General features: G+C 50.8%; 52 protein-coding genes and 1 tRNA gene (2 of these 53 running past the window's edge). 32 read left to right on the top strand and 21 right to left on the bottom strand.

Going from position 1 to position 57,671, the window contains the following annotated elements; all coding sequences use genetic code 11:
• The 14 genes from BOC67_RS14750 to BOC67_RS14685 all read left to right on the top strand — a co-directional run.
• Positions 1-328, top strand: the final stretch of a protein-coding gene (locus BOC67_RS14750) for a prolipoprotein diacylglyceryl transferase (RefSeq protein ID WP_291911188.1). It extends 977 nt beyond the left edge of the window; the window shows 328 of its 1,305 coding nt (coding positions 978-1,305); the start codon falls outside the window, past its left edge; it ends in the stop codon at positions 326-328.
• 20 nt (positions 329-348) lie between these two features.
• Entirely contained in the window at positions 349-774 is a 426-nt protein-coding gene (locus BOC67_RS14745; protein WP_291911184.1) for a hemerythrin domain-containing protein, read from the top strand.
• Between the two features lie 226 nt (positions 775-1,000).
• Entirely contained in the window at positions 1,001-1,843 is an 843-nt protein-coding gene (locus tag BOC67_RS14740) for a DUF2167 domain-containing protein (RefSeq protein ID WP_291911182.1), read from the top strand.
• Positions 1,844-2,308: 465 nt separating this feature from the next.
• Positions 2,309-4,786 carry a TonB-dependent receptor gene (locus tag BOC67_RS14735; RefSeq protein WP_291911180.1) on the top strand — a complete coding sequence of 826 codons (2,478 nt, stop codon included), beginning with the start codon at positions 2,309-2,311 and terminating at the stop codon, positions 4,784-4,786.
• 315 nt (positions 4,787-5,101) lie between these two features.
• Positions 5,102-5,668, top strand: coding sequence for an RNA polymerase sigma factor (locus BOC67_RS14730; RefSeq protein WP_291911178.1), 567 nt, complete (start codon positions 5,102-5,104; stop codon positions 5,666-5,668).
• On the top strand, positions 5,668-6,225 hold the full coding sequence (locus BOC67_RS14725; RefSeq protein ID WP_291911176.1) for a hypothetical protein: 558 nt from the start codon (positions 5,668-5,670) through the stop codon (positions 6,223-6,225). Before BOC67_RS14730 ends, BOC67_RS14725 begins: the two co-directional genes overlap by 1 nt.
• The gene (locus tag BOC67_RS14720) at positions 6,209-7,291 is read left to right on the top strand and encodes a DUF4097 family beta strand repeat-containing protein (RefSeq protein WP_291911175.1); all 1,083 of its coding nucleotides are present in this window, start codon (positions 6,209-6,211) and stop codon (positions 7,289-7,291) included. The genes BOC67_RS14725 and BOC67_RS14720 overlap by 17 nt, the downstream gene beginning before the upstream one ends.
• Before the next feature lie 35 nt (positions 7,292-7,326).
• Entirely contained in the window at positions 7,327-8,073 is a 747-nt protein-coding gene (locus BOC67_RS14715; protein ID WP_291911174.1) for a head GIN domain-containing protein, read from the top strand.
• 69 nt (positions 8,074-8,142) lie between these two features.
• On the top strand, positions 8,143-8,634 hold the full coding sequence (locus BOC67_RS14710) for a YajQ family cyclic di-GMP-binding protein (RefSeq protein ID WP_291911172.1): 492 nt from the start codon (positions 8,143-8,145) through the stop codon (positions 8,632-8,634).
• A gap of 73 nt (positions 8,635-8,707) precedes the next feature.
• On the top strand, positions 8,708-8,959 hold the full coding sequence (locus BOC67_RS14705) for a type B 50S ribosomal protein L31 (RefSeq protein WP_073079106.1): 252 nt from the start codon (positions 8,708-8,710) through the stop codon (positions 8,957-8,959).
• Between the two features lie 69 nt (positions 8,960-9,028).
• The gene (locus tag BOC67_RS14700; RefSeq protein WP_291911169.1) at positions 9,029-10,210 is read left to right on the top strand and encodes a putative sugar nucleotidyl transferase; all 1,182 of its coding nucleotides are present in this window, start codon (positions 9,029-9,031) and stop codon (positions 10,208-10,210) included.
• A gap of 22 nt (positions 10,211-10,232) precedes the next feature.
• The gene (gene tpiA / locus BOC67_RS14695; RefSeq protein ID WP_291911167.1) at positions 10,233-10,994 is read left to right on the top strand and encodes a triose-phosphate isomerase; all 762 of its coding nucleotides are present in this window, start codon (positions 10,233-10,235) and stop codon (positions 10,992-10,994) included.
• 141 nt (positions 10,995-11,135) lie between these two features.
• Positions 11,136-11,732 (top strand): 2'-5' RNA ligase family protein, encoded by a 597-nt coding sequence (locus BOC67_RS14690; RefSeq protein WP_291911166.1) that lies wholly within the window; start codon positions 11,136-11,138, stop codon positions 11,730-11,732.
• Between the two features lie 718 nt (positions 11,733-12,450).
• Positions 12,451-12,735, top strand: a complete 285-nt coding sequence (locus BOC67_RS14685) for an acylphosphatase (RefSeq protein ID WP_291911165.1) — start codon at positions 12,451-12,453, stop codon at positions 12,733-12,735.
• A 136-nt stretch (positions 12,736-12,871) separates the two neighbouring features.
• Here BOC67_RS14685 and BOC67_RS14680 read toward each other — a convergent pair whose 3' ends face one another.
• From BOC67_RS14680 to BOC67_RS14650, 7 genes are all read right to left on the bottom strand, one after another.
• Complete coding sequence (locus tag BOC67_RS14680; RefSeq protein WP_291911164.1) at positions 12,872-13,981, bottom strand: C1 family peptidase; 1,110 nt, start codon at positions 13,979-13,981, stop codon at positions 12,872-12,874.
• A gap of 178 nt (positions 13,982-14,159) precedes the next feature.
• Complete coding sequence (locus BOC67_RS14675; protein WP_291911161.1) at positions 14,160-16,259, bottom strand: M56 family metallopeptidase; 2,100 nt, start codon at positions 16,257-16,259, stop codon at positions 14,160-14,162.
• Positions 16,260-16,278: 19 nt separating this feature from the next.
• On the bottom strand, positions 16,279-16,659 hold the full coding sequence (locus BOC67_RS14670) for a BlaI/MecI/CopY family transcriptional regulator (protein WP_291911160.1): 381 nt from the start codon (positions 16,657-16,659) through the stop codon (positions 16,279-16,281).
• A gap of 122 nt (positions 16,660-16,781) precedes the next feature.
• The gene (locus BOC67_RS14665; RefSeq protein ID WP_291911158.1) at positions 16,782-17,663 is read right to left on the bottom strand and encodes a sterol desaturase family protein; all 882 of its coding nucleotides are present in this window, start codon (positions 17,661-17,663) and stop codon (positions 16,782-16,784) included.
• 101 nt (positions 17,664-17,764) lie between these two features.
• Positions 17,765-18,628, bottom strand: coding sequence for a DUF4249 domain-containing protein (locus BOC67_RS14660; protein ID WP_291911156.1), 864 nt, complete (start codon positions 18,626-18,628; stop codon positions 17,765-17,767).
• Positions 18,629-18,645: 17 nt separating this feature from the next.
• Positions 18,646-21,027: a TonB-dependent receptor gene (locus BOC67_RS14655; RefSeq protein WP_291911155.1), complete on the bottom strand. Its 2,382-nt coding sequence runs from the start codon at positions 21,025-21,027 to the stop codon at positions 18,646-18,648.
• A 189-nt stretch (positions 21,028-21,216) separates the two neighbouring features.
• Entirely contained in the window at positions 21,217-21,429 is a 213-nt protein-coding gene (locus BOC67_RS14650; RefSeq protein WP_291911154.1) for a hypothetical protein, read from the bottom strand.
• Positions 21,430-21,536: 107 nt separating this feature from the next.
• Here BOC67_RS14650 and BOC67_RS14645 point away from each other — a divergent pair, with 107 nt between their 5' ends.
• Entirely contained in the window at positions 21,537-22,529 is a 993-nt protein-coding gene (locus tag BOC67_RS14645; protein WP_291911153.1) for an AraC family transcriptional regulator, read from the top strand.
• A gap of 132 nt (positions 22,530-22,661) precedes the next feature.
• Here the strand turns inward: BOC67_RS14645 and BOC67_RS14640 are convergent, their stop codons facing one another.
• The 9 genes from BOC67_RS14640 to BOC67_RS14600 all read right to left on the bottom strand — a co-directional run bounded on the left by BOC67_RS14640 (position 22,662) and on the right by BOC67_RS14600 (position 34,504).
• Positions 22,662-23,291: an NAD(P)-dependent oxidoreductase gene (locus BOC67_RS14640; protein WP_291911151.1), complete on the bottom strand. Its 630-nt coding sequence runs from the start codon at positions 23,289-23,291 to the stop codon at positions 22,662-22,664.
• Positions 23,292-23,535: 244 nt separating this feature from the next.
• Positions 23,536-25,737: a sodium-translocating pyrophosphatase gene (locus BOC67_RS14635; protein WP_291911150.1), complete on the bottom strand. Its 2,202-nt coding sequence runs from the start codon at positions 25,735-25,737 to the stop codon at positions 23,536-23,538.
• Positions 25,738-25,915: 178 nt separating this feature from the next.
• The gene (locus BOC67_RS14630) at positions 25,916-27,427 is read right to left on the bottom strand and encodes an NAD(P)H-hydrate dehydratase (protein WP_291911149.1); all 1,512 of its coding nucleotides are present in this window, start codon (positions 27,425-27,427) and stop codon (positions 25,916-25,918) included.
• 19 nt (positions 27,428-27,446) lie between these two features.
• Positions 27,447-28,457 carry a hypothetical protein gene (locus BOC67_RS14625; protein WP_291911148.1) on the bottom strand — a complete coding sequence of 337 codons (1,011 nt, stop codon included), beginning with the start codon at positions 28,455-28,457 and terminating at the stop codon, positions 27,447-27,449.
• An 88-nt stretch (positions 28,458-28,545) separates the two neighbouring features.
• The gene (locus BOC67_RS14620) at positions 28,546-29,079 is read right to left on the bottom strand and encodes a hypothetical protein (RefSeq protein ID WP_291911146.1); all 534 of its coding nucleotides are present in this window, start codon (positions 29,077-29,079) and stop codon (positions 28,546-28,548) included.
• A gap of 128 nt (positions 29,080-29,207) precedes the next feature.
• Positions 29,208-30,335, bottom strand: coding sequence for a Na+/H+ antiporter NhaA (gene nhaA, locus BOC67_RS14615; RefSeq protein ID WP_291911144.1), 1,128 nt, complete (start codon positions 30,333-30,335; stop codon positions 29,208-29,210).
• A 135-nt stretch (positions 30,336-30,470) separates the two neighbouring features.
• Positions 30,471-32,360, bottom strand: a complete 1,890-nt coding sequence (locus tag BOC67_RS14610) for an OstA-like protein (RefSeq protein WP_291911142.1) — start codon at positions 32,358-32,360, stop codon at positions 30,471-30,473.
• 7 nt (positions 32,361-32,367) lie between these two features.
• Positions 32,368-33,366 carry an MlaD family protein gene (locus BOC67_RS14605; protein WP_291911140.1) on the bottom strand — a complete coding sequence of 333 codons (999 nt, stop codon included), beginning with the start codon at positions 33,364-33,366 and terminating at the stop codon, positions 32,368-32,370.
• 172 nt (positions 33,367-33,538) lie between these two features.
• Complete coding sequence (locus tag BOC67_RS14600; RefSeq protein ID WP_291911138.1) at positions 33,539-34,504, bottom strand: N-acetylmuramoyl-L-alanine amidase; 966 nt, start codon at positions 34,502-34,504, stop codon at positions 33,539-33,541.
• A 219-nt stretch (positions 34,505-34,723) separates the two neighbouring features.
• Here BOC67_RS14600 and BOC67_RS14595 point away from each other — a divergent pair, with 219 nt between their 5' ends.
• Entirely contained in the window at positions 34,724-37,501 is a 2,778-nt protein-coding gene (locus BOC67_RS14595; RefSeq protein WP_291911137.1) for a putative LPS assembly protein LptD, read from the top strand.
• Positions 37,502-37,653: 152 nt separating this feature from the next.
• Here the strand turns inward: BOC67_RS14595 and BOC67_RS14590 are convergent, their stop codons facing one another.
• Together BOC67_RS14590 and ung are read right to left on the bottom strand one after the other, a co-directional pair.
• Positions 37,654-38,400, bottom strand: a complete 747-nt coding sequence (locus BOC67_RS14590) for a 1-acyl-sn-glycerol-3-phosphate acyltransferase (RefSeq protein WP_291911135.1) — start codon at positions 38,398-38,400, stop codon at positions 37,654-37,656.
• Positions 38,401-38,460: 60 nt separating this feature from the next.
• A complete protein-coding gene (ung, locus tag BOC67_RS14585) occupies positions 38,461-39,132 on the bottom strand; it encodes a uracil-DNA glycosylase (protein ID WP_291911133.1) in 672 nt (223 codons plus the stop codon).
• A 121-nt stretch (positions 39,133-39,253) separates the two neighbouring features.
• Between ung and BOC67_RS14580 the strand changes: the two genes are divergently transcribed.
• Positions 39,254-39,327 (top strand) — tRNA-Arg (locus tag BOC67_RS14580).
• A gap of 67 nt (positions 39,328-39,394) precedes the next feature.
• Here the strand turns inward: BOC67_RS14580 and BOC67_RS14575 are convergent.
• On the bottom strand, positions 39,395-40,228 hold the full coding sequence (locus BOC67_RS14575) for a type VI secretion system baseplate subunit TssG (protein WP_291911132.1): 834 nt from the start codon (positions 40,226-40,228) through the stop codon (positions 39,395-39,397).
• A gap of 201 nt (positions 40,229-40,429) precedes the next feature.
• On the opposite strand from BOC67_RS14575, the gene BOC67_RS14570 reads away from it, so the two are divergent.
• Together BOC67_RS14570 and BOC67_RS14565 are read left to right on the top strand one after the other, a co-directional pair.
• The gene (locus BOC67_RS14570) at positions 40,430-41,317 is read left to right on the top strand and encodes a TssN family type VI secretion system protein (protein ID WP_291911130.1); all 888 of its coding nucleotides are present in this window, start codon (positions 40,430-40,432) and stop codon (positions 41,315-41,317) included.
• 44 nt (positions 41,318-41,361) lie between these two features.
• Positions 41,362-42,492 carry a hypothetical protein gene (locus tag BOC67_RS14565; RefSeq protein ID WP_291911129.1) on the top strand — a complete coding sequence of 377 codons (1,131 nt, stop codon included), beginning with the start codon at positions 41,362-41,364 and terminating at the stop codon, positions 42,490-42,492.
• Between the two features lie 3 nt (positions 42,493-42,495).
• On the opposite strand, the gene BOC67_RS14560 is transcribed toward BOC67_RS14565, so the two are convergent.
• The gene (locus BOC67_RS14560) at positions 42,496-44,304 is read right to left on the bottom strand and encodes a type VI secretion system baseplate subunit TssF (RefSeq protein ID WP_291911127.1); all 1,809 of its coding nucleotides are present in this window, start codon (positions 44,302-44,304) and stop codon (positions 42,496-42,498) included.
• Positions 44,305-44,309: 5 nt separating this feature from the next.
• Positions 44,310-44,747: a GPW/gp25 family protein gene (locus BOC67_RS14555; RefSeq protein WP_291911125.1), complete on the bottom strand. Its 438-nt coding sequence runs from the start codon at positions 44,745-44,747 to the stop codon at positions 44,310-44,312.
• Between the two features lie 229 nt (positions 44,748-44,976).
• Here BOC67_RS14555 and tssO (BOC67_RS14550) point away from each other — a divergent pair, with 229 nt between their 5' ends.
• The 13 genes from tssO (BOC67_RS14550) to BOC67_RS14490 form a co-directional block, all read left to right on the top strand.
• Positions 44,977-45,492, top strand: a complete 516-nt coding sequence (gene tssO / locus BOC67_RS14550; RefSeq protein ID WP_291911123.1) for a type VI secretion system TssO — start codon at positions 44,977-44,979, stop codon at positions 45,490-45,492.
• Between the two features lie 7 nt (positions 45,493-45,499).
• The gene (gene tssO, locus BOC67_RS14545) at positions 45,500-45,994 is read left to right on the top strand and encodes a type VI secretion system TssO (RefSeq protein WP_291911121.1); all 495 of its coding nucleotides are present in this window, start codon (positions 45,500-45,502) and stop codon (positions 45,992-45,994) included.
• A complete protein-coding gene (locus BOC67_RS14540) occupies positions 45,994-46,914 on the top strand; it encodes a PKD domain-containing protein (RefSeq protein WP_291911120.1) in 921 nt (306 codons plus the stop codon). Before tssO (BOC67_RS14545) ends, BOC67_RS14540 begins: the two co-directional genes overlap by 1 nt.
• 112 nt (positions 46,915-47,026) lie before the next feature.
• Entirely contained in the window at positions 47,027-49,315 is a 2,289-nt protein-coding gene (tssR, locus tag BOC67_RS14535; RefSeq protein WP_291911118.1) for a type VI secretion system protein TssR domain-containing protein, read from the top strand.
• A complete protein-coding gene (locus BOC67_RS14530; RefSeq protein ID WP_291911116.1) occupies positions 49,312-51,744 on the top strand; it encodes an ATP-dependent Clp protease ATP-binding subunit in 2,433 nt (810 codons plus the stop codon). Before tssR ends, BOC67_RS14530 begins: the two co-directional genes overlap by 4 nt.
• Positions 51,745-51,828: 84 nt before the next feature.
• On the top strand, positions 51,829-52,275 hold the full coding sequence (locus BOC67_RS14525; RefSeq protein ID WP_291911114.1) for a type VI secretion system contractile sheath small subunit: 447 nt from the start codon (positions 51,829-51,831) through the stop codon (positions 52,273-52,275).
• An 85-nt stretch (positions 52,276-52,360) separates the two neighbouring features.
• Positions 52,361-53,752: a DUF5458 family protein gene (locus BOC67_RS14520; protein ID WP_291911112.1), complete on the top strand. Its 1,392-nt coding sequence runs from the start codon at positions 52,361-52,363 to the stop codon at positions 53,750-53,752.
• 52 nt (positions 53,753-53,804) lie between these two features.
• On the top strand, positions 53,805-54,341 hold the full coding sequence (locus BOC67_RS14515; protein ID WP_291911111.1) for an NAD(P)H-dependent oxidoreductase: 537 nt from the start codon (positions 53,805-53,807) through the stop codon (positions 54,339-54,341).
• 292 nt (positions 54,342-54,633) lie between these two features.
• Entirely contained in the window at positions 54,634-55,038 is a 405-nt protein-coding gene (tssD, locus tag BOC67_RS14510) for a type VI secretion system tube protein TssD (protein ID WP_291911110.1), read from the top strand.
• Between the two features lie 106 nt (positions 55,039-55,144).
• Entirely contained in the window at positions 55,145-55,543 is a 399-nt protein-coding gene (gene tssD, locus BOC67_RS14505; protein WP_291911108.1) for a type VI secretion system tube protein TssD, read from the top strand.
• A gap of 77 nt (positions 55,544-55,620) precedes the next feature.
• Complete coding sequence (locus tag BOC67_RS14500) at positions 55,621-56,538, top strand: hypothetical protein (protein WP_291911107.1); 918 nt, start codon at positions 55,621-55,623, stop codon at positions 56,536-56,538.
• Between the two features lie 3 nt (positions 56,539-56,541).
• Positions 56,542-57,162, top strand: coding sequence for a hypothetical protein (locus BOC67_RS14495; RefSeq protein ID WP_291911106.1), 621 nt, complete (start codon positions 56,542-56,544; stop codon positions 57,160-57,162).
• A gap of 27 nt (positions 57,163-57,189) precedes the next feature.
• Positions 57,190-57,671: the beginning of a phage baseplate assembly protein V gene (locus BOC67_RS14490; RefSeq protein WP_291911105.1), read on the top strand. Its footprint extends 1,339 nt past the window's final position; the window shows 482 of its 1,821 coding nt (coding positions 1-482); it begins with the start codon at positions 57,190-57,192; the stop codon falls past the right edge of the window.

Raw genomic sequence — 57,671 nt, 5'->3', positions numbered from 1 at the left:
CTGCGAAGGTCAGTACTGTAAGGTATTGCCCATCGCCGTATATCCGACGCCGTTATATGAGATCATTGCCTGCATCGCCCTGTTCCTCGTGCTGTGGGCTATACGCAAGCGCATTACCACGCCGGGCGTCATATTCGGCATCTACCTGATCATGAACGGGGTGGAACGCTTCTTCATTGAAAAGATCCGGGTGAACACGAAGTATAACATCTTTGGTTTCCATCCTACGCAGGCGGAAATCATTTCGGCATTAATGGTCATCGGCGGACTGGTATTGATCTGGTACTGCCGCAAGAATAAAAGCAATACTGCTGCCGCAGTATCCTGATACGTGTGTTTGATTGAGTTATGCAAAGACATTCTACATTGGTGCCACTGTCGCACGAGCACAAACGCCTGCTGTTTGTATGCCGGTATCTGAAGATCAATGCCGCGCCATACGAGGGATTCCCCCTGGAAACGCAAGCCAAGTTTGAATATGTGGTCCGCATCTTCCAGGAGGTAATGGTGCCGCATATCCAAAAGGAAGATCACCTGTTTGATACCTGCGCCGGCCACCACCCGCTGGTGGATGCCGCGATTGCGGAGTTGCAGCAGGAGCATCATATCATTTCCCGGATGTATGCCGCCCTGGCCGACAGCGCCAGGCTGGAAGAAGATATGGACGCCCTGGCCACCAGCCTGGAAGCGCATATCCGCAAGGAGGAAAGGGAGTTTTTCGAATTGCTGCAACGGGAACTTCCGGAGGTGCTCAACAACCTGAAACTGGATTAGATAACGATTGGTACCTATCACTGAAAAGGCCGATGCTACCCGCATCGGCCTTTTTCGTTGCGGGTCGGATCATGATAAGTAAAGATTACTTTTTTGTGCTATTGTGTTGCTCGACTATATTTTTTATCTTCATTTCCGTAATGATTTTAACCACTTATTGCTCTGACCTCAACGGAACAATTGAATTATTGCTTTAATCCACGTTTTTAATGCCAATAAGTATTGTATGCGAAGTTTTTGTTGGGTAGTATGCCTGTTCCTCTGTCAATACGCAGCGGCGGCAGTGAACACTGATGCTGTAATTTCCTCGTTTTCCTGGCAAACCAGCAGCCAGGTGCTGACGGAGGGGCATATGCTGCGTGTGCCCGAAGGATTCCGGTTTTTGAATAAGCGGGACAGTTATAAACTTTTACATGATGTATGGCACAACGAAGTGCATCCGGGATTGCAGGGCATGCTGGTGCCGGCGGATGTGGACCTGTTGTCCGCAGATGCCTGGGGCGCTACCATTATTTATGAAAACTCCGGCTACCTGGCCGAAACCGATGCCCTGAAAATGGATTACGACCGGCTGCTCGCCGGCAGGCGTAAGGAGCATGCCAACCGGCAGCTGCAGGTGGATTGGCTGGAAAAACCCTGGTACGATGCCTCCGCGCACGTTTTCCACTGGCCGCTGACTTACCGCCAGGATGGGGGAGCGGGCGCCATTATCAATTATGAACTGCGCTTGCTGACCCGCCACGGGCAATTATGCTTTACCATTTTCGGCAATAACCACAACGCCGCCAAAGTACTGGCCGCTGCGCCGGTGCTGGCCGCCGCCGTAGAACAGGCGCCGGATGCCAGCTATACCGCCTTTAATATACACACGGATAAACTGGCGGAATGGATCCCCCACCAGGCCCTTGGCACCGTTGGGACGCCCGATATCCTCCAGGCCCTGTCCAACAGCTGGCTGTTTGTGGCGGTATGCCTCCTGATGGTCTTGTTCGTATATACGATGCAGTTATTCCATCAGCGCAGGAAAAGCGGGCATCACCTGTTCCATATAGATGAACATCTGAATTAAGCAGGTATATATATTATTATACAGGCAGCCGGGACTAACATCCCGGCTGTTGCGTTTTATAAAGTCCCCGGGCTTACCGCCAGGCGTTTTACCATGAACCGCCCGCCGGTTTGCGGCACTGTCCTGATCCGGCAGTACCCCTGCTTCCCCTGTTCCCGGACGTTCCACCGTCCACCACGGCACTAAATTTTCCCCCAAAATCCCCCTTTGGGGGCTAAATCCGACAAAATCTCCATTTTTCCAGTTCGGTGCAACTTCAACCTTCCTCGGTCGTCTTTCAAGGGGAAAATGCAACTTTTACCAATCATCCCTATCTATAGACCGTTTGTGTAGAAAAAGGTACTATGTAAAGCATAATACCTACTTTTACACTGTAGCTGATAAAGTATTGTAGTTGATTAACCAAGGTTCCTTATTAGCTATAAGTACTAAATCAATCAAAAAATACCTAAAAACCGCCCTTGTATGAAAGCAATTATTAAAGCGTTTATGTTGACATCCGGTGTTATAGGCGCTGCTTTAAGCTCTCAGGCTCAAACCCCAAACCGCATTACCGGCCAGGTGATCCAGGCCGGCAACAAACCCGTAGAATTTGCCACCGTTACCCTGCTGAAAGCCGCCGACTCCTCCCTTGTTAAAGGCGCTGTAGCTGATATTGCCGGTAAATATGAATTTGAACAGATAAAACAAGGTAAATACATCATCGCCGCCGCATTTGTAGGCATGAATAAAGTGTACAGCAGTCCGTTTGAATTAAAAGGCGGCGCCTTTAGCGCGCCACCCCTGGAACTCACGGTGAACAGTAAAAACCTGAAGGCCGTAGATGTGACCGCCCGCAAACCTTTCATCGAACAGAAAGTGGACAGGCTCGTGGTGAACGTGGAAGCCAACATCGCCACTGCCGGCGGAACCGCCATGGAGGCGCTGGAAAAATCCCCTAACATCACGGTGGATAAAGACGGCAACATTTCCATGAAAGGAAAAGGCGGCGTGATGATCCTGATCGACGGTAAACAAACCAGCATGTCCAACCAGGACATTGCGGAACTCCTCAAATCCATGCCGGCCACCAGCCTGGAACAGATTGAACTGATCTCCAACCCTTCCGCCAAATATGACGCTGCCGGCAACGCGGGCGTGATCAACCTGAAACTGAAGAAGAACAGCAGCTACGGCACCAACGGCAGCTTCACCCTGGGTGGCGCCTATGGTACCTGGCCCCGCTACAATGGCGCGTTGAACCTGAACCACCGCGGCAAAAATGTAAACGTATTTGGTTCCTATAACTATAGCCACCGCGAGGCGCAGCAGTCCCTCGATATCTACAGAACCGTAGATGATAAAAATGGGCAGCAGATTTTTGACCAGTCCAACGAAACCCATCGCCGCAATACCTACCAGGGCGGCAGGATCGGCGCGGATTACTTTGTGGCTAAGAACCACACCGTGGGCGTGCTGGTGGACCTGGCGCAGAACCATTACCTCTTTCCCAGTCACGCCTATACGAATATCGGCTATGGCAAAGTGGTGGATTCCATCCTTCACACCAACGCCAATAACGACGGTACCTGGAGAAGAGGCGCCTACAACCTCAACTACCGCGGCGTGCTGGATAGTACCGGCAGGGAGCTGAATGTGGACCTGGACTATTCCCGCAGCTCCGACAAACAATATGCAAACATCTTTGCAGCGACTACCGATCCGGTGATCAACAAGCAATTGAATGCCGATACCTCCCGCAGTAACCAGCCGTCCATCATTACCATCAAAACGGCGAAAGCGGATTACACCCATCCGCTGGGAAAAGGCGCGAAGCTGGAAATGGGCGCCAAGGTGAGCTTTGTGACTTCCGATAACGACGCCCGGTTCGACTCCCTGCGCATGAACGTATGGCAGGCGGATACCATGCGCTCCAACCACTTTATTTACAAGGAGAATGTGAATGCCGCTTACGTCAACTTCAACAAGCAGTTTAAAAAGCTCACGCTGCAACTGGGCCTGCGGGCGGAACAAACGAACGTCACCGGGGAATCCGCTTCCCTCCGCAAATCGCAGCAGGGCGTGGTGAAAAATGATACTTCCTACTTCAACCTGTTTCCCAGCATGGCTTTGAGTTATAAGGCGGATAAAAACAATACGTTCGGGTTTAGTTATAGCCGCCGTATTCAGCGCCCCAGCTACGAAGACCTGAACCCGTTTGAGTTCTACCTGGACCGTTACACCATCCAGGCCGGTAACCCCAGCCTGAAGCCGCAGTACTCGCACAACCTGGAAGTAACGCATACGTTTAAGGAGTTCCTGATCACCTCTGTGAACTACATCCATACAACGGACCTGATGATGCGTATCATTGAAACGGATAAGAATCCTGCTACGGGCGATTCCTCTTTGCTCCGGTATAAGTACATGAACGTAGCGAAGTCCGATAACCTGAGCCTGAACATCTCTGCGCCGTTCCCTATCACAAAATGGTGGAATACCTTCACCACCATGTCCCTCTACTACACCGGCTACAGCGCGTTTGTGAACGACAATAACGTGAAGATGAACGCAGTAGGCTTCTTTGGCCGTACGCAGCATACGTTCACCCTGTCCAAAACGCTGACTGCAGAAGCGATTTACTTCTATGTAGCGCCTGGTATTTCCGACGGGGAATTGTTCCGGATGAAATCCATGGGCGCGCTGGACCTGGGCTTGCAGCAGAAAGTATTGAAAGGTAAAGGCAGCCTGAAGCTGAATGTTACCGACGTGCTGGGCACCCAGTATTTCAGGGGTTCCTTTGCGAATGCCGGCATGGACACGAGGGTGAGGAGCAGCTGGGATGCCCGCCAGGTACGCCTGAACTTCACCTATCGTTTCGGGAATACGAACGTGAAAGCGGCTCGTACCCGCAAAACCGGTCTGGAAGCGGAACAGAGCCGCAGTAAGGCCAGTGGCAATTAATACCGCGCAATTCCGTAAGGTTTATTAGGTATATATAAGGATGAAAAAGCGCGGTTACAAGATAATTGGACCGCGTTTTTTTCATTTCGTCACAAAAAAATGCAGTTTGGTGGAATTTCGCTGGTTACAGAATGGGATTGCAGGTACATTTGAAAAAAAAATCTCCGACAGGAATTGCTTTTATAAAAATCTATAGTAATCTGATAGTCAATTAAGTATCGTTGCGCAGCGCTTTGGAAAGCCCTGATAAGTGCCCCTCTTGCCTGAAAATTTGAACTGAAGCGTGCAACCTTTCTCACCATCATTGTCTTTATAATGAAAGCATCAGAAAACAACTTGAATCAGACGCCATTAGCCGAGAATGTAGTAGACCGCTGCAAGAAGGGGGACGTTCGCGCATTTCGCGAAATATACGATGCCTATTCCGCAGCAATGTATAATATCTGTCTTCGTATGACCAACCAGGTGAGCGATGCCGAGGATGTGTTACAGGAGGCGTTTATACAGGTGTACCGCAGCATTGGCAAACTGGAGAAAGACGCCAGTTTAACTGCCTGGATCAAGCGAATTGTAGTCAACCATTGTCTGAATTATCTTCGCCGTAAAAAGGTGTACTTCGAAGAAGTAGGAGAGGTGGAGGTTTCAGAAGAGCAAGGGTTGGATGAAGCGCAGTTCAGTTACACGGTGGCTGCTGTTAAATCGGCCATCACCGCGCTTCCTACAGGTTATCGTACGGTGCTGAATCTTTATCTCTTTGAAAATTATTCCCACAAGGAAATCGCAGACATGCTGGGGATATCCGAATCTACTGCCAAAACGCAGTACATGCGGGCCAAAGAGAAAGTAAGACAGATTGTGAATCAGCAAAACATTATGAATTGATGTCGGACAATTTCGAACAATTTATTCAACAAAACAGGGCAGCGTTTGAGCAGCCCGGACCCTCACCCAGGATATGGGACGCGCTGGAGAAAGAGTTGGGGCAACAGAAAAAAGGCCGGGTAGTAAGTATGCTGTCGTCAAACTGGTTTAAAGCAGCCGTGATAGCACTACTTATTATAAATGCAGGGATACTGTTCCTGTTCATTAAGCACAAACAGCATCAGCAAAATGACCTGGCCCTGATGTTACCCGAAATGCAGGAAGCGCAGTTTTATTACAGCTCCAGGATTGAAGCCCGCCTGGATTCCATCCGGACGTACCCGGCTGCTGAAATTGGCCTGGACAGCGCCGCCATGCGCGAGCTGGAACTGAAAAACGATACTTACCAGATGCTCGAAAAAGAGCTGAAAAATAACCCGGGCAATGAAAGAATCCGCGCGGCCATTATCCGGTATTATCAATTGAAATTGGATCTACTTGACAAAATCCTGGAGGAACTCGAGGCTAAGCACGCCACCCCGGGAGATTTAAAAAAGCGATATGAAGAGAAAATTTAGTTTCCTGTTATGCCTCTTCCTTCCCTTGCTCGCACTGGCAAATCGTGGGGAAGTATCTTTTAAGAGAACAGAAGTAAAAGAATTCAAAGTTTCGTCCGGCGCACAATTCAAATTAACCAACAAGTACGGACAGGTTATTATTCACACCTGGAACAAAAACGAGATCAAAGCAACGATAACGATCACAGGTTTTGGTAAAAACGACGCAGAAGCACAGGATATTGTATCGGCTGTAAATATTAACAGTCAGGGCAGCAGCAACAATGTTACGCTGGCTACCGATTACAACCCGCGCTCCGGCAGCAGATGGTTTTCCTTCGGGGGCGGAAAAAATTCAAAGGATTATGTGAACATAGACTATGAAGTATATGTACCGCAGTCCCTTTCACAAGCGTACGTGGAAAATAATTTCGGCGATGTGCTGACGGCAGAAAAGCTGACATTCCCTGCCAGCATGAGCCTTAACTACTGCAACTTTGATATCCGCGACGCGGAAAACCTGCAGCTGCACGTCAACTACTGCGGCAAGGGCAAAATAGGCAGCGCCGGCAATGTAAAAATGAACAGCAATTACTCCGATGTGAAAGTAGGTAATGTAAAAGCGCTGACGGCGGCATCCACCTACAGCAATATAGAAGTAGAAAGAACCGGCACGGCGGACATCCGGGCGACCTACGATAATTACAAAGCCAAACGCGTGGGCAGTTTACAGGCCAAAGGCACCTATTCCGATTTTACCATCGGCGCCCTGGACGATCGTGTGGAGGCAAAGCTCACTTACGGCGATCTGAAAGTAGAGCAGGTGACTGCTGCGTTCAAAGGAGGAGAAGTGAAGTTGGCATATGGCAACGCGAAGCTGGTGATGTCCCGCAGGGCGGCCGTGCAGCTTGATGTGAAAATGGCTTACGGCGATATAAAAGTCAGCGGCCTGGATGTGAAGAATGTACAGTCAGTGAAAAACGGCGTGTCATCCACCTATACGGCGCTGGCCGGCGGAGCAGGTGAGCAGTCGCCCGTACTGCGCATAACAGGCTCCAACAGCGATGTAAAAATAATAGCAGAATAACCCTCATTTTACCTAACAGCTTTATAAAAAACGTCATGAAAAAAGTAGCATTATACAGCCTGATGATCGTGCCGGTACTGGCGGCAGCCATGGCATTATCCGCCTTCAGCATTATCCCTGGTAAAAGTTTTAACGAGCGTATCAAAGGCAGCGGAAATGTAAAATCAGAAAACCGTGCTGCGGCAGGATTTTCAAAGATCAGCACCGGGGGCGTGTACCATGTGGTGCTGACCATCGGCAACGAGGAGAAGGTGCGGGTGGATGCGGAAGACAACCTGTTGCCGTACATTGAAACGGAAGTTTCCCGCGGCCGGCTGGATATCCATACCAAAAAAGGCTACAGCATTGAACCTAAAAAAGACATTACGATATATGTGACCGCCCGGGCGGTGACGGAGCTGGAAGCCAGTGGCGCCAGCGGTATTGTAACCACGAACCAGATCAAGGGCGATGAGCTGAAAATCGGCATGAGCGGCGCTACGCAGTCCAAACTGAACGTAGCGGTGAAAAGCCTGGACATCAACCTTTCCGGCGCTACGCAGCTGACGTTGAGCGGTACGGCTTCCAGCGCGGACTTTGGGGTTTCCGGCGCGGCCAATGTAAAAGCTACTGACCTCCGCGCAGAAGAGGTGAACGTAGGCGCATCCGGCGGATCATCCGTTTCCGTGAATGCAGCAAAGGCCCTGAACGCCAGTTGCTCCGGCGGCAGCCAGGTAAGGTATAAAGGCGAGCCGGTAGTGAACAAATCCACCTCCGGAGGCGCGTCTGTATCAAGGATTTAGGGTAAAACGACAAATAGGTTTATATTTGCTGCTGTAAGAAAGCCGCTTATAAAATTAAATTTGTCAATTATGCCGTCCTTTGATATTGTTAGCAAAGTTGATTTACAGACACTGGATAACGCCATAAACACTGTAAAAAAGGAAATTACCAATCGATTTGATTTCAAGGATTCACATGTCAATATAGAGTTGAATAAGAAAGAGCTCTCGCTCACGGTGGAAGTGGAAAGTGATATGAAACTGGGGCAGGTGCTGGATGTGCTGGTTAGTCGCTCCATGCGTCAGGGACTGGATGCTACCATTTACGACCAGAGCAAGGAAGCTTATCAGAGTGGTAAAGTCTATAAAAAGGAAATTCCTGTAAGAAACGGAATCAAGCAGGAAGACGCCAAAAAAATTGTGAAACTGATCAAAGATTCCGGCTTAAAGGTACAGGCTGCCATAATGGACGACATTGTACGCGTTACCGGTAAAAAAATCGATGATTTACAGGAAGTTATAGCACTGGCAAGGAACGCCAACCTGGGTATTCCTTTACAGTATATCAACATGAAATCCTGATTTTTTTTGAATTATCTTTGAGTGTTTAAGAAAAAAGATATACCTTTGCACTCTGTATTTACAAAATTTTGATATGAAACAGGGAATCCATCCAGAAAGTTACAGATTTGTGATATTTAAAGATATGTCAAACGGTGTTAGCTTTTTAAGCCGTTCTACCGCTCCTACCAAAGAAACTGCTCAATGGGAAGACGGTAACGAATATCCGTTGATTAAGTTGGAAATTTCCAATACTTCTCACCCTTTCTACACCGGTAAGAATGTATTGGTGGATACTGCCGGACGTATCGATAAATTCAACAAACGCTACGCTAAGAAAGCTTAGTAGTTTTCGAAAATATTTTTTCAGAGAATCCCATCGGTTAATCGATGGGATTTTCTATTTTTAGCCCCTATGGAGCGTAATTACATACTATTTGACACGCCCGTACGTGATTTGTTATTCCCCTTTACACATACCAGACCCATTGCAGCCTGCCGCGTAGGGATGCTGACCATTCAGGAGAAGTGGGAAAAGTGGCTGGGTGCAGGAATTAGTCATTTCACCGTACAGCATCTGCAGGAAAAGTATCCCTTGCAACAGGGGACTTCAGATACCATCAACATTTTGATCAGCGGGCATTTGCTGCCGGACGAGCAGCTGGTGGCCGCCATCCATGCCTTGCAGCCGGAGGAGGAGCTGTACCACGAAAATCACCTGATAGCGAAGGTGATCCGGGGCAGGGAGGTGCACCTGTTGCCGGCGAACGCCCGGAAAAATTATACGGGCAGGGTATTGGGAATTCATAAACCCTGGGATATTTTTGCGCTCAACGACCAGGCGATCCGGGAGGATTTCCGGCTGTTGACGGCGGGCCGCGTGTCCGAGCCGTTGCCGGAAGGGAACCAGGTGATCAATCCCGGCCAGGTGTTCATAGAACCCGGCGCCAGCGTGCAGTGCAGCGTGTTAAACGCCGCTGCCGGGCCGATCTACATCGGTAAAGACGCCGTGGTGATGGAAGGCAGCCTGGTACGGGGGCCGTTTGCCATGGGCGAGCGGGCCGTGCTGAAGATGGGCAGTAAGATTTACGGCGCTACTACGCTGGGGCCTTATTGCATCGGCGGCGGGGAGATCAAGAATGTGGTGATGTTCGGGTATTCCAATAAATCCCACGACGGATATTTAGGCGATGCCGTGATTGGCGAGTGGTGCAACCTGGGCGGCGGCACCAATTGCAGTAACATGAAGAACAACGCATCCACGGTGCGCGTGTGGATGGAGGCGAAGCATGAGGCGGAGCCGGCAGGACTGAAATGCGGCGTGCTGATGGGCGATTATAGTCGCACCGGCATAGGCACCAACCTGAACACCGGTACCGTGGTAGGCGTATCCTGCAATATTTTCGGCGGGGTGATGCCGCCGAAGTTCCTGCCGTCCTTCAGTTGGGCGCAGGGGGATACCGTGTCGCGCTACCGGAAGGAGGAAGCGCTGAAAGATGCCGCGGCCTGGATGAAGCTGAAAGGGCGGGACATGGATCCGGCGGATACCGCTATACTGGCGGGTTTACACGCCCGTACCGAACCGGGAGAACTTTAAAACTTAATACCACAATTATATTATGAGAAAAAAAATTGTTGCAGCGAACTGGAAGATGAACCTCACGCTGGCACAGGGCGAACAACTGATCAACGATATGCTGGCGGCAGGCCTGAAGCTGGCGGAAGGCCAGGAAGTAGTGATTTCCACTCCGTTTCCTTACCTGACAAAAGCCAAGGCTTTACTGAAGAATTATCCCGGCTTTTTCACAGGTGCGCAGAACTGCTACAGCGAGAAATCAGGCGCTTATACCGGCGAGGTATCTGCGGAGATGTTGCAGTCAATTGGTGTGGATTATGTGATCCTGGGCCATTCCGAGAGAAGGGAGTATTTCGGTGAGAGCAATGAGATGCTGGCTAAAAAGGTGGACCAGGCGCTGGCTTACGGCCTGAAGCCAATTTTCTGCTGCGGCGAGCCGCTGGCGGTGCGCCAGGCCGAAACGCAGAATGCGTATGTGGCTAAGCAGCTGGAAGAGAGCCTGTATCACCTGACGGAAGAGCAACTGAAAAATGTGGTGATTGCCTATGAGCCGATCTGGGCGATTGGTACCGGTTTAACGGCCAGCGCGCAGCAGGCGCAGGATATGCATGCTTATATCCGTTCGCAGATTGCGGCGAAGTACGGCCGTGAGGCGGCGTTGCGTATGTCTATCTTGTATGGTGGCAGCGCCAAGCCGGGTAATGCGGCGGAGCTGTTTGCCTGCCCGGATGTGGACGGCGGCCTGATTGGCGGCGCATCCCTGGTGGCGGCGGATTTCACGGCTATTATCAGCAAACTGCCTTAATGGTGCTAATAAATTGAAAATACGCAGCTTACATATGGCTGCGTATTTTTTTAGTAAAAAATGCTAAAAAAATTAGTAAATCAAAATAAAGATTGTATATTCGTATTGTCATTCTAACAAACAGATTTAAAAGGAACTGTTATGAATACGAGTATTGAAAATGCAGAAGCGTTATTTGATTACCTGGTGGTAGTGAATCCTGATGTGCTGGTATCGAAGGATATTGTGCGCATCCGGCAGTTTATCGGGAGGGAGATAGGGGATGAAGCGATGGTGAATTCCTCCGTACAGATCCCGCTGTTTCGTTCGGTTTTCCCGGAGCGTTTCCAGGAGGTGTTTATGGAAACCCTGGAGAGCATCGCAAAGGAGCAGGCCGGGTTTGCGGTGTACACATCCCGGATTGACAGCTGTCAGCATGAGGATGGAAGGAGCAGTATTTTCGTGAATGTGGCGAATGTAAAGCCACTGGTAGGTTTGCAGCGTGCGTTATTGCAGCGTTTCGAACTGCCTCAGCAGGATTATCGTCCGCACATTATGGTAGCGGGCCGTATTCAGCATCCGGGTTTAAACCGGTTTTTGCCCCAGCTTTCCCAGCAGATGTTTGTGCGTAGTTTTGATTGCCATTGTTTCAGTGTACTCCGCCGTCCTGCTTCGGGAGGGAAATATGAGCGCGTACGCGATTTTGTTTTTGGCGATATTGAGCATATGGTAGGCTCTCTGTTCCATTATGCCGCATAGCCGTTGCCGTTAGCCTCCGTTATCTTTTTTACTGCCCTGTAAATATTATGGCAGCCTACGTTTCCGATGGCCTGGAAAGTCGGGATTTGCAAGGCGTGGCGTTGCGAGATGTGGTGTTGCAAGATGTGCCCTGTAGCGCGTAAGTGCTGCGGTGCGGGGGCGTCGTGTACGGATAGTTTACGTGATCCGGAAACAGCGGCGCGTGGTGGTGTTTGGTTAGGGGGGAGGGGAGAGATTTAAGGCGGCGGCGTGGCGGGGTTACGTCCCCGGAGCGGAGTGCGCGCGGGGCATGCCGTGGGCCTATGGCCGCGGTAGGGACAGGTGTTCCAGGAGGGCTGGTAGCGTGGAACGCGCTGTAGCAGCGGCGTTTCGCGACCGTATAAAATTATTTGCAAAGCCGACTTTTGAGTCCATTGTTCATCCATGTTTGTTTTACCCCAACCTCAATGTAACCAGTACTTGCTACCCCATTAACCATTTTTCAAACCATATTAGCCGGAATTCTTTTGAGACCTATTGTATTTAGACTTAAATTAGAGGAAATATTGTCAACCATAATTCCGCTTATTAGATTTTAACATTGCGAAAAAAGTCTCAAAAGGCCATAGAGGTGATACTTGTTCCCCATAAACTGCAGTAACCATACAGTATGTGAGGGTTTAAAAATTTGCCCTGTTGGTTGATTCTTGCTAGTAACTTTATTTCCTATTTTATTGCCATGGCAACAAATTCAATTGTACATAATAAGATCGTCGTAAAAGGTCTTGTACAGGGAGTAGGCTACCGCGCTAATGCTAAACATGTCGCCGATTTGCTGGGCGTGCAGGGTAGCGTCAGAAACTTATCCGATGGAAGCGTCACTATTGTCGCAGAAGCTACTGCAGAAGTAATGGAAACCTTTTTAGAGTGGTGCCGCAAAGGTCCAAGACCCGCAGAAGTCCGGGAAATGGAAGTGGTACCGGGAGAAGTGCAACATCTTAAAGACTTTCTCATCCTGCACTAACGGTTAGGGGCACACGATATTCACTGCTGCAGCTGCTTGTAAAAAATACAAGCCGCGCGCCGGCAGGCGCACGGCTTTACACAACATTGCCGGCAGTCGAAAATACCCGGCGGCGTATCAAAAATGATGGATATTTCTACTTACTCACGCGTGCCTTCAGGGACTTATCCAGCGCCGCTTTAGGTATCACCACCGAAATCGTATTATTGGCAAAATAAGCCTCGGAAACATTCAGGTAACCATGATACGGCCCTGCCTGCCCCCAGGAGTTTTTCACCACAAAAAAGGTCTTGCCTTTGGGGCTTTGTCCTATACCGGTGATATGCATCAGGTGATCATCTTCCGTCACCAGCTCTTCGAATAGCCGTTGACGCGACTCCTGGGTTACCGGCGTTTCTTCCTGGTCAGGGTTAACCGGTTTGGCGCGCATCAGGGAGTCCACGGCAGGCACCAGCGCATAGCCGCGGCCCATTGCCCATCCCTTGTTGGATACATCCGCATCCCAGGCTACGGTATAGCCCTTCCTTACGGCAGTTTTGCAGGTTTCCACCAGCTCGTTCAGCGGCACGTTATAGTAGCTGCCGTTGCTGAAGTTGTCCGGCACTTCCAGCACAAAACGCTGGTCAAACGGATGGTGGGTAAAGGAAGTCAACCCTACATAATCATCAGGATCAAATTTCAGTACGTCCTTCGCGAATGTCTGCGGCGTATAGGTTTTACCGTTATACTCAAACGAAGCCGGCGGCGCGCCCATGTATTTATCCAGGATCACGATGGTGCTGTCCAGCCAGTTATCCTCTACAGGACGGCGTTTCTTCAATGCTGAATCCAGGTAGGCCTTCAGCTCCTTCACCATTTTGCCGTGGTTGAAGGCGGTGACGCCATTGATTAGACCGGTGTAGGCGCTTTCAGGCACTGCGCCGTATTTGGCGATGGACTGGATCACATCATGCCCCAGGCCGCCTTCATCAAACCGGGCGAAGCCCTGGCGGAGTATATAATTCTTTGCTTTTTCGATGTAGATGTTCCTAACGGTAAACATCTCGGAGATGTCAGGAGTGGGCTCCCCCTTGCGGATACACTCCGACTCGATCAGGGAAGTAGTGGCGAAGCACCAGCAGGTACCGGTAGCCTGTTGATTCTTGACGCTGGTAGCGGCGTTCAGTTTTCCGTTGACCAGGCTGCTGTCCTGCGCATAGGCGGCTGCAGCGCCGGAAAGGAGTAACGTGAGGAATATTGATTTCATAATGCAGTAGATAGCTGATGTTGGCTAAAGATAATTGTTGCTACTGCAAAAATAGCACTGTCTGCCTTAGCAAACAGTGCTATTTGATAAATGAAGAACGAAAATCGTAATTACCGGCGTTAGCTATTGAAACAGACTGCGTTACGCAGCAGGATAATATGATTACCGGCAAATGGGGTTAATCCTTGTTGGTATTGGAGGAGCGGATATTCAGGTGGCCTTTGCCGCCGCTGATTTTCAGGTCCTGCTCATCGATCATGGCCTTGTACTTCCGGGTAACGCTTTCCGGCTGTGTGACGCCGTTTACGCGCAGGGTATTGTTGCTGTACTCGATCTCGTAGTTGCTGTTTTTATCCAGCAGTTTATCGGCAGCCATTTCATCGATGATCTTGTGGTATTTGTTGGAGCGGGCAGTGGCCAACTCGCGGTGGCGTTCTGCACGCAGCCTGTTCTCTTCAGCCAGTTCGCGGTGCTTGTCGGCCAGTTCCATGTTCTTTTCCACAATCTTACGGTTTTGTTCAGCAGCAAGGCGGCCCCTTTCCGCGGCGAGGCGGCCTCTTTGCGCTGCCAGCCGGCCTGCTTCAGCAGCGGCCCGTCCGGTAGTATCGTCTGAAAAAGAGTAGTTGTAATGGAAGTTGTTGGCGGCATGTTTTGCACTGGCTACCTGGTGGTACACATAGTTACGGATAGAGTCCACATTCACATTGGCACTCACACTGGTTTTCACGGAAGCCATGATCTCATCGAAATTGATGCTTTTCAGCGCTTCCCTGGCCTCCTTTTGCGCGGCTGCCATTTCCGCATTGATCTGTTTCCAGTCTACCTTATCCAGCGCGGCTTTGGATTCAGCCTGGATCTTTTTCATATCCACGTCCCTGAGCTGCGCCATGGCTTTGTGAATGGTTTCTTCCGCTTCGCGGATCTGTTTTTCCAGCTTTTTCTGCTGCGCAGGGGTCAGTGCGTCTGCTGCGTACACGAAGGAAGAATTGTTGATTCTTACCGGAGGTGCAGGCGGAGCTGGCGGTTCAGGGAAGTCGGCACTGCCGGGGGCCGGTGGCGCAGGCGGTACATCCGGAATGGAAGCCGGTGGTAATGGCGGCGCCGGCGGGATGGTATCAGCGGTGGCGGCGATGGCTGCTTTGTCCGGGCAGGAATGCTCCGCCGCAGTTTCGCTAGTGGTATTTGTAGCTATAATGGCTTCGTGGGCGGGCGTTTCAATGGCGGCCGGCTTCTTGCCGGAAGCTTTCACCTTCGCAGGGTTGAACCATGCGATGGACACGATGCCGGCGGCAATGATCATTACAGCAAGAAATTTTTGACTATAGTTGAGATTTTTTGTTTTCATTTCCATGATGCGTTTAATGCGATTAAACAGATGCTGTTTGTTGTTTGCAGCAGCCATGGCCAGGGAATTGGATGATAACCGGTATTCTTCCAGTGCCACCAGGGCTTTGGCGTAGTGCAGGGGATGTACGGAATTTACCACCAGATCATCGCAGCAGTGTTCGCGCTCCTGCCGGATAATGCGGGATATCTGCCATACAAAGGGATTGAAGAACAGGATTGTTTCTACAATTGATTGGAAGATATTCAACAGATAATCATTGCGTTTAACGTGCGCCAGCTCGTGAAGGAGAATGGCTTCCAGCTGTTCGGTGGAAAGGTTGTTGACCATGGCCACCGGCAGCAGAATAATCGGTTTGAAAAAGCCCAGCATTACCGGCACCTGTATATAACCGGATACCAGCAATTTTACTTCCCGGGAAATATCCAGTTGGGCGCAAAGCCTTGCCAGGTGCTGGTCCCAGCTTGCGTCTACCGGACTCGTTTTGTCTGTTCTGATGCGCTGTAACTGCGCCAGATCAGCAAACAGTTTGATCGTCATGATACAGAAACCGATCACATAGAGCGTTACCAACAGCGGTAACCAATTTTCCAGCTGTGGGAAAATGCCTTTCAGCCCGTCCTGACTTTTATACACGGTTTCCACCACCGGCGCGTCGACTGCATTGAGTTGCAGTTGCAGCACGGCAGCTTCCATACTCTCTCTGCTGGCCTGAAATGTGTTGATCTGCCGGCAAAGCGTGATCACAAACCAGGTGAATATCCCTCCCAACGAAATAACCGAGAGGTTATATTTGATCCTGGCAGAAGCCATTGGCCACAGCGCCAATACTATCCGCAAGGCTGCAAATACGCAAAGCGATTGCCAGGTGGAATGCAAGATGGTCCATCCAAGGGCGCGTACCAGGTCCGCAGTGAGAGGTAAAAAAGTCATTTGACAGGATTTAGATGGTTTATCGCTGTTGTTTTTCTATATCGTTGAGGTATTTACGAATCTGATCCAGTTCCTCGTCTGACGATTTATGATGGCCCAGGGCCTGCATCACCAGTTGGGTGGCAGAACCGCCGAACACGGTGTCTATCATTTTGCTGAGCAGTTGTTGTTGCGTTTCCTGCTGGGATACCGCCGCCGCATATACATGCGTTTTGCTGCTGGCATCGCGGGACAGGAGTCCTTTTTCATACATGATCTGCATCAGCTTCAGGGTAGTGGTATAACCCGCCTCTTTGGTTTCGGCCAGTTTTTCGTGTACTTCACGAACGGTGCTGGCGCCTCTTTCCCAAAGAATGCCCAGGATCTCCAACTCACTTTCTGTAGGCTTTTGCTGTTTCACTTTCTTGGTAATTATAATGATGAAATGTGTACTTGTTAAAACGATGCGCGAACATCTACGAATATCTTCGTAAACAAATGTACGATAGTTTTCGTAATTGCAAAATATTTCGCAAAAAAAATTTAGACCGCCCCTGTTTGATTGCTTTTTTGCCGCAGCTGCTTCGTCGTCTTCCGGCTTCCATCCGCGCTCCAGCCCGGCGCATCAAACAAATAATGCAGCGCCTCCCTTACGGATGTGGACCGCCGCAGGTCCTGCCAGATGGCCACCCATTCGTGCGTGGCTATACGCAATGGGTTATAGGTATGGATATTGGACGTCAGGCCATATGTCGGGCGTTCCCGCTCTGGCGTGAATGTGCCAAACAAGCGGTCCCAGATGATGAGGATACCGCCATGGTTCCGGTCCAGGTAATCCAGGTCCGACCCATGGTGTACCCGGTGATGGGATGGCGTATTGAAAATATATTCCACAGGCCTGGGCAACTTATGTATCACCTCCGTATGTATCCAGAACTGGTAAATCAGGCTGATGGCCTGCATGGTCATGACCATCACCGGGTGAAAGCCTGCCAGTGGCATCCAGATCCAAAAAAGGAACGTCCCGGTGAAATTACCCGTCCAGGTTTGGCGGAGGGCAGTAGCGAGGTTATACCGCTCGGAAGAGTGGTGGATCACATGGGAAGCCCAGAAAAACCGGACGCTATGGCTGATGCGGTGGAACCAGTAGTAGCTGAAATCATCCGCAAAAAAACACAATACCCATACCCACCATGCAAAACCCAGTGTAAGCAGTCGGAGGTGATCGTACACCAGCAGGTAGGCGCCGAGTATGACCGTTTTGGTAAACAGCCCGGTAATCACATTTCCCAGGCCCATGGCAATGCTGCTGGCGGCGTCTTTGGCTTCATAGCGATGCCGGTTATCTATCGTAGTGATAATGATCTCCGCCAGGATCAGGAGTACAAAACCGGGAATCGCATAGATGATGAGTTGCGGAGGCATAAGGTGGAACGCTTTCTATTAAATTACTGAATTTCCCCCGGATTCCGGCATAAAAAAAGCAGCCGGGGTTGCCGGCTGCCGTCCATAGTTGTGAGCGATGTTTATTTTACAGTCACCTCTGCCCTGCTCACCGCAGAAGTGCCGAAACGTCCTAATACTTTTACTTTTCCGTTGGCAGTCGTATTCTGCATATTGCTTTTTACATTCTCCAGCACTTTAGCAAACAATCCGCCTGCATTTACCTGCTCGTTAACCTGGGTCAAAAAGTCATAGCTGGGTTTGGAGAGAGAGGAGAGCCGTACAATGATCTTCTCCCCGGACTGGAACGGTTTATCGTAATCGGTAATCCCTTCGGCAATGGGCAGTATAAAGGAACCCCCGTCCGAAACACCCTCATCATAACTGCCGTCAATAGAGAAGTTATCTTCCAGGCGGCGGGTGGTATCGTTACGGTAGGACCTGATCCAGTAGTAGTCCACATTGCTCTTGAGGTCCTTTGCATAAAAGCGGGCGTAGTAGCCTTCCTTGCCGGAAATGGATTGTTCCTTCGTCTTAAACTCGTAAGTGATGGAATCTACCGGTGGCACGCGTTTCAGGCTGTCCAGCCCTTCCAGTATTTCGCCTTTGTATTCCATGTGCAGTTTGTACACATGACCTACAACGCCAATGGCTTTTGCACTGGCGTCATAGGTATAATAACCATTGTTGTAGGTAAAGGCGTAGCTGTCGCCACTGGTAAGATCATGAACGGTAAGTTTCGCATCGTCCACCACGGGGGCAGTGCCTCCCTGTGTATAAGGCACGCTCATGGTGATACGGATTTTCTGTATGCCTGTTTCGTTGGTGATCCAGGCATCCAGTACGGGATACGACTGCCCGTTGGGCACATTCAGGTTGATCGCATCCTCGCAGGCGGTGAATGCGCCGGCGATGATGATGGATATGTAAAGGAGTAATTTTTTCATGACTGCACGTTTTGCTGTTAGAACTTGAAGTTGTAAGTGATGCCCGGAATGATGGAACCGATGATAGAGAAGCGTACGGCTTCCTTCAGGTCCGGATTATCCGGGTTTTGCCTGAAGTACACGGTGTAGGCATTGCGGCGGGCGTACACGTTATACAGGGAAAATACCCATTCCCCTTTCCAGCGTTTCAGCTGCTTACCTTTCAGCGTCACAGAGAGGTCCAGGCGGTGGTAAGGCGCCAGGCGGTAGTTGTTGCGCTTTTCGGTACTGTTGTACGGGATATCCCAGTCCTGGAATTCCAGGCGGTTGTCCGCAAACGTAGCAGGCGTACCGGAAGCAAACACCCAGTTGGCGGAAAGAGAGGTGCGCTTGGTAAAGGTATGCGTGAGTACGAGGTTCAGGTTATGGGTACGGTCGTATCGATTGAGGAACCATTCATTCAGGCTGATGCCGGGCGTCTTGCGCTCTGTCCTTGACAGGGTATAGCTCACCCAACCGGTGGTTTTACCGATATCTTTTTTCGCGTACAATTCAAGTCCGTAGGCGCGTCCCTGTGATGGCAGCAAATCTGCTTCAATCAAGGGGTTCAGCTGCAGGTTGGCATTGTCGATATAATCCAGCTGATGGTCGGTGGTTTTGTAAAACACTTCCGCAGAAACTTCATAGTTATCGTTGGGCGCATTATAGAAATAACCTACGGTGTACTGGTCTGCAACCATCGGCTCGATGTTGTTGGTGCTTGGCGTCCAGATGTCCAGCGGCGTTGGCGAGGCGGTGTTGGACAACTGGTGCATGAACTGCGTGGTGCGGCTGTACGCCACTTTCACGGCGTTCTGGTCATTGAAGGCATAGCGGATGCTTGCGCGTGGCTCAAAGTAGTGATAGCCTTTCATTTTTTCGCCGGCGCCGTATTCCTTGATTTCGAGCAGGCGTTTGCGGATGCCTGGCGTAGTGTCCGCATAATAATACTCAAACCCGCTACCCAGCAGCTGGTAGGAAGATACCCTCAGGCCGTACTGAATACCGAAATGCTTGTTGGGTTTGTATTCATGATCCACATACACGGCGGATTCCAGCGCGTGTTTATCAGGCAGCGTTTTTACATGCTGGTCGTTACCTTCCGTGCCGATGCCGGTACCCGGTTTAAAGGTATAATACACGCCATGTACGCCAAAATGCAGCGTGTTGGCGGAATTCAGGTAGTAGGTGAAGGAGGGTTTTACGCCGTAGTTGATGATATTGGAAGTCCAGTCATAGCCCTGCTGCTCTTCCGTAGAAGATTTCTTGCTCTCGTTGCTGAACTGGAGGCTGTAATCGTACTTGCTGTAATAGGTGCTGAGGTTGAGGAACAGGCGGTTGTTGAATACGTGGTTCCAGCGCAGGGTGGCGGTAGCGTTACCCCAGTTCATATTCACATCTTTCCCGAAACCAAATACATCCCTGCCGAAGTAACCGCTGAGGAACAGGGTGTTGTTGCTGTTGAACTTATAGTTTGCCTTTGCGGTGAGGTCATAGAAGTTGAGTTTCGTATCCTTCATGTCCCCTTTCACGAAAGGTTTCATGAGTACGTCGATATAGGACCTTCTGGCGGCGACGATGAAGGAAGATTTATCTTTTACGATCGGCGCTTCCAGGGAGAGGCGGCTGAAGATGTTGCCGATACCGCCATTCAGGGCGAGCTTCTGGTTGTTGCCATCCTTCATGCGGATGTCCAGTACGGAGGAGGTGCGGCCGCCGTATTCCGCCGGGAAGCCTCCTTTGATGAGGTTCAGGCTCTTCACTGCATCCGGGTTGAATACGCTGAAGAAACCCAGCATGTGGGTGGAGTTATATACCGGCGCTTCATCCAGCAGGATGAGGTTTTCATCGGAGTTACCTCCGCGTACGTTGAAGCCGGAAGCTCCTTCGCCAACGGTATTTACGCCCGGGAGGGTCTGGATGGCGCGGAGTACGTCCACTTCACCCATGAAAGTGGGCATGGCTTTCATCTGCGCAATGTCCAGCCGGTTGATGCTGGTATTAATGGTGTTGATGGCTTTTTCCTGTTTATCGCACCGGATGGTGACTTCATTGAGCTGGCTGGAACTGGCTTCCAGCTTCACATCCAGGGTGGTGTTCTTTTGCAGGTTGAGCGTTGTTTTAAAGTTGCTGTAACCGATATAGCTGAATTGCAATTCCTGTTCGCCTGCGGGGAGGGTGATGGAGTAGAAGCCGTATTGGTTAGTGACGGTGCCGATGCTGGTACCTGGTTTGCCAACCGAGATACCGATCAGGCTTTCGCCGTTCTGTTTATCTTTCACATATCCGCTAACAGTGTACCTGGCTTGTTGCGCATACGTAACGGTAGCGCCAAACAGCAGGATGATGGCGGACAGCAGCATGGTTGCCCTTGTTTTCATAAAAGGTAAATGCAGTTTAAATGAGTTTTTCCGGTTTTGTAACATGCATATATGACGAGGGGCAGCGTTCTTACCCCTACCCGGCATGAAAATAAAAATGAAATACGGGTTTACAGAGCCGGTTGTAAAAATTTAATGTGCTACAACGCGGTCTGTAAACCCGTAAAACGGCAATATCCTGTATGGGCGTCAGTCTAGTACGGCACAGGCAAAACCCAGGTTGGTAACGAGTTCTATGATTTCCTGCTCCTGGAAGGTAGCCGGACTGGCTACGCGGAGTACCCGGTCGCAATCTTCCAGGTCCACACTGCAAGATTGCACCTCAAAGAGGGATGAAATGGCCTTGATGACGTTATTTTTATCATGAACGGACGTAATATTTGTACGGAATATTCCTATCATTTCGTTTCTTATTTGGTTATTCGGAATATTTTTGTGCAAATTTGCTATTGTTATCCCAACTAACTGTTACACCGGAAGGAGTAAAATTTATATGAAACGGATTATTTATGGCCGTAGTTATAAAAAATGAAGCGAGTGACATCCTGTTGCAGGAAGAGATGGACTTTGACGTGAGTAAGCTGTGGTCGCCCACTATTTCAGAGGATGTGAAAACCATCTCCTACGATTTCGGGAATGCCACGTTTAATAGTCTGTACTTCGATGGTTACCACCTGGGCCATGGGACGGCCCATATATACGAAAACCTGCAAATTTTCCATACCAAAAGTACCAGTCAGCTGGTGGACATGCTGTTTTTACAACGGGGCAGCTTCAATACCGGCGTAGACGGGGTAACGGACCACCTCCGCTTTTCCACCCTGGAGCATAACCTCCTGTACACTCCTACCGGCGATGAAATGGCGGAAGTGGAGAAGCAGGATGACCTGAATATGTTTGTCATCAGCATTTCTACCGACCGTTTTTTATCACTGGCGGAGCATAACGGGGATTTGCTGGGCAGGATCGCAGAACGGGTGGCGGGTAACCGCCCTGCCATACTGGACCAGCGGCATAACCTGCATATCACTCCGAGGATGAACGCAATCATAGAGGAAGTAACGCATTGCAGCTTCCAGGGCGGTCTTAAAAAATTGTTCTTACAGTCTAAAACGCTGGAACTGCTGGCATTGCAATGCAGCCAGGTAGGAGAAGGGCGGCAACAGAAAGAGAATAAGCTATCCGCATCCGACCGCGAAAGGCTGGAATATGCCCGCACCGTTTTGCTGGCCAATATGCAGCAACCGCCGACCCTGGGGCAACTGGCGCGCCTGGCGGGCATCAATGAGTTCAAACTCAAAAATGGATTCAGGCAATTGTATAATACCACTGTTTTTGGCTACCTGAGTGATTACCGGCTGGAAATGGCGAAGGAAATGATCCGGGACGGCAGGAAGAGCCTGACGGCTATTGCCGAGGAAGCAGGGTTTTCCAGTCTGCCGCATTTCAGTACGGCCTTCCGGAAAAAGTTCGGGGTAAGCCCGAGCAGGATGAAGCATTAACGGAGGAACCCTCCCGTATATACGAAGCCCAAAGACGCCGGGCACGGCGCTTTGGGCTTTCTAATTTATATAACGTATGACCGCTGGCAGCAGGATGCACATTTTACCTGGCATACCTTCGCTTAACGGCTATTAATACGCTACTGTAAACTGCTGTTTCAGATGTTTCGGCGTTTCCAGTTCATCCAGCAGGGCAATCGCATAATCAGCCACTGAAATTTTACTGTTACCCGCTTCATCAGTCAGCAGGGTAGTGCCGCCCAAACGGAATTTACCGGTACGCGGGCCTGGTTCAATCATTGCCGCAGGGCTCAGGGCCGTCCAGTCCAGGTCATTTTCCTGTTTCAGTACCAGCAGGCCCGCACGGGTAGCTGCTGCAATAGGCTTCCATTCAGCCGGGAAGTGCGGGCTATCGAGCAGGAGCTGACCAGGCGCTACTTCCAGGCTGGCCGCGCCGCTCACCAGGATAAACCTTTTAATACCGGCTTTTTTCAAGCCTTCGATGGTCGCTTTGGTGGCCTGTACGTACGTGTCGCTATCTACCGCCTTATAAGCGCTTATAACAGCGTCATTACCGGCAACGGCTGCCGCTACCGCATTGGCGTCGGTAACGTCCGCCTGCTTCACCGTTAGCTGATCACTTTTCAGGGTGATTTTTCCGGGATTACGAACGATCGCTGTTACTTCATGACCTCTGCTGAGGGCCTCGTTCAGAATTTCATGGCCGATAAAGCCGGATGCGCCTATAATTGCAACTTTCATGTTTGACTATTTAAACTGTAATAAAAATAATTACAGTACAAAAGTAAGCAGGAATTTTATTGGAGCCAAAATTTTTTCCGGAGGGCTGGTAAAATTCCGCCGCCTTATGGATTACAAAACGTACCGGAAGGATGTTCCCTACCACTGCACCGCTGCCACGGCATATTGCCCGGCGCGCCTGCAAAAAAAACGGGTGGCCGCTGCAAAGCGCCACCCGATCTTTCTACCTATAAAAAAAAATAAACTATTTCTTAAGCGTCACGTGCGTAAGGAGAGGGGCCTTAGTCGATTGCTCCGGCTGCATCACCACCTTCGCGGTAGGCGCGGCCTCGCGGGTATGGAATTTTTCGCCCAGGGTAGGCGCAATCACCAGAGAAACGATAGACATCAGCTTGATCAGGATATTCATGGACGGGCCGGAGGTATCCTTAAACGGATCGCCCACGGTATCGCCGGTGACAGAGGCTTTGTGGGGCTCTGATTTCTTATAGTAAGTTTCGCCGTTGATCTCTACGCCTTTCTCGAAAGATTTCTTCGCATTGTCCCACGCGCCACCGGCGTTGTTCTGGAAGATACCCATCAGCACGCCGCTCACGGTAGCGCCGGCGAGGAAACCGCCCAGCACTTCAGGGCCTGCAATAAACCCGATGAGCAGCGGGGCAATCAGCGCAATAGCGCCAGGAGCCAGCATTTCCCGGATAGAGGCTTTGGTGGAAATATCCACGCACTTATCATATTCCGGTTTGCCGGTACCATCCATGATGCCCGGAATTTCGCGGAACTGGCGGCGTACCTCTTCCACCATCGCCATGGCAGCGCGGCCTACTGCTGCAATCGCCAGGGAGGAGAAGATGAACGGAATCATACCACCGATGAACAAGCCAGCCAGTACATCGGCCTTATAGATGTCGATACCGGAAATGCCTGCCACGCCTACAAAAGCGGCGAACAGGGCCAGCGCCGTGAGGGCCGCGGAAGCGATCGCGAAACCTTTACCGGTAGCGGCGGTGGTATTACCTACAGCATCGAGGATGTCGGTTTTTTCGCGCACTTCCTTAGGCAGCTCGCTCATTTCAGCGATACCGCCGGCGTTGTCCGCAATAGGGCCGAAGGCGTCGATAGCCAGCTGCATGGCGGTAGTCGCCATCATACCGGCTGCGGCAATGGCCACACCGTACAGGCCTGCAAATGCGTAGGAGCCCCAGATGCCGGCTGCCAGCACGAGGATGGGCAGCGTGGTGGACTCCATACCTACGGACAAACCGCCAATAATATTGGTAGCGTGGCCGGTGGCGGACTGGCGGATGATGGAACGCACGGGGCGTTTACCCATGGCCGTATAATATTCTGTAATAATACTCATGAGGGTGCCCACTGCCAGGCCTACTACGATTGCGCCAAAGACCTGTCCTTTCGTGAAGGCATGGCCGCGGAGCATCATCTCCGTATCAGGCAGGATCCAGTTTACCAGGAAGTAGGAGGCAATGAGGGTCAGTACGATGGAACCCCAGTTCCCCATGTTCAGCGCGCGTTGTACGACGCTGGTGTTTAAACCGGCGCTGTCGCTGATTTTCACGAAGAAGGTACCGATGATGGAAAACACGATCCCGATGCCGGCGATCAGCATGGGCAGCAGGATGGGGGCAATGCCGCCAAACGCGTCCTGGCTGGAGGTTTCAGAACCCAATACCATGGTGGCCAGTACGGTGGCTACATAGGAACCGAAGAGGTCCGCGCCCATACCGGCAACGTCGCCCACATTATCGCCCACGTTATCGGCAATGGTGGCGGGGTTGCGCGGATCGTCTTCCGGGATGCCTGCCTCTACTTTACCTACGAGGTCGGCCCCAACGTCCGCGGCTTTTGTATAGATACCGCCGCCTACACGGGCAAAGAGCGCGATGCTCTCCGCGCCGAGGGAGAAGCCGGTCAGTACTTCAATGGTTTTGATCATTTCAGGCGTATTGGCTGTAGCGCCAAAGAAGGAGCTCAGCACAATAAACAGCGCGCCCAGGCCCAGCACTGCGAGGCCGGCCACGCCCATCCCCATCACGGAACCGCCGGTAAAGGATACCTGCAGGGCTTTGGACAAACTGGTACGCGCAGCGTGGGCGGTACGTACGTTTGCTTTTGTGGCGATCTTCATCCCGATGAAACCTGCGACTGCAGAGAATATAGCGCCCATGATAAAAGCCAGTGCTATTGACCAGTGCGAATTGTCGTGAGTGGCGCCCATATAAGCCAGCAAAAGCGCGGCAATAATGACAAAATAGGTAAGGATCTTATACTCAGCTTTCAGAAATGCCATGGCTCCTTTTGCGATATGGGCGGCAATCTCCATCATTTTCTCGTTGCCGGCATCCTGGCGGGAAACCCAGGCGCTTCGTAACGCGGTAAATAACAAGGCTAGTAATCCAAAACATGGAACGAGGTAAACTATATTCATATAAGCGGATTTAATAAATGCAAGGTTGACAAAATTTGTTTAATAGTTAAAAGATCAAAAGTTTCCAAATAGTGTTTCAAATAAATATAAAACATAAAAAATTAATACTCACCTGTGTGAGTCCATTTTTTATAAAATTCGCTATGGGATTGGGTTTGGGAGGGCAGATTTTTTACCGTCAGGTTCCCTGCAGGAAGGCGTCCCCCAGGTGGGAGATGAGGTCGTTGGCGGTCATGGCTTCCTGCGATAACCTGGCGGCGGCAATATCCCCGGCGTAGCCATGCAGCCATACGCCCAGTATCATGGCGGCTTTCGGGGTATAACCCTGCGCCAGCATGGCGGTCAGTATGCCGGTCAGCACATCGCCGCTGCCCCCGGTAGCCATGCCGGGATTGCCGGTGGGGTTGAAGTAGATGGAGCCGTCCGGGCAGGCAATGGTACTGTACCTTCCTTTTAACAGTATATACAGCCCCGTTTCCACGGATTTACGGCTAAGCAGGTCCAGCCGGTCAAACTGGTTGACGCTTGCGCCAAAGAGGCGTTCAAACTCTTTAGGATGGGGCGTGAGCAGGGAGCCCTTCGGTATCTTGTATAACAGGTAGGGATATACGGAGATGATGTTCAGCGCGTCCGCATCCAGGACCATGGGCAGGGGATAGGCTTCCAGCAGCTTTTCCAGGGCCAGCGCAGTTTGCTGATGCGTGCCCAGCCCGGGGCCGATGCCGATGGCGTTGTATTTGGCCTGCTGTACATCCAGGTGGAAGTTGGTGCTGTACTGCAGTTCCTGGTCGGTAATGCACATGGCGGCGGGCTCGCCTGTTTGTATGATTTCGTACCCGCAGGCCGGTACATGCGTGGTGAGCAGGCCGGCGCCGGCGCGGAGGCAGGCGCGGCTGGCCAGCAGGGCGGCCCCTATTTTACCATAGCTGCCGGCAATGATGAGGGCATGTCCGTAGGTGCCTTTGTGGCCAAAAGGGTCCCGTGGTTGGTAGATGGTGCGGATCATGGCGGCATCCGTGAGGTGAAATCGTGCAGGCGTATGCGTGAGGTAGCCCGGATGCAGGCCAATGGGCAGCACATGCACTTCCCCGGCAAACGCGGCATTTTCCGGCAGCATAAACGCCAGCTTAAAGGTTTCGAAACTCAGGGTATGATGGGCCTGTACCACGGGCGTGTGCAGGGAGCTGTTATCGGCCTGGAGGCCGGACGGCATATCTATCGCCACTACGGTGTGGCGTGTACGTAAATCATTGATCCGGTGGATGACGCCGGCCAGCCAGCCTTCTATGGGTTTATGCAATCCCGTTCCGAATAACGCATCTACGATAATGGCGTCTGGCGGTAGCGTGGGAAATGCCTGTATGTCGTTAAGCGGGTGGATATGACCGGGAAAGCGCTGCTGCAGCCGTTCCTGGTTGGCCAGGTTGTCCGCGCTGGCGTTGCCGCCGAGCAGCCAGGCATTGGCGTCGTACCCTTTTTCCAGCAGCTGCCGGGCAATGGCCAGGCCGTCGCCGCCGTTGTTGCCTTTGCCGCAGATGATACAGATGGGATGGGCAGGGGGGAAATGATCTTCCATCCAGGCAGTACAGGCCGCTGCCGCACGTTCCATCAGGTCAAGACTGCTTACAGGCTCGTGTTGAATAGTATATGCGTCGGCTTCACGGATTTGTGCTGCGCTGAAGATTTTCATACTTAAAATTAGGGAATATTTACTTTACCAGCAGGGGCCTGACGGCAGTGCCATCGCTCCACTGCCCCATGTACAGCTGTGCGGCGCTGCGGCCCAGCGCGGTATCGCAGCCTTTCTGGTACAGGGCGCAGTCCAGCAGGGCATCGGCGAGCTTCCAGTAGCAATAGTAGTCGGTAGCGTCGGTTCGCGTACCGGTAAACGATGCGCTGATCACGGCATTGCGCTGGCCGGAATCGAAGAACATATCCGTGGACGCGGCTTCGCCATGGTTGGCGGAAATAGCCGGCGTGCCGTGATCGTCCGCCTGGTGAATGATGTAGTTCTTATTGGCGGCGGTTATATAGGTGGTGGCTTTGTACAGCATGTCCGAAAACGTAGTGCCGGCACGGTTATCATATTCTTCCGTGATCAGCAGCATTTTGATCCTGGACGACATGTTTTTGTACGAGGAAGCGGCGCCCTGGGGAGCGTTGCCCGTACCAGGGCAAGCCAGCACCAGCGCCTTTGTGCCGGGAACGCCGTAAGTGACCGGCGTGAGCGCGAGGTTGGCGCTAACTACCGCCCCGTAGGAATGGCCGATGTAGGCGTATTTGCCTTTGATGGGCTGCGGCCAGGAAGGGTTGGCGGCAATGACTTTCAACGCCCGGCTGATGGCCGCGGCAGCATTGGAAGTGTATATCGCGGGAGTGGTGACCAGCGTAGCCTGGTATCTCGGGAAAATAACGATGTTGCCCCGGCGCACCAGGTGCCGGATCCAGCCGCCGTAGCAGGCGGGGTTCCAGGCGCCATAGCCATGGTTGAATACCACCACGGGCGCTTCTTTGGGCGTTGGATTTTGCGGATAATACAGCCAGAAACCGGCATTACCGTCGTCATAATTCAGCTTAGCCACGCCGGCATAGGGGTAGTCGGCCCCGCCATAACCTTCCGCCGGCTGTACCGGCTGTTTAATGGCCGGCCCTTCCGGTTCCGGTTTGTTGCAGGCGGTGTGCAGCAGCAAGGGGATAAAAAGCACGAATAGAAGGCGCATCGTTGCCGGAGTTAGCGGTTGTCCAAAATGAAAAACGGATTATGGGAAACCCCATAATCCGCTAAAATACGTTTTTTATTTTCCTTTCCTAGAAAGCAAATCTGGCAGATACGCCGCCGATTTCTTCGCCCATGTAGTTGGTAGGGCCTACAAACTGTACGAAAGGTTTCAGGTCCGCGCTGATATTGAGCGGGAACTTCTTGAAAGTATATTCAATACCGATGATACCATCCAGACCCGGGGTAGCGTAGGTGCCTTTACCTTTCTCTACATATTTATCCCAGTGATAGTCCTGGCGGTCCAGGATGCTCAGGTGTACGCCACCGCCGGCATACATGTTCAGACCCTGCATACCTACGTTCCAGTGGTATTCGTATAATCCGGTGAAAGTTACGTTAGTTCTGTTCGAAACGTTAGTGGTCACTAAACCTTCGATAGCATGAGGTCCCTGAATAAAGTGTTTAATGGTAAAGCCTACCATCCATGGATTCAAACGAATACCCAATGCAGTGTTATAGTTTTCTACACCATAACTGCCGCCGCGGTAGCTGCTTTTCTTTTGCGCGTTTGCCTGGATCGCCAGTACAGCGAAGAGGCTGAAAAGTAACACGACTTTTTTCATAGATGTGTTTTGAATTAAAGAAAAATAAATATTTGAGTCCTTTAACGTTAGATTTTTCTCTAAAGTATATGGCGTCCCAAAAAAAATTCACCAACATTTAACAATAACAATGCCAATAGGCGTAAACGTTAGGCTTTTTTTAACAGGCGCAGGTAGATAAATCCCGCCAATCCCGCGGCCAGCGAGGCGGCGATGACGGAGATGATGGCAATGGTCTGAATGGAACGGTCCGTATAGGCAAGTGTGGAAATGAATATGGACATGGTAAATCCTATCCCGGCAATCATCCCGATTCCCCACATCTGCAGCCAGCCGGAGCGTTCCGGCAGTACGGCCATGCGCAGCTTCACGGCGATAAACGACATCAGGAAAATCCCCAGCGGTTTGCCAAGGAATAAACCCGCCAGGACGCCGTAACTGATATCATGCTGCAGGGAGCCAAAGATGTCCCCCGGCAGGGCGATGGCGGTATTGGCCAGGGCAAACAGGGGCATGATCACGAAATTAACGGGGTCGTGTAAACTGTGTACCAGTTCTTCAATGCGTGACTGCGGAATGCAGAAGGCCAGCAGCACGCCGGCAATGGTGGCATGGATGCCGGAGTTGTAAATGCAATACCAGAGCACGATGCCCGGGAGGAAGTAAAGGATCAGCCGTTCTGCTTTCAGCAGGTTCAGCGCAACCGGGATCAGCAGCGCGCCCCCGCCGATCAGGAGGTATTTTATTTCCAGGTGCGGCGTATAAAAAATGGCGATGGTGAGTATAGCGCCCAGGTCATCGATAATGGCCAGGGCCATCAGGAAGATCTTCAGGCTTACGGGTACGCGTTTGCCCAGGAGGGATAGCACACCCAGTGAAAATGCAATGTCCGTCGCCATCGGGATGCCCCAGCCATGTGCATAATCCGTTCCGTGATTGAACAGCGTGAAGATAAGCGCCGGCGCTACCATCCCGCCAATAGCCGCCAGTACAGGCAGTATGGACTGTTTGATGCTGGACAGCTCGCCCACCGTCAGCTCCCGTTTAATTTCCATGCCTACGAGGAAAAAGAAGAGGACCATCAGCCCGTCGTTTATCCATAACAGTATGGAGTTGGGCAGCAACAGGGAACGGAAGTGATAATGATGGCCGGCAGCAGGGTCAAACAGCTCATTCCAGAAATTGATATAGGATTGTTGCACGCCGGAATTGGCCAGTATCATGGAAACGAGCGTACAGATGATGAGTACGATGCCTACGGCACGACTATCTTTCATGAACGTGTAAATAGGGGAGAGCAACGATTTCCGGATGATATGGAACGAATTTTTCAGCACGACGAATATAAGGTTTGGTAACCGGGCAAATATAGTCAAAAAAAATAGCCCCCTGCCGGAGCAGAGGGCTTATAGTTATTGCATTAGTTCGTATTTGCTTTTCGGTTGCCGCTTGACGTCCCATTTAAAATGTTCCAGCTTCAGCTCTTCCACCGGCCGCTGTGTAAACGGATAGACCGTGGTTTCCGGCTGCGTATAGAACACCGCCTTCTGTAGCTCGCCTCCTGCAAAGAACAGTTTGATGGTGGCCGAGAGGGTCCGGTTTACGTTCATATAGGCGCCCTGGTTATCCGTGGCGTAGGTAATGGTTTCCGCATTGCCTTCCACATGCATCCAGTCGAGCGACTGCTCTTTGATATAGCCGGTGATCAGGTTGCCTTTGATCTGGTTGTACAGGTCGGGCCCTGATTCGTTAATAATGAAAGCGTTTTGCTTCATCACCACTTTATCGGCTGTTTGATTTTTCGTGTACATGTAGATGGTATCGCCGTACATCTGCGTTTTCCGGTTGGTCCATAATACCGGGTCGCGGTAGAAGCGGAATACCGAGTCGCTCGTGCTGTAGTACACGCTATCCGCTACCCCCTGCAGGGAGTCGGAGAACATGCGCACGTTGTGATAAGCGAGGATATAACGGATATCCGCCGTGTCGGCGCTTTTATCTTTCTTTTTGAGGGCCATGCTGTCCGCATAATGCATCACGCCCGGCAGTGAGTCCGTTGGCGAAATGGCTTTCATGGGCGCAATTTTCACATGTCCCACATTATTCAGCTGCATACGGTCCCTGGATTTGGCCATGGCGGTATCTGCCATCATCATCATAACGGCGCCGGATACACTATCTTTTTGTTGTTTGGCCAGGAGTTCATCTTTTTTCAGGAACTCCGGCATGTTATCGATAGGGGTGACGGCCGTCCTGGTTTTCACCGGTGTGAGCCGCAGCGGGGGCGGCGCTTTGCGCAGGCCCTGCACGGAAGGAATGGTAAGGCTGTCGCCCGGTTTGATGATACCGGTAAACAGCGTATCTGCCGCCATATAGAAGGTATCCTTCTTGTTTTCCATGATCAGCAGCGGCTTTTGGGTAGCGAGCAGGGTTTTATGGTTCTGGTCCGCTACGCCGTAGTTGGCCAGCAGGGATACTTTATTGATGGTATCGCGGTACACCATGTTGCCGGTGGCATAGGCTTTTCCGTTGAGGCGGTCTATTTCCAGCTGGTCGGCGGTAAGGGTGCCGGTGCTGTCTTCGATCAGGGGGCGGTTGGTGAAATTACCGTAGCCTTTTTCCGTGTCGTAGTAGCCGCTGGTCACGTACATGATGCGTTTCCCTTCGTTGATGGTGGTAGGCGCAATGATGTTGGCGATTTTCGTTTCCGTGTTATAGAGTAATGCGTCCGTAGCGAGGGTGTAGTCCGGGTTTACGAGGACTACATTGCGCTGGAAGTGCATTTCTTTCATATCCACGTAGTAGAAGCCTTCATCGCTGGTGAGTACGCTATTGCCGTTGACGAGCTTACCGGTTTTAAGGTAGGAGCCTACTTTGGCGTTCATATCGTACACCAGTTCAGGGCCGGTGATGGTGACTTTATTATCGGTCATACGGGCATCGCCGGTAAGGGTGGCGATGCGGGTAGCCGCGTCGTAATTGAGCGCGCGGCCATAGATGTACACGCTGTCGGCCTGGTTGATACGGATATTGCCGTAGGCGTCGATAACGTTGGATTTCAGGTTCTGGATGGCGCTATCGCTCCAGAACTGGGTGGTACCCTGTTTCAGGTGTACTTTCCCGATCAGCTTTCTCACGGCGATGGAATCCTTGGTGATATCCAGCAGGGAGTCGGCATGTATGATTTCTATCCTGGTACCCTGAGCAGGGGGCGGCTGGTTTGGCACCTGCGCCCTTGCCGGCATCAGTGCGGCCAGGAAGATGGCAGACAGTAATAGCCCGGATTTAATGAATGCACGCATTGACAGATTATTGAGCTTTTACTGAGTCGGATGGTATTGGTTTTACTTTATCTTTTTTGCCAAAGAGGGAGAAGTGCACATAACGTTTAGGGTTGATGCGCAGGTCTTCCAGCAGTTTGTTCAGGTTGCCGAGCGAGTATTGCAGGTTGTTGTACACCTGTTTGTCGTTAAGCAGCAGCCCGGCCGTGCCATCGGTGGTATTGAGTTTGGCGATGGTGGCGTTCAGGTTGGCGGCAGTGGCCTGCAGTTCCGCCAGCGTTTTATCGATATTGCCATTGGCCAGGGAGCCGGTTGCTTTTTCGGCGTTGCTGAGGATGGCGGAAATTTTTTCGTTACTGTTTTTCAGGTTGGCGGTAACGGCCTGCAGGTTGTTCATGGTACCGGCTACGGCGCCTTTCTGCGGGTCCAGCAGGGTATTGAGGGCGGCGCTGGTATGGGTAAAGTTGCGGGTTACCACTTCCAGGTTACCGATGGCCTGATGGAGATGGCCTTTGGAGGTGGAGTCCAGCAGGCTGTTTACGTTGAGCAGCACGGAGTCGATATTCATGAGGGTCCCCTGGAGTTTTTTCACGAGGGGGTTGAGTTGTTCCTTGAGGGCGTCCGTCATGGAGCCGTCTACGGCGGCGTACACGGTATCTCCGCTGTTGAGGTACTCGGTGGAGTTGCCCAGGTCCAGCTGCACGGTTTTGCTTCCCAGCAGGTCGGAACTGATGCGGGCCACGGAGTTACGGGGGATTTCAATTTTTTTGGTGATGGTAAGGGTCACGAGGATGCGTCCTGCGTTTTGATCCATCACGTCCAGGTTGGCGACGTTCCCTACCACGAGGCCGTTTACCTGTACGGCGTTGGAAGGTTGCAGGCCATTTACCTGCGTATATACAGCGTAGATAGTTTTTGTCCGTTTAAACAGGCTCTTTCCCTTCAATAAATTAAAGCCCAGTACAAGGAGGGTAATACCTACAACAGTAAGTATGCCCACTTTTGTTTCGTTAGATAATTTGAGCATGTGGTTCGTACACGTTTGACGCAAAAATAATCAAAAAGGATGTCCGGGGCGTGTCAGAAATAAAATGTTGATAATTATAGGGAAGAATATTTGGGGAGGGGCGGAGTTTCCGGGGTACCGGGAGCGGCCAGGTGGCGGCGGCTCCCGGAATCCGGGTATAAGTTATGGCGTATTAGCGGCTGCTAACGGTATTGGAGGCGCCTTCTGCTTCGGCCGGGCGGTTCATGGTAAAGCGGCCCAGTTCATCACGGTAACGCTTAATCGCTTTATAGATCCCGTTGGCCAGTTCGGATTGGCCGCTGGCGGAGTTGAGGTAGTCTTCCTCTTCCGGGTTGGAGATGAAGCCCAGTTCTACGAGCACGCTGGGCATTGCGGTAGCGGAAAGTACCCAGATGCCTTTTTCGTTACGCTGCCGGGCGCCGCGGCTGATGCGGCCTACCTTGGTAAACTCGTCTTCAATGAGGGTAGACAGCCGGAGGCTCTGGTCAAAGTAAGCGTTACGCAGGGTGTTGAGCAGGATGAAGGTTTCCGGGTCCGTATCGTCCATCAGGGCGCGGGACTCTTCGGAATTGGCATCCAGCACGATTACGGAATTCTGTTTCAGGGATTCCATTTTCGCGTTGTTCTTACTGGTGGCCCAGATGTAGGTTTCCGTACCTTTTGCCGGGTTAGGGTAATAAGCATAGGTAGGCACTTTCACGGCTACTTTCTTTTTCCCTTTCTTACGGTACACGGTTTGGGAACCTGTTTGTCTTCTTATTTTAGCGGCGGAGTTACAGTGGATGGATACGAACAGTTCACCTTTGGCGTCGTTGGCGATGTTGGCTTTGACCCTCGGGTCATCGAAACGGTCGGTTTTTCGTGTGTACACTACCTTTACATCCGGCATGTTCTCTTCCAGGATCTTTCCCAGCTTCAATGCTACCTGGAGGGTTATCTGGCTTTCGGTGGAGTAGCTGCCGCGGGCGCCCACATCGTGCCCACCGTGCCCCGCGTCGATTACAATCGTTCTGATAGGCTTCCCCTGGTTTCCTGAAACGTCCTGTTTCGGGGAAACTGGTGTGTTTTTTGCCTGAATGAAAAAGGTACAGGTGAATAAAGTTCCCAGTCCTAAAGTCCAAAATCGGTTCCAGCGCATGATTCTCTTTTTAATGGGTGCTGTAATCACAAAAAATAAAAAATAAGTTTATTTGTCAAATTAATAATTTGCTGGCCACATGCGCACTTCTATTGCCTATTTCTTGCTTTCCCGCCAAACTTTACAAGTTATCATTTGTAATAAATTGTCCAAAAACTTGTAGGTTTGTGCCCGCCTTAACACATGAGCTCTAGCTACAAAAATAATTATAAAAAGTTTTTGCGACAGACATACCTGGCTTTTGCAGGTATAGTTATCGCCGTTCCCTTTATTATAGATGCATCGGCTGGGAATTTGCCACACGGATTTTTCGGATTTAACAAATTTTTTGCAGACACCGTTGCGCCTGCGAAAAAAGCGGATACGATTAAGCCGGTTGTTCCCTCCAGGCCTAAAGATACGTTGATTGCGCCTAAAACGGGCGATTCCGCGGCTTTAATATTGCCGGGGGATTCGACCCTGCGCGATACCACTATCGTTACGGTGGACTCCCTGTCTCTCCCCAAAGCCTCCAAAGACTCCCTGGACGCCGTGGTTACGGCCAAAGCGGAGGATTCCATGGTGCTGATGGTGCAGAAAAAGCAGTTCTACCTCTACGGGAACGCCAACGTAAAATATAAAACCATCGACCTGACGGCCCACCAGGTGAGCTTTGACCAGCAAACCGGGGTGATGACGGCCGTACACGGAAAGGATTCTGCCGGTAATTACATCGGCCGCCCCGTGATGAACGACGGCGGGCAAAGCGCCAAGTCGGACACGCTTGAATATAACTTCACTTCCTCCAAAGCGTTAATTATCAACACCAGGTCCCAATACGGGGAAGGCTATGTGCATAGTGAAAAAACCAAGCGCATGGCCGATAACACCATCTTCGGTTTCAAGAACGGCTATACGACCTGTAACCTGGATACCCCGCACTTCAGCTTCCGGGCTAAGAAAATCAAGGTAATCCCGGATAAACTGATCGTTTCAGGGCCTGCCAACCTCGAAATACAAGGCATTCCCACACCTTTGTTCATACCATTCGCCATATTCCCCATCACCCAGGGCCAGCGCTCGGGTATCCTGCCGCCGCAGTTCGTCACCAACGCGCAGAAAGGGATGGGATTGGAACAAGGCGGTTACTACTTCGGTATGGGCGAACACCTGGATATGACCCTCCGCGGGGATATCTACTCGTACGGCAGCTGGGCCCTCACCGCCAGCCCTACCTACCGCAAACGGTATAAATACAGCGGCGGGATGACGCTGAGCTTTGCCAATACCCGCCTGGGCGACCCGTCCGTGCCGCAGGAGTTTGTCAAGAGCCGCGATTTCCGCGTGATGTGGAACCACACGATGGACAGCAAGGCCCGCCCGGGTATTAACTTCGGGGCAAGCGTAAACTTCGGGACCAGCTCCTATAACCAGTATAACGTGTACGACTACGCGACCCGCGTAAACAATAACATCGGTTCCAGTATCAGTTTCTCCAAAACCTGGCAGAACAAGCCTTACAACCTCACCGTAAACTTATCGGATAACCAGAACCTGCAAACCCGAGATGTGTCCCTGACCTTCCCGGATGCGAACTTCTCGGTGCAAACCATCTATCCTTTCCAGCCGAAAGAACTGATAGGTACCGCGAAATGGTATCAGAAAATCGGTATCAGCTATACCAACCAGTTCCGTAACCAGGCTTACTTCAAGGATACCGCCTTCGGAAAAAAGGAGATGTTTGACGCATTACAAACCGGTATGCAACAAAATATCCCTATCTCGTTTTCCATCCCGGTGATGAAGTCATTCACCTTTTCTCCAAGCGTGAACTTTACCGAATACTGGTACACCAAAAAGACGGAGCGCCAGTGGAACCCGCGGAAAAGAAACCTGGGCACCGGGCAGATGGGCGCGCTGGATACCATCTATACCAATGGCTTTTTTGCGCAGCACGAGCTGAGTACCAGCGTATCGCTGGCTACCGCTTTATATGGTATGTATGATTTTGGACAGGGTAAGATCCGCAAGATCCGGCACGTTATGCGCCCCTCCATTGGGTTGACCTACCGGCCGGACCTCACGCAGGGCGCTTATTACGACATGAAGTATAACTCCAACGGGGATTTCCAGCGGGCGTCCTACTTCCAGGGTTCTGTCATCGGCGTGCCGGGCGAAGGGACTTTCGGAGGGATGAGCTTCTCCCTGGACAATAACCTGGAAATGAAAGTCTACAGCCGTAAGGATACCAGCGGCAATCATGAGAAGAAGATCAAGCTGCTGGATGGTTTCGGCCTGAATACCAACTATAACTTCGTGGCGGACTCCTTTAAGTTATCGCCTTTCAGCCTGTACGCCCGTACCAACCTGTTTGAAAAGCTGAATATCTCGGCCAGCGGTACATTGGACCCGTATGTGACCAATGAGCAGAGCGGCGTCCGCAAGGACCGCTACGTATGGCAGGATGGCAAGCTGAGTCTGGGCCGCCTCACGAATGCATCCATCACCATGTCCACTTCCTTCCAGTCAAAGGACAAGAAGGGCGGCGATGACCAGCGGCAAAAAACGCTGGATAGTTTGCAGAGCGTGATGGATCAGAATGCCTTGCAGGCGGCGCAGCAGCGGCAGCTGCAGATGATGCGCAACAACCCGGGTGAGTACGTGGATTTCGATATTCCGTGGCGGCTGGACCTTTCCTATAGCCTGACCTATACCAACCGCGTTATTCCGGATTCCGGCGGCGTGGTGAAGGAATTGCGGCAGTATGTCAGCTTCAACGGCGACTTCAGCCTGACGCCGAAGTGGAAGATCGGTATGAACAGCGGTTTCGATTTTACTTCCATGGAGATCGCCTATACGAACCTCTATATCTCGCGCGACCTGCACTGCTGGCAGATGTCGATCAACCTGGTGCCATTTGGTACCTACCGTCAGTTCAGTATTACGATCAACCCGAAAGCGGGTATCCTGCGAGACCTGCGGCTTAACCGATCGCGAACGTATTATAGTAATAACTAACGGTGTAGCCTATACGTAGAAAGCGTGTCGGTGTATAACGGTTAGGGATATACGGGAAAAGATATAAGAAAGACGAAGCGTTATGGCTTCGTCTTTTTTTTATGACTTCCGGTGGCGCTGCCGGCGCTACCGGTTCCCGCTAAGGCTCCGGTCTACCGGTTATATGCAACGTAATAGTCCCACATGATTTTAAATACTTTCTCCTTCAGCGCAGGCACATCTTCTTTGGTAAGGCCGGTGGTAGGCACGGGCGGGAGGAAGTGATAATCGATATGATGCGGCCAGGCGTAAAAGCCTTTGTCCGCCGGGTTAACGATTTTGGTATGAAACAGCAGGGAAGGAATGATGGGTACCTGCGCTTCGATGGCGAGTGCGAAAGCGCCGTCGTAAAAGGGCTTCAGCGGCTCGTTGGTGCGGTTCCTCGTGCCTTCCGGGTAGAGGAGCATGTGCATGCCTTTTTCGAGCGCTTCACGCATTTGCAGCACGCTGTTTTTACGGCTTTGTTCATCCTTACGGTCCACCAGGATGCCGCCTATACGGTAAAGCACCCCGAAGAGGGGAATTTTACCCATGGATGCTTTGGCGAGCGTTTTATTAACGCCCGGCACGCCTGGTGTGGTAACGGGCACGTCGATGAGCGCATTGTGATTGCATACGACCACATAGGTTTTACCATCTTCAAAATATTCCCTGCCTTTGATCCGCACCGGGCAGCCGATCAGCGGCATATAGACTTTCATCCATATCCTGCCGATGGTAATGAAGCCGCGTGTTTTTTTAGGATCAGGAAAAAAGGAGAATATCCAGATAGGGATAAACACAATCAGCATGGTACCCGCAAAGAGCAGGAGAGCATACAGCGCAAAGATTCTTCCGAATATATCTTTTATCAGTTTCATATAGCCGTTCATTCGCTATTCAGCGCATACCCGAATATATTAAATATTATTTACTTGCAATTATAATCGCCAGTCAACTGGTTCAATACCCGCTTTTGCCAGCAGTTCATTTGTTTTGGAGAAGTGCTTGCAACCGAAGAAGCCTTTATCCGCGCTGAAAGGAGAGGGGTGCGCCGCTTTGAGTATATGGTGTTTGGTAGCGTCTACGAGGATTTGTTTATCCTGAGCGAACCTTCCCCAGAGCAAAAATACCACATCCCTTTTCTGATCTGATATCTTGCGTATAACGGCGTCTGTAAAGGTTTCCCAGCCGATCTTGGAATGGGAGGCCGGTTCATGCGCGCGTACGGTGAGGATGGCGTTGAGCATGAGTACACCGTGTTCTGCCCATTTGGTAAGGTTGCCGCCGGCAGGAGGTTCCAGGCCGAGGTCAGCCTTCATTTCCTTATAGATATTGACGAGGGATGGAGGAGGTTTTACGCCGTCCTGCACACTGAAGCAAAGGCCATGCGCCTGCCCTTCGTTATGATACGGATCCTGGCCAAGAATAACTACCTTTACTTTATCGAAAGGAGTTTTGTCGAATGCGTTGAAGATTTCATCCCCTTTGGGATAGATTGTTTTACCGAGCGCCTTTTCATGTTTCAGGAACATGACAATCTGTTCGAAATACGATTTCTGGAATTCGTCTTTCAGTACTTCCTTCCAGCTTGATTCAATTTTTACGTCCATATAATCACAACATTATCGAAAAAAATAAAATTAATTTGTTTTTTTAAGAGAAAAATTTATACATTTGCACTCCCAAAATGATAGATAAATATATGAATTTATCAGTCAGGATGGCCGGGATGTCTCGGTAGCTCAGCTGGATAGAGCAACTGCCTTCTAAGCAGTAGGTCATTGGTTCGAATCCAATCCGGGACACGAAAAATAGAAAAGCCGCTGATCCAGCGGCTTTTGTCGTTTTATGCAATAAGTATCATTCAACATCCTACAGGTACGCAGTAACCCCCAGCACGCTCTCTGCCAGCGCTGCCTTGCGCTCCGCCAGCGCTGTTTCCAATCGCGCTTCCACATCCGCCGGTACAAAATAACTCACGAGCCAGCGCACCACTTTTTCCAAACGCTCGCCGGGCATCAGTTCCATGGCCTGCGATACCGTAACAGGCCCTACGCGGATTATCACCTCTTCATCTCCTTCCAGGAAAGTATTGCCCGCTATCATATCCACTCCTAACCTTGTATCGCCCAGCAGGCAATCCTCCGTAGCCGTTAAAGTACGGCCGGGCGCAGTATGCACCGCCACGGGCATTTGCAGCATGAGGTGTAATACCTGTTGTAATTTTTCCAGGTCCCCTTTGGTATCATGCAGCAGGGGGATCAGGTGCAGGAATATATTTGCCTGCTGATGATCCAGCAGTTCAAATATTTCCCATCCCGGTTTGAAAATATCTATCAGCTCATTATAGAAATTCTTCTTGTCGATTTTATTTTCATACAATTCAATCAGCACGCGGAACAGGTTGATCTCCGCTTCCAGCGGCATGAAAAATTTGCGCGCCGCCTTTTCCTGCTCCTTGTGAAGTTTGATCTGGTCTATCAACTCCTCCGTGGAACGGGTGGAGGAATAGGGAACGGCAGTATGGAAAAGCCCTTCCGGCAACATGTCGTACAGCCCTTCCCGGTTGGTTTTAATGCATAAATAATCTTTGAATCCACCTGCCGGCGAATACCATTCCACGCTCAGTACATCTTTGGAAAAATTACGGCGGCCCGCTCCTGCAGGCCAAATGAAGATACGGTTAAGGTCTATTCCTGCTTCCACCAATTCCGCCGCTAAAACAGCAGCCTTGTAATCGGTATGAAAATTGTTTAAATTTAAAGATGGGGTTTCCTCCATAAATTAATTATTCACTTAAATTTGTACTCCTTAAATTTATATAAAATCAGGCAAAACCCTAAAAAATTGACCCTTGCCTGTGCAATTATTTTTTAGAATTAACCGCTCCGGACCATATCAAGTACTATGGATGTAAAATCTGTTTTTGTAAGCTACATTCTTTTTCCGCTTGTTGCCGCCATCATGGGGGCTGTCATGCTAATCCTGAATAAGAAAAACCGACTGATGAGCAGTCGCAAGCTCATTGTTACTATATTGTTAACCAGCCTGGTACTCGCCATTCCCGGACTCTTCGGATTACTCAACATGTATTTCATGCCCTGGGGTTACCTCTTATCCCAACTGACTTACGTACTCCTTGGTATCCTCGGCGTGTTCCTGCTTTCCAGGCATTACCCGGAGGCGCTGGAACATAAAAAAGGAATGACGGTCCTGTTGGGAGCCATCACCATGTTGTTGGGCATCTACCTGTATCAACTGGTGTTTAACTGGTTAAACGATCTCGGGTATGGCTGGTACGCCGCTACTTCTGTGATCATGTTCTTTGCGCCGCTCTTATTCTGGTGGACGTATATGGCCATGATCAGCATCCCCTCGGAGATATACACGGTATGGTATTACCCCCGTGATACGCCGCCTATGGATATGTTTGATGTGGACATCGATAAGCTGAAAGTCCTGGAAGTGGAACTGTTCAAAGCAGTCAATGATCCCACGCCGCTGAAAGTAAAAGTGAAAGCGCCGCCTGAAATGAGCTTTGGCGCCTGGTTCCGGAAATTCATCGACGATTACAATATCAAATTTCCCCGTAACGGTATTCAGTATGCAGCCGGCGATGAAGCCTATGGCTGGATCTTTTACCTGAAGCCCAATTTCTTCTCCCGCAAACAGTTTATTGACCCTGCTGTCACCATCACCCAAAACCAGGTGAATGAAAAGCACACCATATTTGCGCGTAGGGTAACCCGTTTGCAACATGAAGCAGGAGGGGAGGACCGGGTAGTTATCTTATGATCTGTTAAAACACGCTTATGCTATTTCCACGCAAACATGCAGCTGTGAATTGGATTGACGGGATGAAGATTGCCCGCCGCCATTTTTTGCAAACGGAAGACCACTTTACGGATGCCATCCGCGATACGGCTTCGCTGTTCCTTCATAGTTACGATTTTGGGCTGCTGCCGCCGTTCCGCGGGCAACGCGTCAGTTGCGATTTTGAAATGACGGAACGCGTAACGCGGCAGGTAGAGCTGCGGCTGCGGCATTGCAATGCCGTCACCGCAGGCGGCATGCGTATCCACATCCAGCCGGATGCTTACGAGGAGCAACTCGTGCGCACCTTCTCCTTCGCGGAAGAAGCGCCGCAGGAAGACGGGCAGGTGAACTACTACAGTGTAGTGCTAAGCGTTAATCCTTACGAACGCGTGCCGGCAGGCACCCCTGATCCGGAAGAGACGCCGCCCCGCCATCCGCATGTGCTGAACGGGATCGACCTCGTTGTGCTGCCGGCAGAGCAGGTATCCGCAGCTGAAATGAGCCTGAACCACCTGGTCATAGGGCAACTGGTACGTAAGAACGGCCATATCAGCGTAAACGAACAGTTTATTCCGCCATGTACCGCCATTGTGAGCCATCCGGCCCTGATCCGCTATTACGAACAGTTTAGCAGCCTGCTGAATGATATTCAGATGAGCAGTTTTCGTATAATCGAGAAGGTTAGTTCGAATGAACGCAGCACGGAACTGGCAAAGAATATTAAATACCTCTGCGAAAAAATGCTGGATTACATCGCGCAGGTATTTTTCTCCTACCGCAATATGGTGCATCAGCAGGCGCCTGTGGTAATGGTGAACGTCTTCTCCAACCTCGCGCATATTTTTTATATGACCCTGCACTACCCGGGTACCCGCGCAAAAGAGGAGATGCTGAAATATTTCTATGAGTGGAGAGATGTAACGCCCGGTAATTTTGAGGACCTGCTCGTTAAGACGATCGACATCGCGTATGATCATTATCATATCCAGCACTCCATGCAACAGGTGCATGACTGCATGCTCGTATTATCCGCCTTGTGGAATAAATTGAGCAGCCTGGAATTCGTTGGCCAGCGCAGGGAAAATATTGTGGTGGCAGAGCAACGCGCCATTGAGCAGACAAAAACACGGAACAGCTGGAGCCTGTTGGATTAACCATCAGGCCAGCATAATCCTGTAGGTGACCAGCAGTCCGCTCCGGGCTACCAGCTTGCGGAGTAGCGACTGCTGGGTAAATTCCCACTCTTCTTTTTCAAACGGCTGCGACGGCGTTATCAGGATGTCCGTCGTTTTTTTCAGCCCTTCCTTTGGATGCGGGGATACCATTACTCCCCGTTGTATTTTCACGTCCGCGATCCTGCCCCCCAGTTCATGCCGGCAGAAATTTCGTATATCGTCTTCCGTTACAATGCGGTCCCGCGTCATGAGGCCATACTTATAGGCTTGCAGCAGGTTGCTGCGGTCCGCCGCTTGCCGCCCGCCTGCGGGTTTGGTGAGGAGTATCAGGGAATCCGCCCGGGTGCCGGAGCCTTCGAACTGCGTCAGCAAGGCGCCGCTGCGTAACTGCTGCGCCATGTCGTGCTGCGTCGTCCAATAGGTGAGGTGCATAATTTCCGTTGCAGAGGAGGGTTTTACGATGACGTAGCGGGTAGCTTCGGTCATCGCATCGAGGGACTTACGCGCTTTCTGCTCTACCAACTCCAGGTTTTGGCGGAGGTTCTTCAACACGTCCGTGAGGAAGTCGTAACCATAAGCCGAGAAGGCGGCGCTTTCATCCCGCAGCAGTTCAAACAGGTAGTTGATCATTTCGCGGGCATTGCGGCTGTCGAACCGTTCGGCGCCTCCCAGTCGCACGGAATAGGCATCCTGCGTATGCATTTCACCGTTGTTGTAAGACACGGGGAAGTACTGTTTCCCGTGGCTGTCAGTGAGTTGATGCACGCTCAGGAAGGATTCATGCAGCCCCGGTTTCACGGGGATGATATTACCGATGCCTTTAAACCGGTGGGTGACGGCGTGTAGCCGCCGGTTCATCACTGGCACTGCGTTCGTATATACTTCCAGGTTATCCGGCTGTATGGCCGGCGGGAAATGTATTTCCAGCCATAGTAAGGGCTCCTTTAAATTGGAGAGGGTGCGTTCGTCGAAGGCGATTGCGAAGGCCGGCGGATAAGGCTTTTTTTCGTACAGGGAGGGCTGCAGGTCGCAATGGAGGAAATGCGGCGCGTAATAATTTAACACGTCCCGCGCAATCACGGGCATTACGTCAAAGGCCAGCGTTTCTTCGAGCAGGTTTTCCTTTTGACCCGGGGGCGTTCCCGGCAGGCCATGCTGCAGCGTTACAGCCTGTCCGCCAATATGGGCGGTGCAGAGGGACAGCAGCCTGTACCATTCATTATTAAAGGCGAAGTGCGGCCGGTTCAGGTAGAACGTAAGGTTTGCTAACCGCGTAAGCTGGTTATTTACCCGCAGGCCCAGGTATAAAATTTGGTGGGGGAGAGATTTACCTGCGCCGGCTAATATTTTGCCCTGCCTGGGATCATTGGAGTAGAGGTTACTGCCGGTGGCCATGTACGCGATTTGCGCATCGTATATCCGTGTAGGTGCTACCGGCGAAAAGAACACTTCCTGGCCCCCCGTTTCCTTTTTGGGATTGTACACAAAGTGCCGTTCTTCCCGGAGCAGCTCACTAGCTTCCAGGGGCATGGCCTGCATCAATGCATGAGCCGGCAATGCGGCGGTGAGCAGGTCAGGCGTTAGGAGTGCTGCCAGTTTATTGAGCAGCCGGCTTTCCGTATTCTTCAGGTCATTGGATAAGTTGTACAGCTCTCCGGATAAGGCTTCAATGAGCAGGCGCACGAGCGGGTCCAGGTCGGCGGTGGAGCGCACGCCCCAGAAGTCCGCTGCGGTTTGCAGCAGGCGGGCCCGGATATTATCTTTTGAGGTATAATGTAATGGATACTGCATATCGTTTATTCAGAAGATAAAGGACTGAGGAACAAGGCTGTATTAAATACATAGTTTTCCCCGGTAGCGGTAAGCTTTCCTTTTATAATAATATCTACGCGTTTTTTTATTTCTGTGATCCTGCGCAGCGGAAAAACCTTTTCCACATCGGTGACGCTTATTTCGCATTCCACGCCATATAACCTTTGCTCCTGGCTGGTGATGGCCTGCGTGAGGGATTGGCACATACGGTCTTCCCACATGGATTGATTGACGATCAGTTGAAAGTCCAGCTCCCATACCTCGCAGCCAAAGTCAGGATTGAACCGGTGTTCTCCAAAGCGGGTGAATATGATAAGTTCGATGTGCTGCGCTATAGAAGCGCCATGGTCGCAAGTTTCCAGCGGGGAATTGGAAAAAACTCTGGAGAGGTCAAACGGTTTTTTATAAAAAGAAATGGCCATTGGTTAACATGTTAACAATTTCAAAACTAAAAAAAAATGTGATAAAAACATTTTTCAGTATAATATTTGTAAGTATATTACAACCGTGATTATGGAAGTATGAATTTAAGAAGATCGTTTATTAGCCCGAATATTCATGATCACAACGAACTTGACGAGTTACCCCGTTAGCCAATAAGTTTAAAAAACCATATTATAGAACCTAGCTTTAAACAGCAACCATAATGATATGAAGCCGATCAATTTACAGGAATTGAACAGGTCTTATTTCAAGTTTATTATTCATTTCGTCATCCTGATCCTGTTCGTGTTAATGGGTGTGGCGTGCTTTTTTTTCACAGGCAGGCATGAGTTGCGTTTGCTGGGGGAACAATCACGTACTTACGACCAGTTGACCTATTACCGGGAGGAAGTCACCAGCCGGTTCGATAATGTATTACTCAAACTCAGGTCCCTTTCGCAGTACGTCAACGCGGATGCGCAGGAACTGAGTAATCAGGCCCTGTTGATTAATGGCGTACAATCGGATAACAACCGTGTCCGTGGCCTGCTGGATGAGCGCAGGCAGTTAACCGTTGCCCCTAGCTATGAGCTGTATGGCAAAATGACCCGGAATGTAATGGTGCTGGCCAGCCTGAAAGATTCGCTGTCACAAACCCGCTTTCAGATGGAAAGTCTGAGAGAGCAGCTGGAAGCCTGCGACCATTCTACCAAAAAAGCTATGAAAAAATTAAACGGATACTAGAGCATATATGGCGCATTTAAGCATTAAAGCGCGACAGGAGCAATTTGTGTTCCTGCTGGTGCTGAGTTTTTTAACCATAGGCCTCCTCTCCTGGCTGATATTTTCCGGCAGCAATGTGGGCAGCAGCGAGATGAAGGAAAAACTGTCACAGCGGATTATCGAAGAAGAGCAATTCGAATCGGTGGCGGCGGAAGTACGCCCGGCTGTAGATTCTACCTACAAAAAGATCATGGACTTTGATCCTTCCGTGCAGGCCCTCTTCCTGGAGTCGGATATCCTGAATGCGATCGCCAGCATCAAGGCCGCCTATCAGCACAAATCATACGACAAGCGCTATAAAGTATTCCTGCAACAGGCACAGTTGCTGGAAGTACTATTCTATGATAAGAAAGAGCTTCGTGGCAACTACCATAATATCGAAAAGCTGAACAGCGATCTGGACCGCTGCAAGCTGTCCAAACGTGGTATCCAGGAAGCTATTATCAATCAAAACAGGAACTAGTGGAAGGAACAACGAAACAAAAGGCCGTACAGACAGATAACAAGAGCCGCATTTACCTGTATATACTCGTTGCCGTACTCGTACTGGCCGTGGTATTCCTCGTAATGAAGCTCCTGTTCAGCAAGCGGGAACTCAATGCCCACCTGCTGAAAAATGAAATTTACCTGAACGAAAACCTGGTGTACACGGATAATACGGCAGGCGCAAAAGAATGGTTGTGGGAGTTTGGAGATGGAGAGCGGAGGACTAACCAGAGCGGTTTTTACCGGTTTAAACAATCCGGCAGCTACCTGGTGCGCGTTACGGTGGATGGCAAATTGCAGCAACAGTTTCCCGTAGTGGTAAAAGATACCGTGCCCGTAGTGGTGGTCGACAGTATCCGCATCACCGGGCCTACCTCAGGCACCGTGGGCGAGCAATTGCGCCTGGAAGCAGAAGGCGACGCCAATATCTTTGAATGGAGCTTCGGGGAAACGGGCCGGGTGGATGCCAAGGGAAGAACGGCTTTCTATACCTTCCGCAGCCCGGGCAGGTACAACGTGGTCCTGAAGACGGATAAAAGCCCCGCCCCCGTGTATTATACGCTCAATATTACCGAGTTTGACGACCTGGATATGATTGATCCCGGCGCCGGCGGAGAGGCGATGAAAGATGATTTTAAACTGCACCTGCAGGCAATTGCCAACGGTAAGAATTTTAATACGCATTATTATTACCTGGTAAAGAAATATCTCTGCAACGGAGAAAAAACTTCCGCGCAGGCAACAGATGAAACAGGGAGTAAGAAAACAGACTTTTATTCCTATTGCATCGGACTTACCTTCAGCAAGAATATCGTGATTGACGAGGTAGGACTCACGTTGTCTCCAAAGAAATGTGTGGGCATGGTAAATGTGCAGCAGCATAGAACTGAAAAGTAAATTTATAATCCATATCTCTATTTAACAGATGAGAGTCCTATTATTGTTAATTGCCACATTGTTTTGTTGCCAGGCGAATGCCCAGTTTTACTCGGGCAAACGCATTCAAAAGATGCCTGTTAACTTCAGGTATCCGACCCCGCAAACGAAAGACCCTTCAGGCAAGACCGAAGCTACTGCCTGGATTGTATTCTCCGATAGCGAAGGCAACTACACCACTACCACTCCCGGCGGTACCCTGGTGTTCAAAAAACTGAATTTCATGCAGCCATTTTTCGTCAGCGATGAAAAGAATGGCTACCTCCGGCTGGTAAAATATGATCCTTCCATATTGAAGAAAGGCTCCCGCATAGGGGATAAACGCAAGGCCGTCAGCTATGGCTGGATACCGCGCAGCAAAGTGCTGATGTGGCAGAAAGCCCTGGTGGATGAACGTACCCGCTTCCCTTTTAAAGCGGTGGGCATCATCAGCGGCGCAGGGCCTATTGCGCAGCCCCGCTACTACTTCGCGCACGATTCCATCATCGTGTACAACTCGCCGGAACTGCAAACGCCTGCCACTGAAAAACTGAAGCTCAACGACCTGATTTATATTTATAAATTCTCTGAAGACGGGAAGAAGGCCCTGGTAGGCCATGCCAGCCAGCTGACGGCAGATAGCGCCGCAGCCTATACCGCCGGATGGGTATCCGCCGATGTGGTACACCTCTGGGGCAGCCGCCTCTATGTGGGAATGGGCAACACCGCTTCCTACGATAATGACTCCCTCACTGCAAAATATTTCAAAGCGCACCTGCAGCCGGTGACGCCCGATGGCGGCGCCTTTGAATATGATCCGCTGTTGCCTGCGGATAACCCGCTGTTCCGTATGGCGCCGGTGGTGCAACGCCGCGGCCTGGGCCTGAATATGCCTTACCGCTCTGCTGTTGCCCACAATGTATTCGATAAATCCTCCAACACTGTCATCAATATCAAAGGTACCCGGATCGATTATAACAATTACCTGCGCCTGCGCCGCTTTGGCAACCATGTAAATGTAATGTTTGTCGTGGATGGAGGCAGCGCCATGCGCGATTACCTGCCCGGCATCACCAATACCATTCAGAACTTTGAAGACGTATTTGGTAAAAAGGGCTATGCCAGTTACAATTACCGATTCGGCGCAGTAGTGTACCGTGGCAGCGAAGGTTGCGTGCAATCCCCCGGTATGAATGTATTTGAGCCTTCCGATAATTTCAGCCGAGTGGTGGACTTTATCAACAAACAAGCCACCATGACGCAGCGCTGCAACGGCGCCGTGGCGGACCAGCCGTATTACGAAGGTTTGATGGAAGCGGTGAAAATACTGAAGCGCTATCCCATGCAAACGAATATCATCATTGTAGCCGGCAGCACCGGGAATAAAAAATCCGGCAGCGTCAATGAGGATGTGCTGGTGCGCGGCCTGGCGGAAGTAGATGCGCGCATGCTGGTATTCCAGGTGTACAATAAGTTCGACCCTTCGTTCAACAACTTCGTGCTGGAATCCAGGCAGCTGCTGGAAAAAACAGCGCAGCTGGAAGCGGAGCAAAAGAAGCTCCGCATGGTAAAAGGGGAAGGCCTGGCAGTTACCCAACAGTTTAACACCGCTTATACGGACTCGGTATCCTACTATCTCAACTACCCTGACGGCAGCCTGATTCCCGGCGCGATTGTATTCCCCGGCCGCGGCGCGGTGAAGACCAACCGGGAAATGATGACGGCCCTGAACCGCTTCCTGGGCGAAGTGTACACCGATAACCGGCAGATCATCAAATCGCTGGACAGCGTGTTTATGATATCCGGCAGGTTAAAGGAAAAGATCACCATGCCGGTAATGGCAGCAGTGAACAATGGCAAGAACGTAGTGCCGGATAACCTGGGCGAACAGCTGCCGCATAACGCTTTCAAATACTATTTTGAAGTAGAGGCCAAAGAGCCTTTGGTAGATAAGAATTCCCCGATGGAATACGCCATCCTGCTCAGCCAGGATGAAGTGTTGCAGTTATCGGATTTACTCTCCCGCCTCGCGGGGGATAACCTGCAGCAGGACGGGAAGGACTTCCGTAAGAAACTGGCCAGGGAGTATGTGGCCTACGGCGAAAGCCAGTGGAAGGATATGTATAACCGCGGGGCTATACGTAGTATGAAGCTGCCGGTTTACCTGGAAAGGGTGACAGGCATGCCGCAGCCGCTGGAACCCTTTGCCCGCTATTCTGTAGCGGATTTGAAACGCAATATGTCCGCAGCAGACTTTGAAAAGTATATCAACTACCTCCGCAAATGCAATGAGGTGGTGAAGAAGCAGCTGCAAACGGCGGATTATTTCATCTCTAACGGAGAACCATATTTTTATATCACGCAAAGCGACTGGAAGCTATGAACATGCTCAATTTAAGCGAATCGGTGAAGCATGCCGTGCATGTGGCGGAGGCCCTGGCTAAGGAAAGGCGGCATGGCAGCTATGGTCCACCGCACCTCCTGGCAGGCCTGATGCATAAGGAAACGGGGCTGCGCGCATTGCTCAGCGCCATTGATAAGGACCCGGCCTATCTGCAGGAGTGGGCGGAAATCCGCATGGACGAGTTTCCCAGCGCAAAACAGCTGCATCCGGAGGTAAAGAGTACGCCGGAAGTAGCCCTGGTGTTTGAAGAGGCGGACGACGTGCGGTTGAAAATGGGGCTGGACCTCATTACGCCGGTCTGCGTATTGACTGCGCTCAGCAAGCCTAACATCGGCTTCCCGGCGGACCAGATGAAATCCTTCCCGGTAAAGGAGAGGGATTTAATGGAAGTGTACCTGGACGACAAAGAGGTGAACGAATCCATCCAGCAGGAGGCAGGGCAAAAGGATACGAACGGCTCCAACGCATCCGGCGCACTGGCGCTATATACGATCGACAGAACGGGCATTGCCAAAGCCGGCAAGACGGATCCTGTCATAGGGCGGGATTTGGAGCTGAGAATGGTGATTGAAGTGTTGTGCCGGCGATCCAAACCCAATGTGATCATCACCGGGGATGCAGGAGTCGGAAAAACAGCCTTAATTGATGGGTTAGCGCAAAGGATTGTGGACGGTGAGGTGCCGGCCGCCCTGAAAGACGCCCGGATACTGGAACTGGATACCGGCGCATTGATTGCCGGCGCTTCGTATAAGGGAGAAATTGAAGACCGTCTCAAAAAAATCATTGCGGCATTAAAGCAGCCCGGTAAAGTAATCCTCTTTATTGATGAGATTCATGCCTTGCTGGATGCCAAGGGCGCAATCGGCTCGGGCGCAGGCAACCTGCTGAAGCCGGAGCTGGCCCGTGGGGAGATTACCGTTATAGGCGCTACTACCATTGAGGAATACCGGAAGATTATAGAACCGGAAAAAGCTTTTAGCCGCCGGTTTGAAGTGGTGCAGGTAGCCGAGCCGGATGCCGCCACTGCAGCCAAAATGCTGCACTGCCAGCTGGAGCGTTATGAAACGCACCACCAGCTGAAAGTACAGGAGGGCACGGTGGAAGAGTGCGTGCGGCTGGCGAAGCGGTATATGAAGGACAGGCGGCTGCCGGATGCGGCATTCGACCTGCTGGACCGTACCATGGCCGCTATCCGGATCATGAACGATACCTCTGAAAGGGAGGTGCAGCAACTGCGGGAATCGTTGGAACTATCGCCAAAGGATACCCTGGTGAACATGAAGAGCAAGCTAAGTCCGATACTGTTAGGACGCCTGGATATGGAAGCGCCGGAGGATGAAGATGGTTTGAAATCCTACCTGATTGATATACTTGATAAGTTGGAGTTGCTGGTGAAAGAAAAAATTTTAGAAGCCGGCCAGCAGGATGTGGCTGCTGTGATCGCTTTTAAAACAGGCATTCCGATAGGTAAGATTCAGACCCGGGAGCGGGATAAACTGATGAACATGGAAGCGCACCTGAAGCAGCGGGTAGTAGGGCAGGATCATGCCCTGAAAGCCGTTGCTGCAGCCATTTTGGAGTCGCGCAGCGGGTTGGGTAAAAAGGGGCAGCCAATCGGCTCCTTCTTCCTGCTGGGGCCTACCGGTACCGGCAAAACGGAGTTGGCAAAATCCATTGCGGAATTTTTATTCAACGATGAAAAGGCCATGATCCGCTTTGATATGAGCGAATTCAAAGAAGAGCATTCTGCAGCGTTGCTGTATGGCGCGCCTCCTGGCTATGTAGGCTACGAGGAAGGCGGGCTGCTGGTGAATAAGATCAGGCAGCAGCCTTACACGGTGCTGCTCTTCGATGAAATAGAAAAGGCGCATCCATCCGTGTTTGACATTTTCCTGCAAATTATGGATGAAGGACTGATACATGACCGCCTGGGGAAGGAGGGCGACTTTTCCAATGCCCTGATCCTGTTCACGTCCAATATAGGCAGCGAGTGGATTACGGAGCAGTTCAACCAGGATAGAATGCCGCAGTCCCAGCAACTGATGGAGCTGATGACGAGGCATTTCAGGCCGGAGTTCCTGGCGCGTTTATCCGAGATCGTGCCTTTCAGTCCTATCACGGAAGACAACGTAGTCAGGATATTCGAAATACAATTGAAAGGCTTACTCGATGCGCTGCATAAGCAGCAGATAGGCCTGGAGATATCCCCGGAGGCCATGAAGCTCCTTGCCCTGAGCGGGTTTACGCCGAAGTATGGCGCCAGGCAGATTGCAGGCGTTATACGCAACCAGTTACGGCGCCCGATTTCCCGGCAGATTATTTCAGGAGAATTAAGTGCAGGAAAAAAAATCCTGCTGCAAATAAAAGAAGGAACGGAAGAGCTGGATTGGCAAATCACCTCCATTTAAAAATTTAATACGGATGTGTGCCGAGTACAGCAGAAAATTATTAGATTTATAATACTGTTTTCTATCATCTAAAAAGTAACCAGCATGTTTAATTATGAAATAGGCGGTAATGAAAGAAAGATCGATACGACAGAAACGTTTGTTGACATCTCGCCAAATAAAACATTGTTCATTCAGCAGTTAACCGAAGAGGAACCCATCAAACCCGAAATTGTGGAAGGCCTGAAAACAGTGGAAGAAGTATTCAGGCATTTTAAACCGAAAGTAAATGTAGATTTTGAAGGGAAAGACGGTGCTACCGTAAATGAAACATTACACTTTAATAACCTGGGAGATTTTTCCGTGAAGAGCATGGTGCAGCAGAGCGGCCAGCTCCGGGATCTGCACCTGGAGAGTGAAATGTACCTGAATATTATCCGTCAGCTGAAGACAAATAAGACGCTGAAAGCAACCCTGGAAAACCCGGAGACCCGCCAGGCGTTTGCAGCTGCGTTGGAAAACCTTGCAAAAGAATTGCAGCAGGCCATATAGTACATTGGATGACCCGACAGCGCGTAACCATAGATTGAAAACTGAATTAATCCTTGCCCTGCACAGTGGCAATAAACTCTAACACATGTCAGCATCAAACGAAAGAATGCAGGCAGCTCAGCAAGAGCAGCCGGTACTGCAACATGCAGTTCCTCAAACTCCCGCATTGACCCTGGAAGACAGTTTGCAAAAACTGGTGAAGGTAGGCGGCTTCGATTTTCTGGAAGCCATCCTGGATGGATTACAAAATCTTAACCCCGAACGTAAAGCACGTAAAAAGATATTCCTTACGGACCAGGATAAGGCAGCAGAAAGAAAAGAGCTATTGAAGAAGATACAGGTATGGCAGGATCTTTTGCGTAAAGATGCATCTGTAGCTGAACTCAAGGATGAAAGCCAGCAGCGCGCCGATCAGGCGGAAGCCCTGTTGCAGAAAAATATCGGGCTGGCGCTGGACGCTACGCGGGACCTGGAGCAGGCCTACCGCACCGTACACCAGTTCTATAAAAATACGGAGAGTGATAAGCTCACCAATGTGAATATTATGAATGCCGCTATGTCGCAGTTGACGGACCTGGACAATCCCCGGTTCATCGAGCAGGTAGCGGAAGAACTGAAACAAAACTACGACCGGCTTGACCTGCGGGATAACTATTCCCTGCTGGTAGTGCCCGGATACCTGGGTTCCAATAAGGTAGTGGAAAGATGGGCCAAGATCGCGCATAATAATAAAGCCATGCTGGTAACGGATTTTGCCAATCTGGACCAGCCGGATGATGTGATAGACCTGTTTACCTCCGCTAACCTCACCGGTGCAGATCCTTACCGGTCCAACGTGATCATGACCTGCAACTGGCTGGTAGGCCGTGGAAAAGTAGAATCCGCCGGCGAAGAAGAGGACCTGTATGTGCCAGGCTCCGCATCCCTCGCAGGTAAAATGTATTATACCCTGATGAGCCAGGTGACGGCGGGTAAGAAACACGGGGCTATCAATGAAGCGGATGGCGTAAGGTTTGACCTGAAGAAAAGCGAAATTTCCCAGCTGGAACGTATAGGCCTGGTGCCGATGGTCAACGAATACGGTAAAGTGATGGCCTTCTCCGCCAAAACGCTGTTTAACGGGGATAACATCGGTTTACAAACATACTCTGTTGTAAGGGTATTCGACTATATCACCAAAGTGCTGTTCGACTTCCTGAACCGCCGGGCTTTTGAAAACTGGAATTCCAGGACGGAGCATGACCTGCGCGCGCAGATCGTGAAGTTCCTGGATAATATACAGGGGCCGGACAGGCTGATAGAACGCTTCAAGATCATGCGTTTTGAGCAGGACGAAGTGCAGAAAGACCGCATTCACCTGGATATTCATATCACGCCGTATTTCCCTGCCAAAAGCTTTGTAGTGAAGCTGGACGGCTATAAGGGAGAGGATGAAACCAGGACCTGGAATACGGAATATGCCGCCGTGCAGAAGTAACGGGGTTGCCGTGTTTTGACTTTTTCTCCTGAATGCCCTATTTTACGGGCGTATGAGGAATTTGTTAATACTACATGGCGATACGGATAAATCGGGGATTAACCAGGAGTTCGCGAGGGCTTATCGTTTGGGAGCGGAAAAGGTAGGAGCGTCCGTAAAGGAGATTCATATTATGGACCTCAAATTCCTTCCCAACAAGCAGTTTAATAACCAGATCACCCCCCTGGAGCCGGATCTGCTGGATGCAGCGGAAAAAGTGAAGTGGGCCAATCATATTGTATTATTCTGCACCGTGGATCGTGATTCCATCCCGGCGAAGCTCTCGGGATTTTTTGACAGGCTGTTTGGGGCCGGCCAATCGTACGCCGGGAAGTCGGCCAGGATTGTTTCCGTACTTGATGAAGCCAGCTGGAAAGAATGGCAATTGAACAAAAAGCCTACTTACCACTCCATCAAACGGACGGTGCTGGAACGCTGCCGGATTAACCCGGTACGTACCTGTACTATCGGTTACGTACATGCCCCGGAAAATGATTATGCTAAAAAGTGGTGTATGAAAATGATCGCATTTGGAGAGAAGTTTATGTAGTGTGTTAACACTGCATGAAATGACTACACGAAAGTTGCATGCACTGGAATTTAATATTAGTTTTACAGAAAGGACAGTATCTTAAGAAGATTAATATTTGAATAAACGAAGAACCATTTTCTATTTAAAAACCTTTAAACCCGGAACCATCAGACGATAATTGTTTGTACCGAAGAAGAACCTGTTAATCAGTAACCTTAAAGGTGTTTTGTTATACCCGGCGCCGTAACCCGTTACCGTGCGGTGCAGGACGACCATTGTTTTTATTATTTACCAATAAATTTTCATTACTATGGCATTCAATGCAAAATTAAACATGGCAGGCAAGGAGTACGATGTACTCAGCTGCAATTATTCCCTGAACAGGGATGTGGACGCAAAAGGCCGTCCTGCTTCCGGTGTGTACGGTGGTACCATCGATGTGGAAGTGGAATCCACAGAGGATACCTCTATCGTAGAAGCGATGGTAAACAACCAATTTAAACCTATCGCCGGTAAAGTCCTCATTAAAAAATCCGAAGAGGATGCTAAAATGAAGGAAGTCACTTTTGAGGACGCCTACATTATCAAGTATTCCGAAGGTATTAACGTCGTAGGTACTGATCCTATGAAACTGCGTTTTACAATTTCCGCCCGCAAGCTGAAGCTCGGTAATGCTGAGCATATCAACGACTGGCCGGGCAGGGACAAAGCGTAACCCCTCCTTCCCCTGATTACATGCAACGATGACACCCATTGCAGCCTGCCTGCAACGGTCGTGCATGCGTACAAACAACATTCGAAATTTATTAAATCTCCTTACAATGGCTTTTAACGCAAAAATTCAACTTGGCTCAAAAGAATACGATGTACTGCAATGCAGCTTTTCCTTAAACCGCGATGTGGACGCCAAAGGCCGTCCTTCTTCCGGTGTGTATGGCGGTACTATCCATGTGGAAATTGAATCTACAGAGGATACGTCAGTTATTGAGTCCATGGTGAATAACCAGTATAAACCTTTCAGTGGTAAAATCATCATCAAAAAAACGGATGAAGATGCCAAAATGAAAGAGCTGACTTTCACAGATAGCTACATCATCCAATATAACGAGGGTATCAACGTGGTGGGTAACCATCCGATGACGCTGAGCTTCGTCATTTCTGCACGCACGCTGAAACTGGGCGCTGCCGAGCATGTGAACGACTGGCCAGGCAGAGGATAACCTGTTGATACTATCACATATTAACTTTGGGTGTGTTGCCGGCTGGCAACACGCCCTATTTCCTCTTTTCAGCCAACATGAAGAAGAAGAAACAAATATCACCTACCGTACAACCTAAGCAGAAGGCTAAACCAAAGGCGAAGCCCAAGCCGACGCCGTCCACGCCTTCGGATGTGGAGTACCAGCAGTTGTTTGATACCTGTGTTATCACTACCGCGAAAGTGGCGGAGGTGGACAAGATCATCGACGAAAAGGTAGTAGCCAACCGGGGCCGGTACGAGGACATCTCCACCATGGTGCAGGCTGGCGGCGTGCTGGAACAGCCCAGGGCATTCAGCACATCATCCATGTTCAGGAACAGACCCTATTACAACGCATTTTCCGGCGCTGCCCCGCAGCAGCTGGCCAACCCGGTGCCAACAGTGCCGGAGCCGCTGTTCCAGCAGTGGCCGACGCGGCCCCCTGATTTTTCCCTGGGATTCAAGCCGCAGTCCAACCTGATGGGGCTGGGTTATATGTGTCAGCTCGCGGGGGATTTCAACCCCGTAGCCGGTAGCCGCATCCCCTGGTACTTTATTGCCTGCGTGCATTACCTGGAGTGCAGCTTCAGTTTTAAGAAGCATTTGCACAACGGGGACCCGCTGACGGGTTACACTGTGCAGGTGCCGGCAGGGCGGCCCAAAGTAGGCCATCCGCCGCCGTTTACGTTCGAGGAAAGCGCTGTGGATGCACTGAAGCTGATGGGTTTCGATAAGGTCACCAGCTGGAAGTTGCCTTTCATCCTCCGGAAGCTGGAAGCGTATAACGGTTTCGGATACTTTAAATTTCACCACATGAATTCGCCTTATCTCTGGAGTTATTCCAATCATTATACCAAGGGCAAGTATGTGAAGGATGGCAAGTTTGATAAAGATGCCGTATCCGCACAGACAGGTTCCGCAGTGATCCTGAAGCGAATGGAGGAGAGAGGACTGATATATATACCCAGGTTTTAGCAGATGGTACGAAGCATCATTTACAGCGTAATTACAGCATGGGTTCTAGGATCGGCCTGTCAGCAAAGGGAGCAGGTTACCCACGGCATAAAGCAGCCGGTAGCAGCGTTGCCGGAACGGGCAGACACTGCTAACAGCAGCACTAAATCTTCTCCCGATACAACCCAAGACGAGCAACTGTTCAGAAAAGCGCTGGCCGCTTTTCAGCAGGCCGTGAAAAAGAACGACCGGGAGCAGGTAAAAAAGTGTATCCGCTTCCCGTTACAGACCGCCCTGCAGTGGTCCAACGAGGACCTGAAGGGTATGCAGATCGATAAAACTGCGGGCAGGGTAGGTTTTAATGAATTCAATGATTATTACTCAGACATCTTTCATGCGGCAGTGAGAAGACTGTTGCCGGCAGCGGGCGAAGAGGCCCTGCAGGAAATTGATGACCGGATGAATGAGGACTATTATAATACGCTCCGGCAGGGCACGGACAAGGGTTCGAAACTATACGAAGTATATGAGCAGTACCCGGAAAAAAATGGCCATGCGGAGAGCTTCTTTGCCTTTGTTTTTGCCCGGTGTGCCGGGGAATACAAGGTAGTAGCCTATTATGGAAAATGGCCTGTCAAAGGCTGACATTCAACACGCAAAAAAGGTTAACCTATGGAAGGTAAACTGAAAGTAACAATTCATATTGAAGAAACGCCCATCCTTCATTTTTCGGCGTTTACCCTGGAACAGCGGTTCAATGCGCATCATTATTTTGAGTTGCGCTTCAATCATGATGAACAGGGAGCGCCCGGCATGATATCGCTGGAAAAATCCCGCGCCTTTATGGGTAAAAGCATTACCGTGCAATTCGGGAAAGAGATGGGTAAGGAACAGGTGTTCATCGGCAAGGTGACGCGGGTGGAGCTGTCCCAAAGTCATGGCTATCATGGCACGCTGATTATCAGCGGGTACAGTCCCAGCATCCTGATCGACCGCGGGCCAGACCTGGGTTCCTACCTCAACAAGGACCTCAGCGGCATTATCCGCAAGGCCACGCAGGACGCTCCTGCCAATGAGCTGAACCTGACGTTGAATCCTGCGCGTAAGGAGCCGATCGATTATATTATCCAATACCGGGAAAGCGATTATGACTT

The organism is Chitinophaga sp. CB10 (genome assembly GCA_001870995.2).
Classification (GTDB): Bacteria; Bacteroidota; Bacteroidia; order Chitinophagales; family Chitinophagaceae; genus Chitinophaga.
The sequence above is the reverse complement of the archived record's forward strand: the minus strand, read 5'-3'. Positions and strand labels throughout refer to the sequence as shown.

Excerpts from the sequence above, each read along its gene's own strand:
- BOC67_RS14610 (WP_291911142.1), bottom strand. The coding sequence starts at position 32,360 with ATGCGTGCATTCATTAAATCCGGGCTATTACTGTCTGCCATCTTCCTG.
- BOC67_RS14605 (WP_291911140.1), bottom strand. The coding sequence starts at position 33,366 with ATGCTCAAATTATCTAACGAAACAAAAGTGGGCATACTTACTGTTGTA.
- BOC67_RS14515 (WP_291911111.1), top strand. The coding sequence starts at position 53,805 with ATGAGGAATTTGTTAATACTACATGGCGATACGGATAAATCGGGGATT.
- BOC67_RS14620 (WP_291911146.1), bottom strand. The coding sequence starts at position 29,079 with ATGAAAAAAGTCGTGTTACTTTTCAGCCTCTTCGCTGTACTGGCGATC.
- BOC67_RS14625 (WP_291911148.1), bottom strand. The coding sequence starts at position 28,457 with ATGCGCCTTCTATTCGTGCTTTTTATCCCCTTGCTGCTGCACACCGCC.
- BOC67_RS14590 (WP_291911135.1), bottom strand. The coding sequence starts at position 38,400 with ATGAAACTGATAAAAGATATATTCGGAAGAATCTTTGCGCTGTATGCT.
- BOC67_RS14630 (WP_291911149.1), bottom strand. The coding sequence starts at position 27,427 with ATGAAAATCTTCAGCGCAGCACAAATCCGTGAAGCCGACGCATATACT.
- tpiA (WP_291911167.1), top strand. The coding sequence starts at position 10,233 with ATGAGAAAAAAAATTGTTGCAGCGAACTGGAAGATGAACCTCACGCTG.
- tssD (WP_291911108.1), top strand. The coding sequence starts at position 55,145 with ATGGCTTTTAACGCAAAAATTCAACTTGGCTCAAAAGAATACGATGTA.
- ung (WP_291911133.1), bottom strand. The coding sequence starts at position 39,132 with ATGGACGTAAAAATTGAATCAAGCTGGAAGGAAGTACTGAAAGACGAA.
- BOC67_RS14675 (WP_291911161.1), bottom strand. The coding sequence starts at position 16,259 with ATGACTTTTTTACCTCTCACTGCGGACCTGGTACGCGCCCTTGGATGG.
- tssD (WP_291911110.1), top strand. The coding sequence starts at position 54,634 with ATGGCATTCAATGCAAAATTAAACATGGCAGGCAAGGAGTACGATGTA.
- BOC67_RS14725 (WP_291911176.1), top strand. The coding sequence starts at position 5,668 with ATGTCGGACAATTTCGAACAATTTATTCAACAAAACAGGGCAGCGTTT.
- BOC67_RS14680 (WP_291911164.1), bottom strand. The coding sequence starts at position 13,981 with ATGAAATCAATATTCCTCACGTTACTCCTTTCCGGCGCTGCAGCCGCC.
- BOC67_RS14570 (WP_291911130.1), top strand. The coding sequence starts at position 40,430 with ATGGATGTAAAATCTGTTTTTGTAAGCTACATTCTTTTTCCGCTTGTT.
- BOC67_RS14525 (WP_291911114.1), top strand. The coding sequence starts at position 51,829 with ATGTTTAATTATGAAATAGGCGGTAATGAAAGAAAGATCGATACGACA.
- BOC67_RS14745 (WP_291911184.1), top strand. The coding sequence starts at position 349 with ATGCAAAGACATTCTACATTGGTGCCACTGTCGCACGAGCACAAACGC.
- BOC67_RS14500 (WP_291911107.1), top strand. The coding sequence starts at position 55,621 with ATGAAGAAGAAGAAACAAATATCACCTACCGTACAACCTAAGCAGAAG.
- BOC67_RS14520 (WP_291911112.1), top strand. The coding sequence starts at position 52,361 with ATGTCAGCATCAAACGAAAGAATGCAGGCAGCTCAGCAAGAGCAGCCG.
- BOC67_RS14690 (WP_291911166.1), top strand. The coding sequence starts at position 11,136 with ATGAATACGAGTATTGAAAATGCAGAAGCGTTATTTGATTACCTGGTG.
- tssO (WP_291911121.1), top strand. The coding sequence starts at position 45,500 with ATGGCGCATTTAAGCATTAAAGCGCGACAGGAGCAATTTGTGTTCCTG.
- BOC67_RS14730 (WP_291911178.1), top strand. The coding sequence starts at position 5,102 with ATGAAAGCATCAGAAAACAACTTGAATCAGACGCCATTAGCCGAGAAT.
- BOC67_RS14710 (WP_291911172.1), top strand. The coding sequence starts at position 8,143 with ATGCCGTCCTTTGATATTGTTAGCAAAGTTGATTTACAGACACTGGAT.
- BOC67_RS14555 (WP_291911125.1), bottom strand. The coding sequence starts at position 44,747 with ATGGCCATTTCTTTTTATAAAAAACCGTTTGACCTCTCCAGAGTTTTT.
- BOC67_RS14740 (WP_291911182.1), top strand. The coding sequence starts at position 1,001 with ATGCGAAGTTTTTGTTGGGTAGTATGCCTGTTCCTCTGTCAATACGCA.
- BOC67_RS14665 (WP_291911158.1), bottom strand. The coding sequence starts at position 17,663 with ATGCCTCCGCAACTCATCATCTATGCGATTCCCGGTTTTGTACTCCTG.
- BOC67_RS14635 (WP_291911150.1), bottom strand. The coding sequence starts at position 25,737 with ATGAATATAGTTTACCTCGTTCCATGTTTTGGATTACTAGCCTTGTTA.
- BOC67_RS14705 (WP_073079106.1), top strand. The coding sequence starts at position 8,708 with ATGAAACAGGGAATCCATCCAGAAAGTTACAGATTTGTGATATTTAAA.
- BOC67_RS14715 (WP_291911174.1), top strand. The coding sequence starts at position 7,327 with ATGAAAAAAGTAGCATTATACAGCCTGATGATCGTGCCGGTACTGGCG.
- BOC67_RS14720 (WP_291911175.1), top strand. The coding sequence starts at position 6,209 with ATGAAGAGAAAATTTAGTTTCCTGTTATGCCTCTTCCTTCCCTTGCTC.
- BOC67_RS14700 (WP_291911169.1), top strand. The coding sequence starts at position 9,029 with ATGGAGCGTAATTACATACTATTTGACACGCCCGTACGTGATTTGTTA.
- BOC67_RS14655 (WP_291911155.1), bottom strand. The coding sequence starts at position 21,027 with ATGAAAACAAGGGCAACCATGCTGCTGTCCGCCATCATCCTGCTGTTT.
- tssO (WP_291911123.1), top strand. The coding sequence starts at position 44,977 with ATGAAGCCGATCAATTTACAGGAATTGAACAGGTCTTATTTCAAGTTT.
- BOC67_RS14530 (WP_291911116.1), top strand. The coding sequence starts at position 49,312 with ATGAACATGCTCAATTTAAGCGAATCGGTGAAGCATGCCGTGCATGTG.
- BOC67_RS14735 (WP_291911180.1), top strand. The coding sequence starts at position 2,309 with ATGAAAGCAATTATTAAAGCGTTTATGTTGACATCCGGTGTTATAGGC.
- BOC67_RS14645 (WP_291911153.1), top strand. The coding sequence starts at position 21,537 with ATGGCCGTAGTTATAAAAAATGAAGCGAGTGACATCCTGTTGCAGGAA.
- nhaA (WP_291911144.1), bottom strand. The coding sequence starts at position 30,335 with ATGAAAGATAGTCGTGCCGTAGGCATCGTACTCATCATCTGTACGCTC.
- tssR (WP_291911118.1), top strand. The coding sequence starts at position 47,027 with ATGCCTGTTAACTTCAGGTATCCGACCCCGCAAACGAAAGACCCTTCA.
- BOC67_RS14660 (WP_291911156.1), bottom strand. The coding sequence starts at position 18,628 with ATGAAAAAATTACTCCTTTACATATCCATCATCATCGCCGGCGCATTC.
- BOC67_RS14640 (WP_291911151.1), bottom strand. The coding sequence starts at position 23,291 with ATGAAAGTTGCAATTATAGGCGCATCCGGCTTTATCGGCCATGAAATT.
- BOC67_RS14495 (WP_291911106.1), top strand. The coding sequence starts at position 56,542 with ATGGTACGAAGCATCATTTACAGCGTAATTACAGCATGGGTTCTAGGA.
- BOC67_RS14650 (WP_291911154.1), bottom strand. The coding sequence starts at position 21,429 with ATGATAGGAATATTCCGTACAAATATTACGTCCGTTCATGATAAAAAT.
- BOC67_RS14600 (WP_291911138.1), bottom strand. The coding sequence starts at position 34,504 with ATGCGCTGGAACCGATTTTGGACTTTAGGACTGGGAACTTTATTCACC.
- BOC67_RS14560 (WP_291911127.1), bottom strand. The coding sequence starts at position 44,304 with ATGCAGTATCCATTACATTATACCTCAAAAGATAATATCCGGGCCCGC.
- BOC67_RS14685 (WP_291911165.1), top strand. The coding sequence starts at position 12,451 with ATGGCAACAAATTCAATTGTACATAATAAGATCGTCGTAAAAGGTCTT.